Raw genomic sequence first — 56979 nt, 5'->3', positions numbered from 1 at the left:
CGGCCCGGACCCGGGGGCACCACCGGCCCCGTCCCACAAGGACGGGGCCGGTTTCTTGTCCGGGAGGAGTTCTTGCCGGTCCGGCTACGCCCTAGTAGTTAACAAAGCGCCGGATTGCCCACCCGAAAACCGGGGGAAGGCTCCTTTCCGTACCCCTTCGTACTCCCTCTAGACCCGCCATTCGAGTGAACGCGCACAGGAGCGGCCATGCGCGCAACTGACAGGCCGCCGACGGAGCTAGAAAGAGCGCACACCACCCGCACCCTCGCGAACCGTCAGGTGATGCCGTGAATCCGCTCATGGGACGTATTCCCGTCTTGGACGTCCGCCCGCTGGTCGACTGTGGCCGCCGCCCCGCCAAGGCGGTGGTGGGCGAGACCTTCGAGGTCACCGCCACCGTCTTCCGTGAGGGCCATGACGCCGTAGCCGCCAATGTCGTGCTGCGCGGCCCGTCGGGCCGGCCGGGCCCGTGGACCCCGATGCGCGAACTGGCGCCCGGGACCGACCGCTGGGGCGCCGAGGTCACCCCGGACGCCGAAGGCTCGTGGACGTACACGGTCGAGGCGTGGAGCGACCCTCTCTCGACCTGGCGGCACACCGCGAAGATCAAGATCCCGGCCGGGATCGACTCCGAACTGGTCCTCGCCGAGGGCGCGGAGCTGCACGAGCGGGCCGCCAAGGGCGTGCCGAAGAAGGGCGGCGGCCGGGAGGCGGTGCTCGCCGTCGCGGACACGCTGCGCGACGATTCCCGGCCGGCCGCCGTCCGGCTCGCCGCGGCGCTCGCGCCCCGGGTGCTGGAGATCCTGGACCGCCATCCGCTGCGCGAACTGGTGTCGAAGTCCCCGGCGTTGCCGCTGCGGGTGGAACGCGAGCGGGCGCTCTTCGGTTCCTGGTACGAGTTCTTCCCGCGCTCCGAGGGCGTACGGAAGGTACGCGGGCGGACCGTGCCCGGCACGTTCCGCACGGCGGCCGAGCGGCTGCCGGCGATCGCCGCGATGGGCTTCGACGTCGTCTACCTGCCGCCGATCCACCCGATCGGCGTCACCCACCGCAAGGGCCCGAACAACTCGTTGTCGGCGAGCCCGGAGGACGTGGGCGTGCCGTGGGCCATCGGCTCGCCGGAGGGCGGGCACGACGCGGTCCACCCGGACCTGGGCACGATCGAGGACTTCGACGCGTTCGTGGCCCGGGCGGGCGAGCTGCGCCTGGAGATCGCGCTCGACTTCGCGCTGCAGTGTTCGCCCGACCACCCGTGGGTGGAGAAGCACCCGGAGTGGTTCACCCGCCGCCCGGACGGCTCGATCGCGTACGCCGAGAACCCGCCGAAGAAGTACCAGGACATCTATCCCCTCGCGTTCGACAACGACATGGACGGGATCGTCGCGGAGACCGTGCGGGTGCTGCGGCACTGGATGGACCACGGCGTGCGGATCTTCCGGGTGGACAACCCGCACACCAAGCCGGTGGTGTTCTGGGAGCGGGTGATCAGGCAGATCAACGGCAGCGACCCGGACGTGGTGTTCCTGGCCGAGGCGTTCACCCGGCCCGCGATGATGCACACCCTCGGCGCGATCGGCTTCCAGCAGTCGTACACCTACTTCACCTGGCGCAACACGAAGGCGGAGCTGACCGAGTACCTCACGGAGCTCTCCGGGGACGCCGCCGCGCACATGCGGCCCAACCTGTTCGTGAACACCCCGGACATCCTGCACGCCTACCTCCAGCACGGCGGCCGGCCGGCCTTCGAGGTGCGCGCGGTGCTCGCCGCGACCCTCTCGCCGACCTGGGGCCTCTACGCCGGTTACGAGCTGTGCGAGAACACCCCGCTGCGGGACGGCAGCGAGGAGTACCTGGACTCGGAGAAGTACCAACTGCGTCCCCGCGACTGGGAGTCGGCGGAACGCTCGGGTGCCTCCATCGCCCCGCTGATCACCACCCTGAACCGGGTCAGGCGCCGCAACCCGGCCCTGCGCCGGCTGCGGAACCTGACCTTCCACGCGACCGACAACGACGCCGTCATCGCGTACTCCAAGCGCTCGGGTCCGAACACCGTCCTGGTGGTCGCCAACCTCGACCCCCACCACACCCAGGAGGCCACGGTCTCGTTGAACATGCCGGAACTCGGCCTCGCGTGGCACGAGACCGTGCCGGTGCGCGACGAGCTCACCGGCGAGACCTATCACTGGGGCAGGGCCAACTACGTGCGCCTCGAGCCGGGTGTCACACCCGCACACGTACTCGTCCTGCGACCGTCCCCGCAGACCGGAGGGTCACCCACATCATGACAGTCAACGAACCCGTCCCCGACACCTTCGAGGACACCCCCGCCAAGGACCGCGACCCCGAGTGGTTCAAGCGGGCGGTCTTCTACGAGGTCCTGGTCCGCTCCTTCCAGGACAGCAACGGCGACGGAGTCGGCGACCTGAAGGGCATCACGTCCCGCCTGGACTACCTGCAGTGGCTGGGCGTGGACTGCCTCTGGCTGCCGCCGTTCTTCAAGTCCCCGCTGCGGGACGGCGGCTACGACGTCGCCGACTACACCTCGGTGCTCCCGGAGTTCGGCGACCTCGCCGACTTCGTGGAGTTCGTGGACGCGGCCCACGCGCGGGGCATGCGCGTGATCATCGACTTCGTCATGAACCACACGAGCGACGCGCACCCGTGGTTCCAGGAGTCCCGCAGCGATCCCGAAGGTCCCTACGGCGACTACTACGTCTGGGCCGACGACGACAAGCAGTTCCCGGACGCCCGGATCATCTTCGTCGACACCGAGACCTCCAACTGGACCTTCGACCCGGTCCGCAAGCAGTACTACTGGCACCGCTTCTTCTCCCACCAGCCGGACCTCAACTACGAGAACCCGGCGGTCCAGGAGGAGATCCTGTCCGCGCTGCGCTTCTGGCTGGACCTGGGCATCGACGGCTTCCGGCTCGACGCGGTGCCGTACCTCTACCAGGAGGAGGGCACCAACTGCGAGAACCTGCCCGCGACCCACGCCTTCCTCAAGCGGGTCCGCAGGGAGATCGACGAGCACTACCCGGACCGGGTGCTGCTCGCCGAGGCCAACCAGTGGCCCGAGGACGTGGTCGACTACTTCGGCGACTTCCGCTCGGGCGGCGACGAGTGCCACATGGCCTTCCACTTCCCGGTGATGCCGCGCATCTTCATGGCCGTGCGGCGCGAGTCCCGCTATCCGGTCTCGGAGATCCTGGCGAAGACCCCGGAGATCCCGGCGGGCTGCCAGTGGGGCATCTTCCTGCGCAACCACGACGAGCTCACCCTCGAGATGGTCACGGACGAAGAGCGCGACTACATGTACGCCGAGTACGCCAAGGACCCCCGGATGCGGGCCAACATCGGCATCCGGCGGCGGCTCGCCCCGCTCCTCGACAACGACCGCAAGCAGATGGAGCTGTTCACCGCGCTGCTCTTCGCCCTGCCCGGTTCGCCGGTGCTGTACTACGGCGACGAGATCGGCATGGGCGACAACATCTGGCTGGGCGACCGGGACGGGGTGCGGACCCCGATGCAGTGGACGCCGGACCGCAACGCCGGCTTCTCCTCCTGCGATCCGGGGCGGCTCTACCTGCCGGCCATCATGGACCCGGTCCACGGCTACCAGGTGACCAACGTGGAGGCGGGGATGGCCTCGCCGTCCTCGCTGCTGCACTGGACGAAGCGGATGATCGAGATCCGCAAGCAGAACCGCGCCTTCGGGACCGGCTCGTACACCGAACTGCCCTCGTCCAACCCGGCGGTGCTCGCCTTCCTCCGCGAGGACGGCGACGACCAGGTCCTCTGCGTGAACAACTTCTCGCGGTTCGCGCAGCCGACCGAACTCGACCTGCGCCGCTTCGACGGCGTCAAACCGGTGGAACTGATCGGCGGGGTGAAGTTCCCGGCGATCGGCCAGTGGCCGTATCTGCTCACGCTGGCCGGGCACGGGTTCTACTGGTTCCGCCTCAAGCGATCCTGAAGTACCGTCAGTTCAGTTCTGTCCCGTGTGGGGCGGTTTCCGCCGCCCCACACCGGGAACTGTGTCCCACACACGATTCAGGTCACCTCAGGTCCATACGGGCCTTCTTGTCGGGCCCATACGGATCTTCCCCTTTCGACACGTCCCGCACAGCCGGACAGCCGAAGCCGCCATCCGGGACACTCTGCGCATTTGAACGCTTACGAACACCCCTTGCGCACCCCGGGGAAAGGACGCGATGCCATGCCGGAGACCGCATCCACAACCCGGGCCCCGGACGCCCTCCTCGCCTCGCTCACGCCCTTGCTGCACACCTGGCTGCCCCGGCAGCGCTGGTTCGCCGGCAAGGGCCGCCGGGTCACCGGGTTCACCCTGGACGCGGCCACCGAGCTGCTGCCGCTGGACGGCACCGGACCCGGTCTCCTCCACCTGCTCGTACGGGTCGAACAGCCGGGCCGCCCGGCCGGAACACCCGCCGACTGCTACCAGTTGCTCCTCGGCGTGCGGCCCCAGCTGCCGCCGCGCCTGGCCCCCGCCCTGATCGGGCGGATCCGCCAGGGCCCGCTCGCCGGGCGGGCCGTCTACGAGGGGCTGCGCGACCCGCGCCTCGCCGGTCTGCTCTACGAACGGCTGCGCAGCCCCGGCCGGGTCGGACCGCTGCGCTTCCACGCCACGGCCCCGCTGCCACCGGCGCTCGCGCCCCGGATGCTGGACGCCGAACAGTCCAACTCCTCGCTCGTCTATGGAGATTCGTTCATCCTCAAGATCTTCCGACGGGTCAGCCCGGGCGCCAACCCGGACCTGGAACTGCCGCTCGCCCTCGCCGGTGCCGGCTGCGAACGGGTCCCGGCACCGGTTGCCTGGCTCGAGACGGGCGCGGCCACGCTGGGCGTCCTGCAGCCGTACCTGCGCGGCTCGCGCGACGGCTGGCGGCTCGCCCTCGACGCGCTCGCCGACGGAAGGGAGTTCACCACCGAGGCCCGTGCGCTCGGCCGGGCCACCGCCGAGGTCCATCTCGCCCTGGCCACCGCCCTGCCCACCGAACGGCTCCGGCGCGACCGGGCCGTGCACCTGGCCGCCGCGATGGACGCCCGGCTGCACGCCGCCGCCCAGGCGGTGCCCGCGCTCCTGCCGTACGTGCCGGGGCTGCGGGCGGTGTTCGCCGCGGCCGGCGACGCGGCGGGCGCGGGCCCGCTCCAGCGGATCCACGGCGACCTGCACCTCGGGCAGACGCTGCGCGGCTCCGACGGGGCCTGGGCGGTGATCGACTTCGAGGGCGAGCCGGCGAAGCCGCTGGACGAGCGGCGCAGCCCGCAGCCGCCGGTCCGCGACATCGCGGGCATGCTCCGCTCCTTCGACTACGCGGCCCGCACCCACCGGCCCTGGAACGCCGAGTGGGCGGCCCGCTGCCGCGCCGCCTACTGCGCCGGCTACGCCGAGGCCGCGGGCACGGACCCGCGCGACCACCCGGCCCTGCTGCACGCCTACGAGACCGACAAGGCGGTCTACGAGGTCGTGTACGAGGCCCGGCATCGCCCGGACTGGCTGCCGGTCCCGATGGCGGCCATCGAACGCCTGGCGACCGGCGCATGACCGTCGCGTCCGTCCGGCGGGGTCCCCGGACCCCGCCGGGCCGCCGGACGGTGCCCCGTCCGGCGGGCGGGCCCCGTTCGGACCAACGCCCGGCCGGGCGGGGTGCCCGTCCCGCCTGCGGGGCACAGGACGGAGCCCGTTCGGCCGAGTGTCCGGTGCGCTCCCGGCGCCGTTGCGCTTGCGTGGAAACCGCCGGGCGCGCTCCGGTGGATTCCCCGCACCCCCCTGCACATCACCCTCTCCCCCTCCAGGAGGCATCCCCGTGACCGCCCGATCCGCAGGCAGGACAGCCCGCAAGCCGAAGACGCCCGCTCCCCGGGCGGAGGCCACGCCGGACCGGGCCGCCGTGCGCCAGGCGCCCCCGCTCGACCCGGGCGACCGGGCCCGGCTGCTCGCCGGCGAGCACCACGACCCGCACGGGCTGCTCGGCGCGCACCCGGTGAAGGGCGGGATCGCCGTACGGGTGCTGCGCCCGTGGGCGAAGGAGGTCGCCGTGCTGCTCCCCAGGGGGCGGCGCGTCGAGCTCCACGACGAGGGCGACGGCATCTTCTCCGCCCTCGTCCCGCTGCTGCGCAAGGTTCCCGCGTACGAGCTCCGCGTCCGCTACGACGGTGACGAGCTGGCCGTCGACGACCCGTACCGCTTCCTGCCCGCCCTCGGCGAGCTCGACCTGCACCTGATCGGCGAGGGCCGCCACGAGGAGCTGTGGACGGCGCTCGGGGCCCGGGTCATGACCCACCAGGGAGTGGCCGGCACCCGGTTCACCGTGTGGGCGCCGAACGCCCGCGGCGTCCGCGTCACCGGCGACTGGACGTACTGGGACGGCAGCGCGCTGCCGATGCGCTCGCTCGGCTCGACCGGCGTGTGGGAGCTGTTCGTGCCGGGCATCGGCGAGGGCGCGGTCTACAAGTTCGACATCGCCCGCCCGGACGGCTCGCACACGCTGCGCGCCGACCCGATGGCCCGGCGCACCGAGTGCCCGCCGAACACCGCCTCCGTCGTCACCGCCGACCACCACGTGTGGCAGGACGCGGAGTGGATGGCCCGGCGCGGCGCGCGCCCGCACCACGAGGCGCCGCTGTCCGTGTACGAGGTCCACCTGCCGTCCTGGCGGCCGGGCCTGACGTACCGCCAGCTCGCCGAGCAGCTGCCGGCGTACGTGAGCGATCTCGGCTTCACGCACGTGGAGTTCATGGCCGTCGCCGAGCACCCCTTCCACGGCTCGTGGGGCTACCAGGTCACCGGCTTCTACGCGCCGACGGCCCGCCTGGGCACGCCGGACGACTTCCGCTTCCTGGTGGACGCTCTGCACCGGGCCGGGATCGGCGTCCTGATGGACTGGGTGCCGGCGCACTTCCCGCGCGACGACTGGGCGCTCGCCGAGTTCGACGGGCGCCCGCTGTACGAGCACGAGGACCCGCGCCGCTCGGCCCACCCGGACTGGGGCACGCTCGAGTTCGACTACGGCCGCAAGGAGGTGCGGAACTTCCTCGTCGCCAACGCCGTGTACTGGTGCGAGCAGTTCCACCTCGACGGCCTGCGGGTGGACGCGGTCGCGTCGATGCTCTACCTGGACTACTCGCGCGAGGGCGGCGAGTGGCTGCCGAACGAGTTCGGCGGCCGGGAGAACCTGGACGCGGTGGCCTTCCTCCAGGAGATGAACGCCACCGTGTACAAGCGCTGCCCCGGCGTGATCACCTTCGCCGAGGAGTCGACCGCCTGGGACGGGGTGACCCGGCCGACCGACCAGGTGGGCCCGGGCGGCTTCGGCGGGCTCGGCTTCGGCATGAAGTGGAACATGGGCTGGATGCACGACTCCCTCGGCTACGTCGCCAAGGACCCGGTGCACCGCAAGTACCACCACCACGAGATGACCTTCTCGATGGTGTACGCGTACAGCGAGAACTACATCCTGCCGATCTCCCACGACGAGGTCGTCCACGGCAAGCAGGCCCTGGTGTCGAAGATGCCGGGCGACTGGTGGCAGCGGCGCGCCAACCACCGCGCCTACCTGGGCTTCATGTGGGCCCACCCGGGCAAGCAACTGCTGTTCATGGGACAGGAGTTCGCCCAGGGCGCCGAGTGGTCGGCGGACCACGGCCCCGAGTGGTGGCTGATGGACGAGACGTACCACTCGGCCGGTGACCACCGGGGCGTGCGCGACCTGGTGCGCGACCTGAACACGGTCTACACGGCGACGCCGTCGCTGTGGGAGCGGGACACCTCGCCGGAGGGCTTCCAGTGGATCGCGGGCGACGCGGCGGAGGACAACGTCTTCGCGTTCCTGCGCTTCGACGCGATCGGTTCGCCGCTGCTCGCGGTGTGCAACTTCTCGCCGGTGGTGCGGCACGACTACCGGCTCGGGGTGCCGGACACCTTCGCGGCCTGGTCGGAGGTGCTGAACACGGACGCGGTGCGGTACGGCGGCGGTGGCGTGGTGGGCACCGACCCGGTGAAGACCGAGTCGGTGCCGTGGCACGGCCGGGCGGCGAGCGTGCGGATGACGCTGCCGCCGCTGGCGACGGTGTGGCTCAGGCCCGCCTGATCACGCCCAGGCGCTGGGTGGCCCGGGTCAGCGCCACGTACAGGTCGTTGGTGCCGTGCGTGGCGCCGGCCCGGATGCCGTCCGGGTCGACGACGAGGACCGTGTCGAACTCGAGACCCTTGGCCTGGCGCGGGTCGAGCAGGACGAGCGGCCGGGTCAGGTCGGGCTTCGGCCCGTGGGAGGCGTCGGGCAGTGCGGCGATCAGCTCCGGGTGCAGGGGCTCCGGCGCGATGACGGCGAGCCGGCCCTCGGGCCGCAGCTCCGCCGCCACCGCGTCGGCTGCCTCCTTCACCGGGTCCTCGACCGTCCGGTCCCAGGGCGCCACGCCGGTGGAGCGGACGGAGCTCGGCGGCTCGAACTCCGGGTCGGCCTCGCGGCGCACCTCCGCGGCGACGGCCATGATCTCGGCCGGGGTGCGGTAGTTGACGCCGAGCCTGACCAGCTCCCAGCGGTCCGCGACGTACGGCGCGAGGATCGCGTCCCACGCGCCGACGCCGGCCGGGTCACCGGTCTGCGCCGGGTCGCCGACCAGGGTCATGGAGCGGGTGGGGCTGCGGCGCATGAGGAGCCGCCACAGCATCGCGGAGAGTTCCTGGGCCTCGTCGACGATGATGTGGCCGAAGGCCCAGGTGCGGTCGGCGGCGGCGCGTTCGGCGGCGCTGCGGTGGTCGGCCTCCTCGTGCCGTTCGGCGAAGCGCTCGGCGTCGATGATGTCGTGCGCGGACAGCACCTCGGAGGCGTCCTTGTCGAGCTCCTCCTTGTCCTCGAACTCGTAGGTGCGGGAGGCGTACGACACGTCGAGGACGCCCTGCGCGTACTGGATCTGCTTCTGCCGCTCGGCCTCCTCGGCGGCGCGGGCGGCGGAGTCGTCCTCGCCGAGCAGCTCGGCGGCCTCGTCGAGCAGCGGCACGTCGCCGGCCGTCCAGGCCCCGCCCACGGGCCGCCGGATGGCCGCCAGGTCCTCCTCGTCGTCGAGGTGGGTGGGCTCGGCGAGGTAGTCGGCGAGGAAGTCCTGCGGGGTGAGCGGCGGCCAGAGGGTGTCGAGGGCGGCGTGCACCTCGGGGTTGGCGGCGACGCCCTTGGCGAGGAGGGCGCGGTCGTCGGGGCCGAGGAAGTTGGGGCCGCCGTAGGGGTCGGCGCCGATGCGGTCGGCGAGCTGCTCGGCGAGCGCGTCGAGGATCGCGAAGACGAAGTAGGGGCGGGCCAGGTTGTGCGGCAGGAAGGTCTCGCGGGCCTTGTGGCGGGCCTCCAGGGCCATGTCCCAGTCGATGACCAGGTCGCCGTCCTCGTGCGGGACGATCAGCGGCTCGCCGCGCTCGGGCACCTGCTGCCGGTCGCGTACGGCGGCGGCCAGGGCCCCGGCCATCCTCAGCGAGCCCTTGACGGCGGCGGCGCGGGGCGAGTCCGTGGCGGTGGCGCGGACACCGGGGAAGAGCTCGCCGGGAGTGGCGAGCAGGACGCCGGTCTCGCCGAGGGAGGGCAGGACGTTGCCGATGTAGCCGAGGAAGGCGGGGTTGGGGCCGACGATGAGCACGGCGCGCTTGGCGAGCTGCTCGCGGTGCGCGTAGAGGAGATAGGCGGCGCGGTGCAGGGCGACGGCGGTCTTGCCGGTGCCGGGCCCGCCCTCGACCACGAGGACACCGCGGTGCGGGGAGCGGATGATGGCGTCCTGCTCGGCCTGGATGGTCTGCACGATGTCGTGCATGCGGCCGGTGCGGGCGGCGTCGAGCGCGGCGAGCAGCACCTCGTCGGCGTCGCGGTTCTCGTGGCCGGTGCGGGTGGAGTCGTGGAGGTCGAGCACCTCGTCGTGGAGCGAGACGACGTCGCGGCCCTTGGTGGTGATGTGCCGGCGGCGGCGGAGCCCCATGGGCTCGTACCCGGTGGCGAGGTAGAAGGGCCGGGCGACGTCGGCGCGCCAGTCGACGACGAGGGGCGTGCGGTGGGCGTCGTCCTCGCGGATGCCGATCCGCCCGATGTGGTGGTCGCGCCCGTCCTGGAAGACGAGCCGCCCGAAGCAGAGGCCGCTCTCGCCCGCGTTCAGGGCGGCGAGCAGCCCGGACTGCTCGGCGACGAGCACGTCGCGCTCGAGCCGCGCCTGGGCGTTGCCCGCACCGGGCGTGCCGAGCGCCGCCGCGACACCGGCCTCGGCCTGGTCCCTCAGGTCGTCGAGTCGCGCGTAAAGCTCGGTGATGAATTTCTGCTCGTTCCGAAATTCTTCGGTTGACAATTCGACTCCCGGCGCGATACAGTGCGTTTAGTGAAGTGCTCCGTATTACTGGTGTGCCCAGACACGGAATTCACCAATATACGTGGACCATCACCCCGGCTGTCAATTCTAGTCCGGGGTGTTTTTGCGTCCCGACGACGAATGGCACGTCTCCCTCGGCCGCGGCCCGCGCCGGCGAATAACCGGCTGCGCGGGCGCCCGGGGCCCTGCTAGCGTCCGGGGCATGAAGCGCGCTGCCGATCTCACGACGACGCCGGAGAGTGTCCCGGCGCGCTGACAGCTGTCTTTGTCCGAAGCCCCGGGGCGAGTGCCCCGGGGCTTCGTCGTGCCGGCCGGGGACCCGCTCCCCCACCGAAACGAGGAACGACCATGAGCGAGTCCCGGAACGCCGTCGATCACCGCAGGCTGGGCCGTGAACTGGAACTGTTCGACACCGATCCGCTGATCGGGGCCGGACTGCCGTACTGGCTGCCCGACGGGGCCGCCGTACGGCACGCGCTCGAGGAGTACGTACGGGAGGCCGAACGGCGGGCCGGGTACCGGCACGTGTACTCGCCCGTGCTCGGGAAACGGGAGCTGTACGAGGCCTCCGGGCACTGGGAGCACTACAGCGACGACATGTTCCCGCCGATGGACGTCGGCGGGGAGCAGTTCGTCATGCGGCCGAGCCTCTGCCCGCACCATGCCGTCATCTTCCGCTCCCGCGCGCGAAGCTATCGGGAACTCCCATTGAGGATGGCCGAGTTGGGCGGGATGTTCCGGTCGGAGCTGTCCGGCGTCCTCGGCGGGCTCACCCGGGTGCGGGCCATCCAGCTGAACGACGCCCACATCTTCTGCACCCTCGGCCAGGTCGCCGAGGAGGCCGCCGGAGCCCTGGGGCTGATCCGTGAGGCGCACGCCGCCATGGGGATCGTCCCGGTCGGGTACCGGCTCTCGCTGCCCGGACCCGGCGGCAAGTACGTCGCCGCGCCCGAGAAGTGGGAGCGGTCGATCGCCCTGCTGCGGGAGGTGCTCGACGCCTCCGGGCTCGACTACGAGGAGGCCGAGGGCGAGGCCGCGTTCTACGGGCCCAAGATCGACGTGCAGGTCGCCGACCCGGCCGGCCGCGAGTCGACCCTCTCCACCGTGCAGGTCGACTTCCACCAGCCCGAGCGGTTCGACCTCCGGTACATCGGCCCCGACGGCGCCAGGCACCGCCCCGTGATGATCCACCGATCCGTGATCGGCAGCGTGGAGCGCGCCGTCGCCCACCTCGTCGAGCGGCACGCCGGGGCCTTCCCCGCCTGGCTCGCCCCGGTCCAGATCGCCGTGCTGCCCGTCTCCGACGACGAACACCCCGCCGCCGTCCGCCTCGCGGCCCGCGCCGCGGAACTCGGCCTGCGCGCCGAGGTCGTGGGCCACGAGCAGGGCAGCCTCGGCGCCCGCGTCCGCGCGGCCCGGCTGGTCCCGTACCAGGCCGTCGTCGGCGCGAAGGAGGCTGCCGACGACCGGGTGTCCGTACGGCTGCGGGACGGGCGGCGGCTCGACCCGATGCCTGCCGGGGAACTCCTCGACCGGGTGCGGGGGTTGGTGGAGGGCCACTCCACCGCGCTGTGGGCCGGTTAGGGTGCCTCGAAGAGCGGGGCCAGAACCGTGAGGAGGCGGCGGCCGAGCTCGCGTCGCGCCTCCGCGGTGGCCGCGTGCGGGTCGTCGAAGCCGTCCCAGTCGACCTCGCCGAGCACGGCCTCGAACATCCGCAGGCTCAGCGGCTCGTCGTAGTACCCCGGCCACTCGTCCGCCTCTCGCAGCAGCCGCTCCACGAGCGCGAGGGGCGGCGGGCAGCTCTCGGCGAGGAGCACCGCGTCGTACAGGTCCTTGCCCTGCGGGTACATGTCGCTGAGCAGCCACATGAGCTTCCAGGCGAGGGAGAGTCCGCGGCTCGCGGCCATGACGCCCACGCCCGCGACCTGGGCCGGCTCGGCGGGCAGCGGAAGCGGCTCGTCGAAGACGAAGTCCAGCTGGACCTGGCCGCCGGGCAGGCCGGGCGCCGTCCACGGGATCACCAGGCGGTGGCCGGGCACCCGCTCGTACGTCCAGATCCGCTCCGTCACCGCCCCGGCCGCGGAGAGCTCGACCTCCGCCCCCACCGCGCGCGCGTGCCGCTCGGCCGCCCCGGCGATGCCGTCGAGCATGGCGCGGGTGCGCGGCTCCTCGATGCGCCAGGTGTCGGGGACCACGACGAAGTCGATGTCCTTGGGCGAGCGGGCGGCCTCGCCGAACCACGCCGACATCAGCATGCTGCCGCGCAGCACCAGGGAGTCCGCCCACGGCGAGCCGGCGACCGCCGCGAGGACCAGGCCGAGGGCCGAGCGGCGCGCGGTCTGCCAGCGGGCGCGCAGCTCCGGGTCCCCGACCACGGTGTCGCTGGGGGCGAAGGCCCGGTCGAACTGCTTGAGGGCCGGGTCGAAGGCGCCGTGGCGGGCCGCCGCGGCGCCGATCCCGGCGGTCAGGGTGCGGGGCACCTGGTCCCGGTAGCGCAGGTAGTCGGCGTCGGGCGACGGCTGCCCGGTCGTCTCGGTCACTGGGTTTCCTCCCGTACGTTGTCGTCCAGCCAGCCCTCGTCGAGCGACACGTCGCTGTCGGAGAGGACGAACTCCCGTTCCTCCGCGACCACCTCGTGCCCGGCCGCGACCAGCGCCGCGACCAGTCCGTCGCAGGCCAGGCCCGCCGCGGCCGCCGGTCCCGGGTGGCGCTGGGTCACGAAACGCTCGTGCCGTCCTCCCGGGCCCGGGAGGACCCGGCGGGCGTTCCACGAGACGTGCGCACCGTGCGGCACGACGAGCGCTTCGAGCGCGTCCCGGTCGTAGGCGGCGGGCAGCGCCAGCTTGAGGTGGTGCTCGTAGTAGCCGCCGCCCGGCCCCGCGGGCTCCGTGCTCCACGGCACCGTCTCGACCTTGACCCGCACCGGATCGAACCCGGCTGCCCGCAGCCCCGCCACGACCTCCGGGTGACCGGTGCGGTCGGGCAGCGTCAGCATCGGCTGGACGGGCGTCCGCCCGCGGGCCAGGACGATGGTGGTGAGCTTCAGGCCCCGGGCCGCGGCCCAGGCGGCGAGCCCGTCCCGCTCCGCCTCGGTCCGGCACCGGACCGTCACATGCGTCTCGTACACCGGATCGATTCTGGCAGAACGGCCGGGCCGGCTCACCTGGGTTATCGGGTCATCGCAGGTCCGACAGTTCCTCCAGGAGCCGGCGCTTCGGACGGGCGCCGACCATCGACCGCACGGGCTCGCCGGCCCGGAACACCATCAGGGTCGGCATCGAGAGGACGCCGTACCGGGTGACGGTCTCCGGGTTGGTGTCCGCGTCGATCTGGACGACCTTCAGCCGGCCGGCCTCCTCCTCCGCGACCGCGCTCAGCACCGGTGCCAGCTGACGGCACGGGCCGCACCAGTCCGCCGTGAACTCCACGAGGACCGGCAGGTCCGCGCCGAGCACCTCCGTCTCGAAGTCGGCGTCGGTGACCTCGGCCACGCCCTTCGCTGCGATCATCTTTCCCGCCCTCCCGTGTGGATCCGCTCGTCATGTCCCGCTTCGAGTTCGCACCGCGGCTCGGGGCCTCCGGCCAGCTCCGCCTCGGCGCGCAGCAGTTGCGCCCCGACCTGGGCGCGCACGCTCTGCAGCTGGTCGATGAGCCCGTCGAGTTCGGCGAGCTTGCGCCGGTAGACGGCGAGGGACGCGGGGCACGCGTCGCCCGACGGGTGGCCGGCCCGCAGACAGTCGACGAACGGCCGTGTCTCCTCCAGCTCGAACCCGAAGTCCTGCAGGGTCCTGATCTGCCGGAGCAGCCGCAGGTCGTCCTCGTCGTAGGTGCGGTAGCCGTTCTCCGTTCGCCGGGCGGTGAGCAGGCCCCGGGACTCGTAGTAGCGCAGAGTCCGCGTGGTCGTGCCCGCCCGCTCGGCAAGCTCGCCGATTCGCATGTCCCCGACCGTAGGCCTTGACGTCCGCGTCAAGGCAAGCGGGACGACCGGCGTTGTCAGGACCCGGGCGGGAGCAGCGGTTTCCGTTCGACCGGCGAGGACAGCACGATCGACGTCGTGGTCCGGCCGAGGGCGGAGGTCTGCTCCAGGACCTCCTCCAGGTGGACGGTGTCGGTCACCGCGACCTTGAGGATCCAGCAGTCCTCGCCCACCACGTGGTGCACCTCGCGCACCTCGGGGCGGGCGATCAGTTCGAGGGTGCGCGGGTGCCTGAGGTTGTAGCCGCCGTGCGGGTTGACGCGGATGAAGGCCTGGATGCCGTAGCCGAGGCGGGCGGGGGCGATCTGCGCGCCGTATCCGGTGATCGCGCCGCAGGCCTCCAGACGGCGGACCCGTTCGGTGACGGCCGCGGGGCTGAGCCGGACGCGGCGGCCGAGTTCGCTGAGCTTGATGCGGCCGTCGCTCTGGAGCAGGTCCAGGATCTGCCGGTCGATGGGGTCGAAGGCGCCCGCCGTCGTTTCGACGGTGGCCGGGCGCGCGGACCGTGGTTCCTTCGGTGTGGCCGCCTGGACTCCCATGTTTCCCCCTTCAGCCGGCGAGCCCACAACGTAACACTTGAGGCATGGAGATTCTGATCATCGGCGGGACCCGCTATTTCGGAAAGCGTCTGATCACGCGGCTGCTCGCCGCGGGACATCGCGTGACGGTTCTCAACCGCGGTTCCTCACCCGCTCCGGAGGGGACGGTTCCGCTGATTGCCGACCGCAATGACGAATCGGCGCTCGAAAAGGTCCTCGCGGGGCGGGATTTCGACGTCGTGATCGACCAGGTCTGCTACACCCCGCGCCAGGCGGACATCGCGCGGCGGGTCTTCGCGGGGCGGACCCGGCGTTATGTGATGACCTCGACGGTGGAGGTGTACGAGTACGAGGACTCCGCCGCCCCGGTCGCCGAGGGCGCCGTGGATCCGGCGACCGTCCCCGTGGACCTCGGACTGCCGTGGGAGGACCCGGAGTTCCTCGACGCGCACTACGGGGAGGGAAAGCGGCAGGCGGAGGCGGTGTTCGCGGCCGGCGGGGAGTTCCCGTGGGCCTCGGTGCGGGTGGCGCACGTCCTCGGCGGCGCGGACGACTTCACCGGCCGGGTCGAGCACTACGCGCGACGGATCGCGGCGGGCGAGCCGATCGCGGTGCCGGCGGCGAACCGGGCGGCGACCTACGTGTACGCGGAGGAGATCGCCGCGTTCCTGGCGTGGGCGGCGGAGGAGGAATTCACCGGGCCGGTGAACGCGCATTCCCACGGCCCGCTGACGACGGCGGACATCTGCGCGGAGATCGAGGAACTGGTGGGCGGCCGTACCGTCTTCCAGGAGGTGGAGGTGGGCGAGGTCTCCCCCTTCTCCTTCGCCCGCTCGTACGCGATGGACAATTCCCGGGCGGAGGGCCTGGGATACCGCTTCTCGCATTCCTCGGAATGGCTGCGGCGGGCGATTTCCGAGACCGTCTCCGGGGCCTGCTCCGGAACGGGTTCCGGGGCCGCGGCGGACGTGGAGGCGGAGGCGTGATGCGGCAGCGCACGCTCGGGGGGACGACCGTCGGCGCGGTCGGGCTCGGCGCCATGCCGCTGTCCATCGAGGGCCATCCCGACGAGGCCCGGGCCCTCGCCACCGTCCACGCCGCCCTGGACTCCGGCGTGACCCTGCTGGACACCGCCGACTCGTACCACCCGCCGGGCGGCCGGACCGGTGCCAACGAACGGCTCGTCGCCCGCGCCCTCGCCACGTACGGCGGCGACCGCGACGCCGTGCTCGTCGCCACCAAGGGCGGGCGCGGGCGGAGCGCCGACGGCGGCTGGACCGTCGACGGCAGGCCCGGGCACCTGCGGCGCGCGGCCGAGGACTCGGCCCGGCGGCTCGGCGGCGACGCGATCGGCCTCTACCAGCTGCACAAGCCGGACCCGGCCGTCCCGTACGCCGAATCCCTGGGCGCGCTAAGGGAGTTGCTGGACGCGGGCACGGTCAGGCTGGCGGGCGTCTCCAACGTGGACCGCGCCCAGATCCTGCTGGCCCGGGAGATCCTGGGCGAACGCCTGGTGTCCGTGCAGAACCGGTACTCGCCGGCGGTCCGCGACAGCGAGCCCGAGCTGCGCCTCTGCGCCGAACTGGGGCTCGCCTTCCTGCCCTGGAGCCCGCTCGGCGGCATCTCCCGCAGCTCCCTCGACGGGAGCTCGGCACAGGAGGCGGACCCGCGCTTCGGCGCCTTCCACCGGGTGGCACGGGCGCGCGGGGTCTCCCCGCAGCGCGTGGCCCTCGCCTGGCTGCTGGACCGCCCGGGCGGCCACGTCCTGCCGATCCCGGGCGCGAGCCGCCCGGAGACCGCCCGCGACTCGGCGCGGGCCGCCGACCTCGTCCTCACGCCCGAGGAGCTGGGGGAGCTGGACGCCGGAGAGCTCTGACGCCGACGGCAGCGGGGCGGTCCCGGTCCCCGCGGAGGCCCCGGACCCCGGCGGCCCACGGGCCGACCGGCTCCGCCGCGGAGGGCGAAGCCGACCAGCGGGAGGTCCGGTCCCCCGCGGAGGCCCCGGACCCCCGCGGCCCACGGGCCGACCGCTCCGCCGCGGAAGGCGAAGCCGACCAGACGAAACGCCCCCGGCGCTCTCGCGCGCTCGGGGGCGTTCCGTGGCCGGGGCCCGGATCCGGCTCAAGACCCGGGACCCGGGGTCTGTCAGACGCCGGCGCGGGCCTTCTCCTCGCCCTCGTCGGCCCGCTGGTCCGGGACGGCGGACGGGTCGCCGTGGCCGTCGTCGACCAGCGTCGTCTCGTCGAAGGGGACGCGGCCGGCCAGGACCTCGGAGACCCGCGCCTTGTCGATCTCCTTGGTCCAGGTGCCGACGAGGACGGTGGCGACGGCGTTGCCCGCGAAGTTGGTGAGGGCGCGGGCCTCGCTCATGAAGCGGTCGATGCCGACGATCAGGCCGACGCCGTCGACCAGTTCGGGACGGTGCGACTGGAGGCCGCCCGCGAGGGTCGCGAGCCCGGCGCCGGTCACGCCCGCCGCGCCCTTCGAGGCGATGATCATGAAGACGAGGAGGGAGATCTGCTCGCCGATCGACAGCGGGTCGCCCATCGCCTCGGCGACGAAGAGCGAGGCCATCGTCAGATAGATGGCGGTGCCGTCGAGGTTGAAGGAGTAGCCGGTCGGGACGGTGATGCCGACCACCGGCTTGGAGACGCCCAGGTGCTCCATCTTCGCGATCAGGCGCGGCAGCGCCGACTCGGACGAGGAGGTGGAGAGGATGAGGAGGAACTCGCGTCCCAGGTACTTCAGGAGCGACAGGATGTTGACGCCCGCGACCAGCCGCAGCAGCGTGCCGAGCACCACGAAGACGAACAGCGCGCAGGTCACGTAGAAGCCGATCATGATGACGGCGAGCGACTTCAGGGCGGCGGCGCCGGTCGCGCCGACGACGGCCGCGATCGCGCCGAACGCGCCGACCGGGGCGACCCACATGATCATCGCGAGGATGCGGAAGACCAGTCGCTGGATGTGTCCGATGCCGCGCAGCACCGGCTCGCCCGCCGAACCCATCGCCTGGAGCGCGAAGCCCGCGAGGAGCGCGACGAGCAGGGTCTGCAGCACCTCGCCCTCGGTGAAGGCGGAGACGAGCGTCTTCGGGATGATGCCGAGGAGGAAGTCGGCGGTGCCCTCGCTCGCGCCCTCCGCCTGCTTGGCGCCGGCCTCGGCGATGTCCTTGGTGAGGTGGAGGCCGGAGCCGGGCTCCAGGATGTTGCCGACGACCAGGCCGATGGCGAGGGCGACGGTCGACATGACCAGGAAGTAGCCGAGGGCGAGGCCGCCGACCGCGCCGACCTTGGCCGCCTTGCGCACCGAACCGACGCCGAGGACGATCGTGCAGAAGATGATCGGCGAGATCATCATCTTGATCAGGTTGACGAAGCCGGTGCCGAGCGGCTTGAGCTCGACGGCGACGCCGGGAGCCACGAAGCCGACGACGATGCCGAGCAGGACGGCGCCGATCACGGCCAGATACAGATAGTGGGTGCGGTCCCGTCTTGCGGCCACGGGGTCCTCCTCGTACTCGGGGTGTCCACGTCCCGGTGGATCCCCGCGACTATCCATCACCCCTGTGACCGGGGTCACGGTTGCGTACGTTTCGTTCACGGGCGGCGGATCGTTTCGTCACGGGCGGCGGACCGGCGGGCGGCCCGTCCGGCCCTCGGCGGGCGCCCCGTCCGGCCCTCGGCGGGCGCCCCGTCCGGCCCTCGGCGGGCGCCCCGTCCGGCCCTCGGCGGGCGTTCGTCTCGGTAGCGGAACGATTCGGGCACGCCGTACGAGCGCGCACATCGCCCCAGGCACACTTGCTCGCATGCGTCTCCCCCTCCCCCGTCCCCGCAGCCTCGCGGGCCAGCTGTTCGCGATGCAGGTCGTGCTCGTGGCCGCCGTCGTCGCCGGGTGCGCCGTCTTCGCGTACGTGACGGACCGCGGCCAGGCGGAGGAGACCGCGCGCCGGCAGTCCACGGCGACCGCGACGGCCGTCGCCGCCTCGCCGGCGGTGGTGGCGGCGGCGCGCGCGGCGGGGACGACGGACCCGACGGCCTCGCTCCAGCCGTACGCGGAGGCGCTGCGGCGAGACGCGGGCGTCAGCTACGTGGTGATCATGGCGCCGGACGGCACCCGCTGGACGCACCCGGAGCCGGCGCAGATCGGCCGGACGTACCTCGGTCACATCGACCGGGCGGTGCGGGGCGAGACCTTTTCCGAGACCCACATGGGCGTGCTCGGCCCTTCGGTGCGCACGGTCGCGCCGGTCTTCGACGACCGGGACGGCGGCCGGGTGATCGCCCTGGTCAGCTCCGGCATCACCATCGAGCGGATCAGCCAGCAGGTACGCGAGCAGGTCACGGCGCTGCTCGGCATGGCGGGCGCGGCGCTGGCGCTCGGCGGGGCGGGCACGTACGTGATCAACGCGCGGCTGCGCCGGCACACCAAGGGCATGAACGCGACCGAGCTGAGCCGGATGCACGACTACCACGAGGCGGCGCTGCACGCGGTGCGCGAGGGCCTGGTGATGCTGGACGGGCAGCGGCGGATCGCACTGATCAACGACGGGGCGCGGGAGCTGCTCGGCCTGGCCGGGGAGGACGTGGTGGGCCGCTCGGCGGCGGAGCTCGGGCTTCCGGCGCCGCTGACGGGGGCGCTGCTGTCCTCCGAGCCGCGGGTGGACGAGCTGCACCTGGCGGACGAGCGGGTCCTGGTCCTCAGCACCCGCCCGGTGGTCGGCGGCGAGCGCCGCGGCACGGTGGTCACCCTGCGGGACCGCACCGAACTCCAGGCACTCTCGGGTGAGTTGGACTCCGAGCGCGGCTTCACGGAGGCGCTGCGCTCACAGGCCCACGAGGCGGCGAACCGGCTGCACACCGTGGTCTCGCTGATCGAACTGGGCCGCGTGGACGAGGCGGTCGGCTTCGCCACGGCCGAACTGGAACTGGCGCAGGCCCTCACCGACCGCGTGGTGACCGCGGTCGGCGAGCCGGTCCTCGCCGCCCTCCTCCTCGGCAAGGCGGCGCAGGCCAACGAACGGGGCGTGGAGCTGGTCCTGACCGAGGACAGCCGCATAGACGACGGCGTCCTGCCGGTGTCCCTGCCGGCCCGCGACCTGGTGACGATCCTCGGCAATCTCGTCGACAACGCGGTCGAGGCGGCGGGCGGCGCGCCGTCCCTCGGCACGCCCGTCCACGGGGAGCCCGCCCACGGCGAGCCGGCCCTCGCGGCGCCTGTCCTCGGCGAGCCGGCCCTCGTGGCGCCGGCGCTCGCGGCGCCGGCCGGGGGCCGGACGCCCGGGTCGCTCGCCGAGCCGCGCTCCGAGGTCGCGGCGCGGGGCGCTCGCGTCACGGTGACCGCGCTGGCCGAGGGCGGGGAACTGCTGCTCCAGGTCGGCGACAGCGGGCCCGGGGTCCGTCCCGAGGACCGGGCCGCCGTGCTCGACCGGGGCTGGTCGACGCGCGGCCCGGGCCGGGGCCTCGGCCTCGCCCTGGTCCAGCAGGCCGTCACCCGCGCCTCCGGCACCCTCACGCTCGCCCGGTCTCCGCTGGGCGGCGCGGAGTTCACCGTACGGGTGCCCCTGGCCCCGGCGCGCGCGGAGGTGGTCGCGTGAGGACGGCGGGCCGGGACATCCGGGTGCTCGTGGTCGAGGACGACCCCGTCGCCGCCGACGCGCACGCCCTGTACGCGGGGCGGGTGCCCGGCTTCACCGTGGTCGGGGTGGCGCACTCGCGCGCGGAGGCGGTGCGGATGCTCGACCGGACGCCGGTGGACCTGCTGCTGCTCGACCTCTACCTGCCGGACGGGCACGGCCTCCAGCTGCTGCGGTCGCTGCGGGCCGCCGGGCACGCGGCGGACGTCATCGCGGTGACCTCGGCGCGGGACCTCGCGATCGTGCGGGAGGGCGTGTCGCTCGGCGTGGTCCAGTACGTCCTCAAGCCCTTCGCCTTCGCGACCCTGCGCGACCGGCTCGTCCGGTACGCGGAGTTCCGCGCGGCGGCCGGTGAGGCCTCGGGCCAGGACGAGGTGGACCGGGCGCTCGCGACGCTGCGCGCGCCGCAGCCGGCGGCGCTGCCGAAGGGACTGAGCGGGCCCACCCTGGAGGCGGTGACCCGGTCGCTGCGTGCCGCGCCCGAGGGGCTCACGGCGGCGGAGGCGGGCGCGGCCGTCGGCATCTCGCGCATCACCGCCCGCCGCTACCTGGAGCACCTGGTCACGGCGGGCCGGGCGGCCCGGGCCCCGCAGTACGGGCAGATCGGCCGCCCCGAGCTCCAGTACCGCTGGCTCGACGCGTCAGGTCGCCCGCCCCGGGCGTGAGGGCGTCCACGGTTACCGAACGGTTCCCACGTTCCTACGACCGGAAGCGTTGGGTGAACGCACCGTAGCCAGGCGTCACCTCCGGCTCTACCGTGGCCGGGTGCACCAACCCTCCCCTCCCTTCAACGCCCTCGCCGCGCGCCGTCTGCGCGAAGGGCTCGGCATGGCCCCCGAGCACGTCGCCTACGGGCTCCGCGCCCAGTACGGCATGTACGTCACCCCCGAGACCGTCGTCGCCTGGGAGCGCGGGCGCGCCGCGCCCGGCCCGCAGGAGCTCGGCGCCCTCGCCGGGGTCCTGTGGTGTTCGCCCGTCGAGCTCCTCGTCGCCGCGACCACCCTGCGCGAGCACCGGATCGCCCGCGGCCTCGCCCCCGAGGACCTGGCCCGCCGCGTGGGCCTGGACCCCGCCGCGTACCTCCGCATGGAGGAGTCGGGCACCTGGCGCGGCAACGAACGGCAGACCGCCGCCCTCGCCGCGACGCTCGGCCTGGACCCGCGCGCCCTGCTCACCGCGACAGGCGGCGACGGGAAGCTCGCCGAGCTGCTGCGCGACGCCGCCACCACCCGCTGGCAGGCTTACGTGAAACCCGTCGTGAAGCTGCTGCCGCTGTCCAAGCAGGCCGTCGAGAACGCGCTGCAGCGACTGCACACCGACTACCACGCCAGGATGGCCGCCACGAGCAGCTGGGGCGCCTCGGGTGCGACGGGCGACGCGGGCCGGGCGTACCTCGACGAGATCACCGAACACTTCTGGGCCGCCGTCGGCCCCTGATCCCCGCCTCGCACGGCCGCGCCGGCCGCCCGGCGGGCTCCCTTCTCCGGACCGGCGCCGATCCGGAAGAGACGGTCTAGATGCGGCGGTCGAAGGAGAACAGCTGGCCCGCGGCGTCCGGAGCACAGGGCGCCTGGGCCAGGCGGGACCACGCGGCCGTGCGGTCGCCGGTGACCGTGACGCAGCTGCCGGAGGTCGCGGAACCGGCCGGCACGATGCGGTAGCCGGTGACCGGGCTGCCGTACGGCTCCAGGGTGAAGCCTTCGACGCGGCTGGGGTCGCCGCACTCGGAGTCCTCGAGCGCGGCGTCGGGTATCCGGCCGCCGGAGGGTATGCCGGAGCAGCCGGGGCCGTAGTCGGGGTGGTCCGAGACGATCCGCCACTCGTCTCCGGGGAGACGTTTCAGCGAGTAGAGCGGCACGTCGGCGCCCGCGCAGTCGCGCTGGTGGATCTGGCCGCTGCGGCTGCCGCGCCGCTCGCCCAGGCAGAGCCCGGAGCCGATCACCCGGATGTGGACCGGGCCCTCGGCGGGAGCGGTGAGCTCCGGGGCCGGGGCCTGGCCGTTCGCCCGGCCGCGCCTCGGGGTGTCCTCGCGTACGAGGGCGATGACGCTGACGGCGGCGAGGACGAGGGCGGCCACGCCGACCGCCCCGACGAGGGCGAGACGCAGCCGGGACCGCGGGTCCGGGGCGGATCCGGCGCCCTCGGGCGGCGGCTCCGCCGCCGGCACGGCCTCGGAGCCGGGCCACACGAGCGGTCCCGCGTCACCCTGGGACACGTCCGCCTCGGGCACATCCGCCTCGGGCAGCTCCCCCTCGGGCCCCTCCGCCTCGGGCACCTCCCCCTCCGGCGACCCCGCAGGCGCCTCGCCCGCCTCCGTCCCGTACGTCCCGCGGGTCGCGAGCTCCTTGCGCACCGCCTCCCAGTCCGCCTCTCCGCCGGGGTCCACGCCGCAGGCGCGCACGAAGGCGGCGAGGAGCTCCTCGCGCGGGAGGGTGGTGCGGGCGAGCATGTTCGCGACGGTCGAGCGGGGCAGCACGTCGCCGAGTGCGGCGGAGCGGGCGGACAGCTCGCGGTAGGTGAGCCCGGACCGGTTCTTCAGCTGCCGCAGCCGCGCGATGAACTCGGCCGGGGTCCGTGCCCCCCTCGGGTCGGGAGCCGTCTCCCCCGTGGTCATGCGCGCCGCTCCCCTCGTCCGGCCGGGCCCGGACCGGTTGGGACATGTCCGGGACAGGCCCAAGCCTTGTTGATCGCGGCGCGGGGCTCAAGCATGGATTCGGCCCCGATCGTCCACGGGGGGACGATCGGGGCCGTGGGCCGGGCTGTGCCGTGCCGGGCTGTCCGGGACGACGGGGCGGGACGCATGCGGGACGGAGGTCCCGTACCGCGGGCCGGAAGGCCGTCCCGCTCGCGCGCCCCGCCGTCCCGTCCGTCGGGGAGTCCTGGTCGGGAGGTCGGGGCGTCGTGGCGTCAGAAGACGGACTCGGCCTCGCGCATCCGGTCCGCCGGGACGGTCTTCAGCTGGGTGACGGCCTCGGCGAGCGGGACCATCTGGATGTCCGTGCCGCGCAGCGCGGTCATGTTGCCGAACTCGCCGCGGTGCACGGCCTCGACGGCGTACCAGCCGAAGCGGGTGGCGAGCACCCGGTCGTACGCGGTCGGGGTGCCGCCGCGCTGCACGTGGCCGAGGATGACGGGCCGGGCCTCCTTGCCCAGGCGCTTCTCCAGCTCGTAGGCGAGGGCGGTGCCGATGCCCTGGAAGCGCTCGTGGCCGAACTGGTCGATCGCGCCCTTGCCGTAGTCCATGGTGCCGTCGGCGGGGTGGGCGCCCTCGGCGACGCAGATGACGGCGAACTTCTTGCCGCGGTCGAAGCGCTCCTCGACCATCTTGACCAGGTCGGCCGGGTCGAAGGGGCGCTCGGGCAGGCAGATGCCGTGGGCGCCGCCGGCCATGCCGGACTCCAGGGCGATCCAGCCGGCGTGCCGGCCCATCACCTCGACGACCATGACGCGCTGGTGGGACTCGGCGGTGGTCTTGAGCCGGTCCATGGCTTCGGTGGCGACGCCGACCGCGGTGTCGAAGCCGAAGGTGCGGTCGGTGGAGGAGATGTCGTTGTCGATGGTCTTCGGGACGCCGACGACGGGCACGCCGGCGTCCGCCAGCATCCGGGCGGCGGTGAGCGTGCCCTCGCCGCCGATCGGGATCAGCGCGTCGAAGCCGCTCTTCTCGATGAGTTCCTTGGCGTTGTCGCAGGCGGCGGCGAAGCGGGCGCGCTCCAGGCGGGAGGAGCCGAGGATGGTGCCGCCGCGGGCGAGGATGCCGCTGACGGCGTTCAGGTCGAGGGGGCGGTAGCGCCCGTCGAGCAGGCCCGCGTAGCCGTCCTCGAAGCCGATGACCTCGTCTCCGTAGTGCGTCACGGCCCGGTGGACGATCGACCGGATCACTGCGTTCAGGCCGGGACAGTCGCCGCCCGCTGTCAGAACTCCGATGCGCATCGTGCCTTGTCTCCTGCTCGGTAGTGGTACGTGTGAGCCGCGTCGATTCTCACACGGTCGGCGGTGCGGGCGCGCTCGCTGCTGCTCCGCGCGTCCGGCGCGGAAGGGCCTTCGGGGGCCTTTGGTCCCACTCCTTCGGGCCCTTCGCCCAGCGGGCGTCCTATCCAGCCGCAGGGGTATTGTCAAGAGGGCATTGCCACCCTATCGATGGTTTTTGAACACACTCGCTTGACGGGCAACCCGCAGCGATGCGAACAGGAGAGCACGGCGTGACGCGCAGCGTGTACGTGACCGGGATCGACCGCGGGGACGGCCGGCAGGTCGTCGAGCTGGGAGTCATGGAGCTCCTCACCCGCCAGGTGGACCGGGTGGGAGTGTTCCGCCCGCTGGTCCACGACGGACCCGACCGCCTGTTCGACCTGCTCCGCAGCCGCTACCGGCTGACCCAGGACGCGGCCAGCGTGTACGGCATGGACTACCACGAGGCCTCCGCCCTCCAGGCCGAGCAGGGCACCGACGAGCTGGTCTCCCGGCTGGTGGACCGCTTCCACGCGGTGGCCCGGGACTACGAGGTCGTCCTGGTCCTCGGCACCGACTTCGCCGCCACCCAGCTGCCCGACGAGCTCGCGCTCAACGCGCGGCTCGCCAACGAGTTCGGCGCCTCCGTGATCCCGGTGGTCGGCGGCAAGGGCCAGCCCGCCGAGTCCGTACGGGCCGAGGCCCGCAACGCCTTCCGCGCCTACGACGGGCTCGGCTGCGACGTGCTCGCGATGGTCGTCAACCGGGTCACGGGCGACGACCGGGCGGCGATCGCCGAGCGGCTGTCCGCCCGGCTGCCGGTCCCCTGCTACGTGCTGCCCGACGAGCCGGCGCTCGCCGCGCCGACCGTCTCCCAGATCACCCACGCGCTCGGCGCCTCCGTCGTCCTCGGCGACGACGCCGGGCTCGCCCGCGACGCCCTCGACTTCGTCTTCGGCGGCGCCATGCTGCCGAACTTCCTCAACGCGCTGACGCCCGGCTGTCTCGTGGTCACGCCCGGGGACCGCGCCGACCTGGTCGTCGGCGCGCTCGCCGCGCACTCGGCCGGCACGCCGCCGATCGCCGGTGTGCTGCTGACCCTCAACGAGCGGCCGAGCGACGAGATCCTCACCCTGGCCGCCCGCCTCGCACCCGGCACCCCGGTCATCTCCGTACCGGGCAACAGCTTCCCCACCGCCGCCGAACTCTTCGCGCTGGAGGGCAAGTTGAACGCGGCCACGCCGCGCAAGGCGGAGACCGCGCTCGGTCTCTTCGAGCGCCACGTCGACACCGCTGACCTCCTCAAGCGGCTCTCGGTGGCCCGCAGCGGCCGGGTCACCCCGATGATGTTCGAGCACGAGCTCCTGGAGCAGGCCCGGACCGACCGGCGTCGGGTGGTGCTGCCCGAGGGCACCGAGGAGCGGGTGCTGCGCGCCGCCGACGTGCTGATCCGCCGCGACGTGTGCGACCTGACGCTGCTCGGCGACGTCGAGGTGATCCGCAAGAAGGCCGCGGACCTGAGCGTGGACCTCGGCGGCACCCAGCTGATCGACCCGCAGACCTCGGAGCTGCGCGACGCCTTCGCCGAGAAGTACGCGCGCCTGCGCGCCCACAAGGGCGTCACCGTCGAGCTCGCGTACGACGTGGTGTCGGACGTGAACTACTTCGGCACCCTGATGGTCGAGGAGGGCCTGGCCGACGGCATGGTCTCCGGCTCGGTGCACTCCACGGCCGCGACGATCCGCCCCGCCTTCGAGATCATCAAGACCAAGCCGGACGCGTCGATCGTCTCCTCGGTCTTCTTCATGTGCCTGGCCGACAAGGTCCTGGTGTACGGCGACTGCGCGGTCAACCCGGACCCGAACGCCGAGCAGCTCGCCGACATCGCCGTGCAGTCGGCGGCCACCGCCGCCCGCTTCGGCGTCGAGCCGCGGATCGCGATGCTCTCGTACTCGACCGGCACGTCCGGCTCCGGCGCCGACGTCGACAAGGTGCGCGAGGCGACGAAGCTGGTCCGCGAGGGCCGCCCCGAGCTGAAGATCGAGGGCCCGATCCAGTACGACGCCGCCGTCGAGCCCTCCGTCGCGGCGACCAAGCTGCCCGGCTCGGAGGTGGCCGGCCAGGCCAGCGTGCTGATCTTCCCGGACCTCAACACCGGCAACAACACCTACAAGGCCGTACAGCGCTCGGCCGGCGCGGTCGCCGTCGGCCCGGTCCTGCAGGGCCTGCGCAAGCCCGTGAACGACCTCTCGCGCGGCGCGCTCGTCAGCGACATCGTCAACACCGTCGCCATCACGGCGATCCAGTCCCAGGTCCCCGCCGAGGGTCAGGAGGCCACCGCATGACCAACCCCAGCCCGACCGCCGGCCCCCAGGCCCCCACGCGCGTCCTCGTCCTCAACTCCGGCTCCTCGTCGGTCAAGTACCAGCTCCTCGACATGAGGGACGGCGACCGTCTCGCGGTCGGTCTGGTCGAGCGGATCGGCGAGGCGACCTCGCGCCTGGTGCACACCCCGCTGCTCGGCGGCGGTGGCGAGAAGCGGGAGAAGAGCGGCCCGATCGCCGACCACGCGGCGGCCCTGAAGGCGGTCGCCGAGGAGCTGGCGGCGGACGGACTCGGCCTGGACTCCCCCGAGCTGGCCGCGATCGGCCACCGGGTGGTGCACGGCGGGCTCCGCTTCACCGCGCCGACGGTGATCGACGAGGAGGTCCTCGCCGAGATCGAGCGGCTCGTGCCGGTGGCCCCGCTGCACAACCCGGCGAACCTCACCGGCATCCGCACGGCGATGTCGCTGCGCCCCGACCTGCCGCAGGTCGCGGTCTTCGACACCGCCTTCCACACCACGATGCCGGAGTCGGCGGCCCGCTACGCGATCGACGTGGAGACCGCGGACGCGCACCGGATCCGCCGCTACGGCTTCCACGGCACCTCCCACGCGTACGTCTCCCGGGAGACCGCGAGACTGCTCGGCAAGGCGCCGGAGGAGGTGAACGTGATCGTGCTGCACCTGGGCAACGGGGCCTCCGCGTCGGCGGTGGCGGGCGGCCGCTGCGTGGACACCTCGATGGGACTGACCCCGCTGGAGGGCCTGGTCATGGGCACCCGCTCGGGCGACGTCGACCCGGCGGTCACCTTCCACCTCATGCGGAACGCGGACATGTCGGCGGAGGAGGTCGACGTACTGCTGAACAAGAGGTCCGGGCTCGTCGGACTCTGCGGCGACAACGACATGCGGGAGATCCGGCGGCGGATCGACGAGGGCGACGCGCGCGCGGCGCTCGCGTTCGACATCTACGTCCACCGGCTGAAGAAGTACATCGGCGCCTACTACGCGGTGCTCGGCCGGGTGGACGCGGTGGCGTTCACGGCCGGTGTCGGCGAGAACGCGGCACCCGTACGCGAGGCCGCCATCGCCGGGCTGGAGGAGCTGGGCCTCGCGGTGGACGCCGGCCTCAACGCCGAGCGGGCGGACGGGGCGCGGATCATCTCGCCGGAGTACGCACGGGTCGCGGTGGCCGTCGTACCGACCGACGAGGAGCTGGAGATCGCCCGGCAGAGCTACGCGCTCGTGAGCGACACGTGAGCGAACCGTCGCCCGGAGGAGTGAACGCCTGAGCGGCACCCCGCCCATTTGTACTTTCCACCAGACGGAATATTCCGCCGTGAAACAAACCGATAGGATCCGCCTCATGCGCCGTTCCAAAATCGTCTGCACGCTGGGCCCCGCCGTCGACTCCTATGAGCAGCTGAAGGCTCTCATCGAGGCCGGCATGAACGTGGCCCGATTCAACATGAGCCACGGGACCCAGGCAGAGCACCAGGAGCGGTACGACCGTCTCCGCAGGGCGGTGGCGGACACCGGCCGCGCCGTCGGTGTGCTCGCCGACCTCCAGGGCCCCAAGATCCGTCTGGAGACCTTCGCGGAGGGACCGGTCGAGCTGGTGCGCGGTGACGAGTTCACCATCACCACCGAGGACGTCCCCGGCGACAAGTCCGTCTGCGGCACCACGTACAAGGGCCTGCCCGGCGACGTCTCCAAGGGCGACCAGGTCCTGATCAACGACGGAAACGTCGAGCTGCGCGTCGTCGAGGTCGAGGGCCCGCGGGTCAAGACCATCGTCGTCGAGGGCGGTGTCATCTCCGACCACAAGGGCATCAACCTGCCCGGCGCCGCGGTCAACGTCCCGGCCCTGTCCGAGAAGGACGTCGAGGACCTCCGCTTCGCGCTCCGCATGGGCTGCGACATGGTCGCCCTGTCCTTCGTCCGCGACGCCGACGACGTCAAGGACGTCCACAAGGTGATGGACGAGGAGGGCCGCCGGGTCCCGGTCATCGCCAAGGTCGAGAAGCCGCAGGCCGTCGAGAACATGGCGGCCGTCGTCGCCGCGTTCGACGCCGTCATGGTGGCCCGCGGCGACCTCGCCGTGGAGTACCCGCTGGAGCGCGTCCCGATGGTGCAGAAGCGCCTCGTCGAGATGTGCCGCCGCAACGCCAAGCCGGTCATCGTCGCCACCCAGATGATGGAGTCGATGATCACCAACTCGCGGCCGACCCGCGCCGAGGCGAGCGACGTCGCCAACGCGATCCTGGACGGCGCGGACGCGGTCATGCTCTCCGCCGAGTCCTCGGTCGGCGCCTACCCGATCGAGACCGTGAAGACGATGTCGAAGATCGTCGCCGCGGCCGAGGAGGAGCTGCTCTCCAAGGGCCTGCAGCCGCTGGTCCCCGGCAAGAAGCCGCGCACGCAGGGCGGTTCGGTCGCCCGCGCGGCCTGCGAGATCGCCGACTTCCTGGGCGGCAAGGCGCTGATCGCCTTCACCCAGTCCGGCGACACGGCCCGCCGGCTCTCGCGCTACCGCGCGTCCCAGCCGATCCTGGCCTTCACGACGGACGAGAGCACCCGTAACCAGCTCACGCTGAGCTGGGGCGTCGAGTCCTTCCTCGTCCCGTTCGTGAGCAACACCGACGCGATGGTCGACCTGGTCGACGCGGAGCTGCTCAAGCTCCAGCGCTACAACGCCGGCGACACGATGGTCATCACCGCCGGTTCCCCGCCCGGCGTCCCCGGCAGCACCAACATGGTGCGGGTGCACCACCTCGGTGGCGACGAGAAGAAGTGAGACATGACGAGGGCCCCCGTCCGGATCGGACGGGGGCCCTCGTCATGTGCGGCTCCCGGAAGGGTCCTGGCGGGCCGGCGGTCAGCTCGGCTCGATGGTGTTGCGCAGTCCCGGGACCTTGAGCGTGCCGCCGAACTGGCCGGCCTGCTCGATGCGGGCGTTGGTGAACACGGCCCACGGCACGTCGAGCGGCGGCGGGGTCTCGGGGCTGAAGGTGACCGGGATGAGGCCGAAGAGGTTGCCCTTCAGCTCCTCCGTGTACATGGTCACCGTGCCGCCGCGCATGGTCGACGTCGAGCCCGGGTTCGAGCGGACGTGGCCGGTCAGACCGTCGGAGTGGACCGTCAGCTGGTGCAGGTCCTTGATGTCCACCTCGTCCGCGGTGAACTTGAGGGCCTTCTTGATCTTGCCGCTGCCGGTCTTCACCTCGACGATGCCGTGGTACTTGAGACCGCGCAGCTCCAGCCGGGTGGTCTGCAGGATCCACGGCTCGTCCGGGAGGAGCGGCATGCCGCTCTCCAGCTCGGCGGCGGCGAGCGCCTCCGGGTCGGCCTCGGGGCACGGGAAGCGGGGCTTGGCGCCGTCGGGGATCTCCTCGTCCTTCTTGGCGTCGAGTCCCCTGGCGTCCTCGGACAGCTCCTCGGTGGCGGCACCGGCCTTGTCCGCGGCGGCCTTGATGGCCTCCTTGGTCTTGTCGGTGACCGTGTCCTTCTTCGGGGCCGCCGTCTCCTTCGGGGCGTCCGGGGTGCCGGTCGTCGCCGTCGCGGTGGGCTCGGGCGCGGACGTCGTCGCGGTGGGCGTGGGCGCCGCCGTCGTCTTGTCCGGTCCGTCGAAGAGGTCCTTGAGCGCGTCGCCGACGCCCAGCGGGTCGAGCGGGTCGGCCGACTTGGTCGCCGTCGGGGTCGGGCTCGCCGTGGTGGTCACGTGGGGCGCGGGGGCCTGCGGCAGCGTGGTCGCGCCGGAGGTCGCCGTCGGCTCGGGCTCGGCGGTGGCCGAGGTCTCCGGCTCGGGCTTCTCGGTCGCGCTCGCGCTCGCCGTCGGCTTCGGGCTCTCCGTCTCCGCGGGCTTGGTGGTCTCCTCGGCCGTCGGCTCGTCCGAGCGGGTCACGCACGGGCCGGGGGCGAACGGGATGTCCGTGGAGTCGTCGGCGAGGGCGAGCCGGGGTGCCAGGCCCATGCCCATGAGCACGGCGGTGGGCATGGCCGCGAGGGCCATGGCCTTGCCGGCGGGCACGCCCATCTTGGTCAGCAGCGACTTGCGCGGGGCCGCGTGGCGCGGTCCTCTCGGCGTCTGCGCCGCCGACTGTGTCTCGTCACCCCGCACTGTTCCTCCCGCCGTTGGCTTCGATCGTCTTCCCGGCCACCGGTGCCTCGAAGCCCTGCTGGGGGATCAGGGGCTGCGTCGTGCCGGTCGTGCCGTCGTGCATGTGCTCGCCCGGGTCGGTTCCCGGCTGCCCGGCACCCTCCGCGGGTTCCGCCGCCCCGGCCTGCTCCGGCACGGTCGCCGCGGTGTTCTCCTCGGCCGCGGCCGGATCGGCCGGTGCCCACGAGGCGGACATGCCGCCGCCGACGAGCGCGAAGAGGAAACCGACGACCAGACCGCCGAAGTTCGACACGGGGATGGAGATGAGCCCGAGCACGATCGCCGCGACGCCCGCGAAGACCCTGACGATGGGCTGGAACCACATCGTGAGGCCGAGCGTGATGAGCAGGACACCGATGATCAGCGCACCGGCTCCGGCGGTGGTCTTCATGGCGAGCGTGACGTTGCCGAGCCGCATGTCCCCGTACGGGAGGTAGGCGATCGGGATGCCGCCGATGATGGTGAACAGGCCCGCCCAGAAGGGCCGGGACTGCCGCCAGACCCGGAACCGGTTCTCGTGGGGGACTCCGCTGGAAGCAGTGGTCTCGGCGCTCATGGAAACAGCTCCCTGAAAGCGGTGTTGCTGAGAAAAGTGGTGAAAAGGGCATACAGCCGGAGCGGGTGGGGGCCGCACACGACGGCCCCTCACCCTGGGGGCGTCAGTCCTGGAGGGACGTCTGCCTTAGAAGCACTCGGCCGACTTGCCCCGGTGCAGGGACAGGTTGAGGTCGGGCAGCTTGAAGGTGCCGGCGGTGGTCGCCCACGCCTTCTGCTCGACGTTGGAGAGCTTCGCGGTCTCGGCGCGCTGGCCGAAGCCGTACGGGTTGGCCCGGGTACCCGGCTGGATGCCCGGCTTGCCCGGGGCCTTCGCCAGGTTGCCGGCGGCCACGCCGATGTCGATGTTGCCGAACTCGGCGTCGGTCTTCAGCGAGGAGACATCCAGGTAGATGTTCTTCGCGTAGACCTTCTCCTCGCCCGTGCCCGCCGTCAGCTGCAGCGTCACGTCACCGACGAACGGGACGTTCGGCGTCACGACGGACTGGCACATCTTGGTGATCCAGGCCTCGGAGAAGCCGGACACGGCGACCGGAGCGGCGAAGTCCTTGCCCTCCAGGTCCTTGCCCGCGTCAACGCTTCCGTACTGCACGAAGTCGTTGCCGACGAGGCTGTCGGCCTTCACCTTGAACTCCTGGCCGGAGATGCTGAAGGACGCGGCGAGCGCGCCCTGGGCCAGGCCGACACCGATCGCGGCCGTCGCGGCCACGCTCGGCACCATGACGACGGCGAACCGCTTCCATCTGGTCCCGCCACGAACCTGGGACTTCATGAGAATTCCTCCTTCTCGGACGTACATCTCCGGATGGGCCCAGGGCCCGTCCTGGGATGGGAGAAGTGCTACGTCCTCGGGAAGGAGAGCGCCGAGGGCTCAGGCGGCACGACGCGCGTCCGAATCACCGGCGATCACCCCCGAGCGACAACCACTGGCCGCGCGGTCCGCGCGGCCGGATTGGACAGGCCCTGCCGATCAGAGCAGGAACCCCCCTGTCCACGACCGGCGACGTCGTCGCCGGCCCGCTCGGTGGGGACCCTCCGCCGCGCGCAGTCGGCGGGTTCGCCGGGCTGGTGCGGTGTCGGACCGAGCGTCGCCGATCGTGGTCCATTCCCGGCGCCCGCACAAGGGGGTTCGTTACTGGCTAGTAACGGCCTGATAACCACGGCACGACGGGCCGGTACCGTCCGGCAACGCAGGGTGCCGCCACGTGGCGCGACAAAGGATGATGAGGACGGAGAAATCCGGACAGATTTCCGGGTTCGATTTACTGCAAGTAACAGCGGCCGCGATTACCAAGTTTTGGTAAAGCGCGGCCGCCGAATGTCACCGTGTCGCCAAATCGTCCCGTTCCGCGGGCCCCTCCGGAGCCCTGACGGGAAGCGGCGCGCGGCTCAGAAGAGGGCGCTCGCCAGGGCCTGTCGGGCGGCCGTCACGCGCGGGTCCTCGGGACCGATCACCTCGAAGAGCTCGAGCAGCCGGAGCCGCGCCGCGTCCCGGTCCTCGCCGGCCGTGCGGCGCACCGCGTCCACGAGCCGCCCGAACGCGTCCTGGACGTGACCGCCCACCAGGTCGAGGTCGGCGGCGGCGATCTGCGCGGCGACGTCCGCCGGGTTGTCGGCCGCGTTCTTCCGCACCGCCTGCGCGTCCACGCCCTGCACCCGGGACAGCAGTTCCGCCTGGGCGAGCCCCAGCTTGGCCTCCGGGTGCTCCGGGTCGTCGACGAGCACGTTCTTGTACGCCTGGACGGCGCCGGCCAGGTCGCCCGCGTCGAGTGCGGACATGGCCGCCTCCAGCAGGGCGTCGTACGGACCGGCCGGGACGCCGGCGCTCGGCGCGCCCCCGGCGTCCGGGTCGACCTGGATGCCGGTGAGGCCGAAGCGCTCCTCGGCGACCTGGACGAGCTGGTCGAGGGTCTGGCGGATCTGCGCCTCGGGGGCCGCGCCCTGGAAGAGCGGCAGCGCCTGACCGGCGACCACCGCGAAAACGGCCGGAATTCCCTGGATGCCGAACTGCTGCATCAGCATCTGGTTGGCGTCGACGTCGACCTTGGCGAGCAGGAACCGGCCGTTGTACTCGACGGCCAGGCGCTCGAGGAGCGGGCTGAGCTGCTTGCACGGCTCGCACCACTCGGCCCAGAAGTCGATCACGACCGGGACCTCGGCGGAGCGCTGGAGCACGTCGCGCTCGAAGCCCGCCTCGTCGACGTCGATCACCAGGGCGGAAGGGGCGACGGCCGGCGTACCGCCGTGCCGGGCGGCCTCGGCGCGCGCCGCCTCGGCCTTCGCCTTGGCCTCGCCGGCCGCCTTCACCGCGGCGAGGTCGACGACGCCGCTCATGGACATGTTTCGGGGCTGCATGCCTACATCCTCCCCCCTCCGCGCGCGTAACCGGTAAGCCATGGCCGAACCGTGCCGCCCGGTGGCCGGACAACACGGTTCCCCCTGTGTGTTGCACTGTTCGTGTGCGCCGGGTCCCCACCTGGCGCAGTGGTTGTCGCGAGGGCCGCTCAAGCCTTTCGCTACGGGTCGTAGCGTAATGGCGAGCCCGGTCCCGCGGGGAGGGTCGGGCCGTGAACTGCCTCACATCTCCGGCCTCTGGCGCAATACCTACCGGCGGGTATGGTCGACGTCCATGTGTAGCCGCACCCGTTCCCGAAACCGAACCGGACGACCGCGCTCCGCGGAGGCCGGCACGGCCATCCTGGAGGCGACCCGGGCGGTTCTCGTGGAGCTGGGCTGGTCCAAGCTGACCATGGGCGACGTGGCGACCAGGGCCGGTGTCGCCAAGACCACGCTCTACCGGCGCTGGGCCAACAAGAACGAACTCGTGGTGGACGCCGTCGCCGTCCTCTTCGATGAACTCGAACTGCCCGATCTGGGTTCCCTCCAGGCCGACATCGAAAACGTCGTGCTGCAGTTCGGCGCGCTCCTCGAACGCCCGGAGACCAAGACGGCCCTCATGGCGGTGGTCGCCGAGTCCACCCGCGACGAGCCGCTGCGCGAGCGCATCCGCGCCTCGATCGTGGACCGCCAGAAGCGCCTGGTCCTGGAGGGCCGCCAGCGCGCCCAGGAGCGGGGCGAGCTCCCGGAGAAGCGCGATCCGGCCACCGTGGCGGCCGTCGACGACCTCATCTTCGACGTCGTCGCGGGCGCGGTGGTGCACCGCGCCCTGGTGAGCGCCGAGCCGGTGGACGAGGCGTGGGTGCGGCGGCTCACGGCCCTGCTGCTCGGCGGCCTCACGGCGGCGGCGGAACTGTAGGTCCGCAGGGGCGGGCGCGGAGCCGGGGCACCAACGCCGACGCCCCCGCACGACCGGGCAGGTCGTGCGGGGGCGCTCCGGCCGGAACGTGCGGCTAGAAGCCGGCCGGCTCGACGTAGACGCCCCACTCGTCGCGGAGCACGTCGCAGATCTCGCCGAGGGTGGCCTCCGCCCGTACGGCGTCGAGCATCGGCGGGATCATGTTGGAGCCGTCCCGGGCCGCGGCCAGCATCGCGTCCAGGGACGCGCGGACCTTCGCCTCGTCGCGGCGGCCCTTGCGCTCGCCGAGCACCCGGACCTGCTCCCACTCGACCTCGTGGCTGACCCGCAGGATCTCCAGGTCGCCGGTGACCGAGCCGTGGTGCACGTTGACGCCGACGACCCGCTTCTCGCCCTTCTCCAGGGACTGCTGGTAGCGGAAGGCGGACTCGGCGATCTCGCCGGTGAACCAGCCGTCCTCGATGCCGCGCAGGATGCCGGAGGTGATCGGACCGATCGGGTGCTTGCCGTCGGGGTGCGCCCGCAGCCCGCGCTCCTTGATCTGGTCGAAGATCTTCTCGGCGTCCGCCTCGATCCGGTCGGTCAGCTGCTCGATGTACCACGAACCGCCCAGCGGGTCGGCCACGTTGGCCACGCCGGTCTCCTCCATCAGCACCTGCTGCGTGCGCAGGGCGATCTCGGCGGCCTGCTCGCTGGGGAGCGCGAGGGTCTCGTCGAGGGCGTTGGTGTGGAGGGAGTTGGTGCCGCCGAGCACGGCCGCGAGCGCCTCGACCGCCGTGCGCACGACGTTGTTGTACGGCTGCTGGGCGGTGAGCGAGACACCGGCGGTCTGGGTGTGGAAGCGGAGCCACTGCGCCTTGTCGGTCTTGGCGCCGTAGACCTCCTTCATCCAGCGGGCCCAGATCCGGCGGGCGGCACGGAACTTGGCGATCTCCTCGAAGAAGTCGAGGTGCGCGTCGAAGAAGAAGGAGAGGCCGGGGGCGAAGACGTCCACGTCGAGGCCGCGGGAGAGGCCGAGTTCGACGTAGCCGAAGCCGTCGGCGAGGGTGTAGGCGAGCTCCTGCGCGGCCGTGGCCCCGGCCTCGCGGATGTGGTAGCCGGAGACCGAGAGCGGCTTGTACGCGGGGATGCCGGCCGCGCAGTGCTCCATCAGGTCGCCGATCAGGCGCAGGTGCGGCTCGGGCGGGAAGAGCCACTCCTTCTGCGCGATGTACTCCTTGAAGATGTCGGTCTGCAGCGTGCCGTTGAGTACGGCCGGGTCGACGCCCTGGCGCTCGGCGGCGACCAGGTACATGCAGAAGACGGGCACGGCGGGCCCGGAGATGGTCATGGAGGTGGTCACGTCGCCGAGCGGGATGTCCTTGAACAGGACCTCCATGTCGGCGGCGGAGTCGATGGCGACGCCGCAGTGGCCGACCTCGCCGAGGGAGCGCGGGTCGTCGGAGTCGCGGCCCATGAGGGTGGGCATGTCGAAGGCGACCGAGAGCCCGCCGCCGCCGGCGGCCAGGATCATCTTGTAGCGCTCGTTGGTCTGCTCGGCGTTGCCGAAGCCGGCGAACTGGCGGATGGTCCAGGTGCGGCCGCGGTAGCCGGTCGGGTGCAGGCCGCGGGTGAAGGGGTACTCACCGGGCCAGCCGATGCGCTCGAACCCTTCGTACGTGTCGCCCGGCCGGGGCCCGTAGACCGGGTCGACCTGGTCCCCGGAGAGCGTGGTGAAGTCGGCGTCGCGCTTGCGGGCCTTGTCGTAACGGGCCTGCCAGCGACGGCGGCCTTCCTCGATGGCGTCAGCGTCCATGCTTCGAATTTACTAGGACGTCCTAGTAAATGTCGATGGCAAACCCCCGCACATCCGTGCGGGGGTACGCCCGGAGCCTCGGCTCAGGCCTTGGCGGGAGCCGGCTGCGCGCCGCTGACCAGCGGAAGCGTGTCGCGGACGACCTTGCGCTCGACGAAGAACGCGGCGAAGGGAATGGTCCCGGACAGCAGCACCCACAGGAGCCTGCCGAACGGCCACTTCGCCTTGGAGCCCAGGTCGAAGGCGAAGATCAGGTAGATGATGTAGAGGACCCCGTGGGCCTGGGAGACCGCGAAGGTCACGTCCTCGCCCGTGTCGAAGCCGTACTTGAAGACCATGCACGTGCAGAGCACGAGCAGCATGACGGCGGTCACGTACGCCATGACGCGGTAGCGGGTCAGCACGCTGGATTTCATGCCGTCGAGCGTAACCGCACGTTCCGGGCGATCTTCGCGCGGGTCAGGACTCGTCGAAGTCGTGCGCGGCGACCCGCAGCGGCCGGAGCATCGCGAAGATCTCGGCGCATTCCTCGGCGTCGTACGCGCCCAGCCCGAAGTCCATCTCCATCAGGTCGCGGGTGGCCGCCTCGACGACCTCGCGCCCCTTCTCCGTGATCGAGGCGAGCGTCCCGCGGCCGTCGTTGGGGTTGGGCCGCTTGTCGACGAGACCGGACTTCACCAGGCGGTCGACGGTGTTGGTCACCGAGGTGGGGTGGACCATGAGCCGCTCACCGATCTTGGACATCGGCAGCTCGCCGGCCTTGGAGAAGGTGAGCAGGACCAGTGCCTCGTAGCGGGCGAAGGTCAGCCCGTACGGCTTGACCACCGCGTCGACCTCCGCCAGCAGGATCTGGTGGGCCCGCATGATCGAGGTGATCGCGGCCATCGAGGGGACCGGGCCCCAGCGCTTCTGCCAGAGTTCGTCGGCGCGGGCGATGGGGTCGAAGGGGAGACTCAGCGGCTTCGGCACGCCTCGACCTTACCCACTGGTCATATGGCGGTCAGCCGCGTCTCGCCTTTCGGTCGCCCGGACCTCAAGGACCAGAAGGATCACGCCGAGCGTACCGAGGACCCCGGTGCCGGCGACGACGGTGTGCACGGCGGCGAACTCGGCGGCGAGCCCGGCCGCGGCCATGCCGACGCCCTGGGCGGTCATCATCCCCGCGCTCATCAGCGTCATCGCCCGGCCCCGCCGTTCCTCGGGGACGGCGGCGACGAACCAGGCGTCGAGGCCGAGGGTGTACGCGGCGGTGGCACCGGCCAGGAAGAGCGCGACGGCGGCGAGGCCGGCGCCGGGCGCGAGGGCGTACAGGAGGAAGGGCAGGGTGCCGGCGACGGCGAGCGGGAACACGAGGCGCGAGCGGACGGCGGGACCAAGGGCGGACCCGGCGAGCAGTTCGCCCACGATCGTGCCGACCGGCAGCGCGCACATGAGCAGGCCGAGGGCGGCGGTGGAGACGCCGACCTCGTCGGCGTAGGGCGCGGCGAGGGCCTCGGGCACGACGGCGAACAGCGGCGGCACCCAGAACATCAGCATGAGCGCGCGGACCCGGCGGTCGCGCAGCACGCCCCAGGTGGCGCGGATCCCTTCGCGCTTCCCCTCGGCGGCACGGGCGGGCCTGCGGGCGGTGCCGAGGCGGAGCAGCAGCGCGGAGACCAGGAAGGTGGCGGTGGTGACGACCAGCGCGCCGCGCGGCGGCACGACGGTGAGCAGGACGCCGCCGACGGCGAAGCCGGTGAGCAGCGCGCTCTGCGAGACGATCCGCAGCAGTGACCGCCCGAGGACGAAGAGGTCGCCCTCGCCGAGGACGTCGGCGAGGGTCGCCATCCGGGTCCCCTGGAACACGGGCGAGACGAGGGCGACGGCGAAGCGCAGCGCCAGGAGCCCGGCGACGGGCGTGACGGGCAGGGCCATGGCCGCGACACAGCCCGCGCAGACGAGATCGCACCCGACGAGCACCCGCCGCGCCGGCAACCGGTCGGCGAGCCCGGCGAGCAGCGTGCCGCCGAGGAGGTACGGCAGGAAGCCGAGCGCGAAGGTCAGCGAGGAGAGCAGCGGCGAGCGGGTCAGCTCGTACACGAGCACGGTGAGCGCGAGCTCGCTGACGACGATGCCGAGCAGCGAGCAGAGGTGCGCGGCGAACACGTAGCGGAACTCGCGGACGGCGAAGACGGCGCGGTAGCCGGGCGGCGGCGCGGTGGAGGCACGCGCGCGGGTGGCGTTCATGGGCATGACCGCAGCGTGCGGGTGCGCCGGTGCCTCGCCCTAGACTTTCGGCTCCAGCCGAAAGTCCGCCGTGGGTCGCCCTGCCGGAAGGAGGCCCCGTGCCGTACCACCTCCACTTCGGCGAGGCCGATCCCCTGCGCATCCGGTTCGCGATCTCGCCGCTCTGGGAGACGCAGTCCGCGGTGCGGGTGCTCGCCCGGCCGCGGCAGCAGCGGTACCACCAGCCGTGGCTGCGGCGGATCGCCCAGGCCGCGCGGGGCCTCGACCTCGCGCCGCTGCACCTGCTCATGCCGCAGCGCGGGCACAGTCCGGACTGCCTCTATCCGCCGCCGCTCACCCCGGCCGGGACCTTCGCGGAGGAGATCGCGGCGGTGCGGGCCACGGCCCCCGAGATCGCGGCCGCGGACTTCGCGCGGGCGCTCGCGGACACCCCGGGCGCCGCGAAGAGCGCGGAGGGGCGGCGGATCATGGCCGATCCGGCGGGCTCGCTGGCCCGGCTCGCGGATCTGCTGGAGCGGGCGTGGGAGACGCTGGTGGAGCCGGAGTGGCCGCGGCTGCGGGCGCTCCTGGAGGCGGACGTCGCCTACCACTCGCGGCGGCTCGCCGAGGGCGGCCTGGAGCGGCTGCTCGGCGAGCTGCACCCGGCCTTTGCCTGGTCGGAGGAGACGGCGACCCTGACCGTCGACTACCGCGGCGAGCACGTGCGCGCACTGGAGGGCCAGGGCCTGGTGCTGCTGCCGTCCGTGTTCATCTGGCCGGAGGTGGTGAGCGGCTTCGACCCTCCGTGGCAGCCGACGGTGGCGTATCCGGCGCGCGGGATCGGCGGACTGTGGACGGAGCCCCGGGAGCGGACGCCGGACGCGCTCGCCCGGCTGCTCGGCCGGGCCAGGGCGGACGTGCTGTGCGCGCTGGACGAGCCGGCCGGCACCTCCGCCCTCGCGCACCGGCTCGGCCTCGCGCTGTCGTCGGTGTCGGCGCACCTGTCGGTGCTGCGCGCGGCCGGACTGCTGGCCTCCCGCCGGTACGGGCACCAGGTGCTGTACGAGCGGACGCCGCTGGGCATCGCGCTCGCGGTGTCGCAGCCGGAGGACGAGTGACCGTTATGTCACGATGGCCCGGTCTGTGCCGTATCGCCTGACCCCTCGCCGTAGCCCGAAGCCGACCCTGGGGGCCGGATGTCCCGTCGCCGTCGTTCCCTCGCCACCGCCGCCCTCGCCGCCGCGCTGCTGCTCACCGGGTGCGGCACGGACGACGACGCGCCCGCCTCCCCCGTCGGACCGCCCTCCGCGCGCGGCGGGTCCGCCCCGCCCACCGGCGGCTCGCCGTTCTGGGTGGACCCGGAGAGCGACGCGGCCCGGCAGGTCAGGGAGTACGAGGCCCAGGGCCGTACCGAGGACGCCAGGATCCTGCGGCGGATCTCGGAGCGGCCGGTGGCCGACTGGCCGGCCGGCGACGACCCCGTGCCGGACGTGACCCGGGCGGTGAAGGGCGCGGCGGCAGGCCGGCGGACGGTCGTCCTCGTCGCGTACAACATCCCGCACCGCGACTGCGGCATGTACTCCGCGGGCGGGGCGCACGACGCACGGGCCTACCGGCACTGGGTGGACTCCTTCGCCTCCGCGATCGGTGACGCGCCCGCGGTCGTGGTCCTGGAGCCGGACGCGGTGCCGCACGTCGTGGACGGCTGCACCCCGGGCGAGTACCACGACGAGCGGCTGGAGCTGCTCTCCGGGGCCGTCGACCGGTTCAAGCGGCAGCCGCGCACCCGGGTCTACCTCGACGCGGGCAACCCGGCCTGGATCGACGACCCGAACAAGCTGGTGGAGCCGCTGCGCCGGGCGGGCGTCGCCCGCGCCGACGGCTTCGCGCTCAACGTCTCCAACTTCCAGACCAACGACGTCGTACGGGACTTCGGCGCCGGCCTGTCCCGGCTGCTCGGCGGCAGCCACTTCACCGTGGACACCAGCCGCAACGGCGACGGCCCCCTCCCGGGCGACCGGGCGGAGGCCTGGTGCAATCCCCCGGGCCGCGCGCTCGGCGTACCGCCGACCGACCGGACCGGTGACGAACTGGTCGACGCCTACCTGTGGATCAAGCGGCCCGGCGACTCGGACGGCCCCTGCCGGGGCGGCCCGGCCGCCGGCACCTGGTGGCCCGACTACGCCCTCGGCCTGGCCCGCCGGGCCAAGGGCTAGTGCCAGGGCTGGGGCTAGGACTTGGACTAGGACTACGGCCAGGGCGTCCTGGGGGCCACTGCGGTCTGACGGTCGTCAGGACACCTGGATCCACTTGGCCTCGGACGGGATCCCGTCCTGGTCGGTCACGAACAGCATGTACCAGCCGGGCGGCACCAGCGTCTTGTCCTCGGGGACCTCGACGGTGACGGTCACGCCGTCAGGCTCCTTCGTCAGGGCCAGTTCCACCGAGCGCTGTTCGACGTCGGTGGTGTGGGTGACGGCGCTGGGCCGCATCAGCCGGGCCTTGGCGATCCGGGCCGCGTCCTTGGTCTTGAAGGTGGCCCGGCCGTTCTGGTCGAGCTCCTGCGGACCCTCGCCGAGCACCGGCCGGTTCCCGCCGGCGCGGTGCAGGCTGGGCGGGGTGAAGACCTCGATGCGCTGCTCGAAGGTGCCGAGCTTGGTGTTGTCGGCGTCGTCGAAGAGCGGGTCGGAGCCGAAGGTGGCGACCCGTCCGTCGGGCAGCAGCAGCGCCTCGGAGTGGTAGTTGCGGCCGACGGTGGGCTCGGCGGCCTCGTTGAAGGCGTTGGACCTCGGGTCGTAGAACTGCGCCTTGAGGATGTTGCTGCCGCCGCGGCCCCGGTAGTCGCCCGAACCGCCGCTGGTGAAGACGGTGTCGTCGGGCATGAGCACGCTGCTGAGGTAGCGGGTGCCCTGCGGCAGGGCCGGCCCGTCGCTGAAGACGGGACTGTCCTTGGACAGGTCGATGATCGAGGTGCGGGCGGTGGAGGCGGGCGACTCGCCGACCCCGCCGCCGCCGAGGACCATGACCTTCTGGTGCTGCGCGGGCGGCAGCATCAGGGAGGCAGAGGTCTCCAGCTGGTCGGGGTCGGTGAGTCCGCCCAGCTTGGTGAAGGAGTTCTTCTTCAGGTCCCACAGGCCGGGCTCACGGCCCTTCTCGGCGGGTCCGTAGCCGGCGTTGGAGCCGGTGTAGAGGAGCTTGCCGCCCTTGGTGAGGAAGAGCGCCGGGTAGGTGGGGAAGTACCGGAAGGGGCCCTTGGACCACTTCTTCGTCTTCGGGTCGTAGATCTCGTTGTCCCCGGGGACGACGTCGCCGACGTCGTTGAGCCCGGACACGGCGAGCACCTTGCCGTCGTCGAGGGTGACGAGCGTCGGGTACCAGCGGGCGTCCTTCATGGGCGCGACCGGGATGTAGCGCTCGGCCTTCGGGTCGAACTCGTACGCGGCCTTGATGCCCTGGAAGTCCTGCTTCTCGGTGGTGAGCTTCTGTGCGAGCCCGTAGACGTTGTCGGCGTCGTCGCCCTTGAGGCCGACGACCTCGTACTGCGCGGCCTCGGTGGTGAGCGCCTGCGGGCCCTCCTTCCGGGCCTCGACGAAGACCCGGGCCTCGGCGGCGGTGACCTTGGTCTTCCACGGCTTCATCTGGCCGCTCTTGAAGTACGAGATCTCGAACTCGCGCTTGGCCTTGGGCACGGTCACGTCGAACTTCGAGACGTACTCGACGCCGGACGGCGAGCGGAAGACGGTGCCCTTCCTGAGGGTGACCGCCTTGTCGGGGCTCTCGTTCTTGACCCGCATGCCGCCGCCGGCCCGCTTGACCTCGCCGTCGAGGATCTCGTAACGGGCGGTGCCGCCGGCCACGAGGAGACGGCCGTCCGGCAGCTGGGTGTGGCCGGAGCAGAAGAAGTCCTCCGGCGTGGGGATCGACTTGAAGGTGTTCTTCACCGGGTCCCAGAGGACGGTCTCGAAGGTGCCCGCGTCGAACTTCTTCTGGTCGTTGCCGGAGCCGGCGATGAGCAGCACCTTGCCGGTGTGCAGCAGGGCGGCGTGGATGGCGTTGATGCGGTACTGCTCGGGCACGTCGACCACGCCCCAGGAGCCGTACTTCCGCTGGTACTCGGGCTGGGCGATCTTGTACGCGTGGTACTTCTCCGTCGCGAAGGACACGGCGGCCGGGGCGTTCAGGGCCGCGAGCACGAGGACGGCGCCGCTGCCGAGCAGGGTCTTCTTGAACTGCTTGGACGGCCGGTAGGCCATGGCTCAGTTCCCTCCGGTCGTCGTGGGCGCGGTCGCGGTGGTGGGCGTCGGCCCGGTCTTGGCGGGGGTGGCGATGACGGTGACGCCTCCGGCGGCGTCGGCCCGCCCGCGGGCGCGGGCCCGTGCCCTGGCGGCCGTGCGGATCCGCAGCCGGCGCCGGTCGCGCAGCACGGTGAAGGCCCACACGGCGAGCGGCGCGAGCGCGATGAGCAGGGCGAGCACCGCCCAGGTGCGCATGGCCGCGTGGGTGTGGCCGAGGCGGACGGAGGCGACGAGGGAGGCGACGAGGACCGCGGCCCAGTAGAGGTGGATGCGGAAGGTGAGGACCCGGTCGGGGCTGGCCTCGCCGCCCTTGGGGGTGACGACGAAGCGGCCGCGGGTGCGCAGCAGCGCGGAGCCGAGGGACTTGAGGTAGATCGGCGCGGACAGCGCGGACATCGCCATGCCGGCGAGGCCGCCGGAGCCCTCGGGTTCGTGGGGCGAGACGTTGTGGCGGCGGTTCCACAGGTAGAGGCCGATCTGGAGGGCGACGGCGTCGCTGTAGATCATCAGCCAGACCGAGGAGGAGACCTGGGTGCCGGACGCGCCGAGCCACAGGAAGAGGACGCAGGAGAGGATGCCCAGGAACCAGTTGACGGCCGTCATCGGGTAGTAGACGAGCATCAGCGTGTAGTTGAGGAGCCGCCCGGGCGGGGTGCGGAAGGGTGCCTTCCAGTACTGCTTGAGCAGCGTCTCGTAGGTGCCGCGTGACCAGCGCAGCTGCTGGGTGAAGAAGTCCGTCCAGGAGGCGGGTCCCTCACCCACCGCGAGGACGTCGGGGGTGTAGACGGAGCGCCAGAAGCGGCCGGTGAGCGGGTTCCTCCGCCGGTGCAGTTCGAAGCCGGTGGCCATGTCCTCGGTGATGGAGTCGTACAGGCCGCCGACCTGCTTGAGGGCGGTGACGCGGACGACGTTGTTGGTGCCGACGAACATGGGGGCGCGGTAGCGGTTGCCGGCCCGCTGGATGAGCGCGTGGAAGAGGAACTGCTGCGACTCGGCGGCCTTGGTGACGGCCGAGGTGTAGTTGCCGTAGACCTGCGGACCGACGACGAAGGCGATGTCGGGGTCGCGGAAGTAGCCGAGCATCCGCTCCAGGAAGTTCGGGAGCGGCACGTGGTCGGTGTCCACGGAGGCGAAGAAGTCGTAGGCGTCGCCGTGCATCGCGAGCCAGGCGTTGTAGTTGCCGTGCTTGGTGCGGGCCTTGTGGGCGCCCTTCCTGCGGTTCCACTCGGGGACGCCGGCGCGGGTGAAGTGCCGGACGCCGAGCTGCTCGCACAGCGCCTTCGCGCCGGGGTCGTCGCCCTCGTCGAGCAGCCACACGTCGAGCCGCCCGTCGTGGCGCAGCCGCACGGCGCCTTCGAGGGTGGCCCGGACCATGGAGAGCGGTTCCTTGCCGGGCACGTAGGTGGTGAGGAAGGCGACCCGGGTGCCCGGCTCGGGGCGCACGGGTATGGGGTCGCGGGCGACGAGGGTGGCGTGCGCGATCGAGGTGACGTTCACCAGCATGAAGAAGCAGATCAGCCCGATCGACACGAGCATCACGGTGTCGTACGGCACCCGCCAGGTGTCGTCGCCCTCGCGGACGGTCCAGTGGCTCGGCCAGACGAGGTAGACCAGGAGCAGCGCCGAGAGCAGCGGTGCGAGACCCATGAGGAGGACGGCTCGTATTCGGTGCGGTTCCTTCGAGAGCAGACTCCGGTACTGCACCTGGTAGGTGTCCCCCGCCCGGTCCGGTTCCGTGAGGGGACCGGCGAGTCGGCTGTAGGTGTCGTAGTCGTAGCCTCGCGGCCGCACGGTGCCTCCAGCTGTCGTCGAACCTGTCGATAGCCCCACGAAAGGGGACATTCATCGGCGTGTCGACTGGGAAGCGTCCGAGTGAGGGTATTTCACGAAAGGCGGGCTTCTGGGCGTAACGGGTGACGCCCGGCGTCCGCCGGCCGGCCCAACGGGCCCTCGGCCCGCCACCGCCGGCCGGCCCTACGGACCCTCAGTCCGCCCGCTCCCGGCCGGAGTCGGTCTCGCGCCCGAAGCCGTCCACGAAGGCGGTGAGCAGCCGGGCGAACGCGAGCCGGTCGGCGTCCGGCCAGTCCGCCATCACCCGGGCGAAGACCCGCTGCCGGAAGCGGTGGGTACGGTCGACCTGCTCCCGGCCGTCGGCGGTGAGCGCGAGCAGCGCCCGCCGGGCGTCGGAGGGGTCGGGCCGACGGCTGACCCAGCCCTCCTCGACGGCGCGCAGGACAAGCCGGCTCGCCCGGGGCTGGTCCACGCCGAGCGCGGTGGCGACGTCGGTGACCGAGCAGCTCCCGTCCCGGCCCTCGACCGCGTCGAGGACCCCGAACAGCGTGGGGTCGACCGCCCGGCCGCCGTCCGCCGGCGCGAGACGTCCGAGCGAGCGGCGGGTCTGGCTGCGGCGGATGGCGACCATGGCCCGCTCGACGGCGACCAGGGCTTCCCGTTGTTCCTCTTCCTGCATGCGCTCCTCTGGCATGCATGTTAGTTTACAACTGTTGTAAAACTACATGCATTGGGGGATGCCGCATGCCCGGGGAAGACGTCCGGACCCAGCGCCCGTTCGGCTACTGGCTGAAGCACGTCGACGGCGCGATCGAGGCGGCGATGAGCCGGCTGTTCGCCGCCGACGGCCTCGCCCGCCGGCACTGGCAGGTGCTGCACACGCTCGCGTACGGGCCGGCCACGCTCGCCGAGCTCGACACGGCCGTGGCGCCGTTCCTGTCCGACGGCGAGCCGACCGTGCGCCCGTACGTCGACGACCTCGCGGGGCGCGGCTGGGCGAGCCGCTCCGAGGACGGCACCGTGGCACTGACCGAGGAGGGCCGCCGGGCGCACGGGCGGATCGCGGAACAGGTCGGCGTCCTGCGGGCCCGGGTGACGGAGAGCCTGTCGCCCGAGGAGTACGGGACGCTCGTCGGACTGCTCCGGCGCGTCGCCGCCCACCTGGACGCGACGGAGCCCCGGACCGGCTGAGGTCCGGGGCTCCACGGATGCACAAGGGGGCCGGTTCAGCCGGCCAGGTGGCGCTCCACGGTGTCGACCTTCGCGGTCAGCCCGTCCGTGACGCCGGGCCGGATGTCGGCCTTGAGGACGACCGAGACGCGCGGCGCCCGGGCCTCCACGGCGGCGACGGCACGCTTGACGACGTCCATGACCTCGTCCCACTCGCCCTCGACCGAGGTGAACATGGCGTCCGTGCGGTTCGGCAGACCCGACTCGCGCACGACCCGGACCGCGTCGGCGACGTACTCGCCGACCTCCTCCCCCACGCCCAGCGGGGTCACCGAGAAGGCGACGATCATGCGTTCACCACGCCTTCGCGGCGGGCGCGGGAGGCGATGACCGCCGCCTCGGCCTCGCGCTTGAGCTTGCGCTCCGCGAAGAATCCGCCGAAGGGCAGCACGGAGAGGACGAAGTAGACCGCCGCCGTCTTGAAGGACCACTTGGTGCGGTTCCAGGCGTCCAGCCAGAAGAGCACGTACAGGATGAAGAGGACGCCGTGGATCGCGCCCATCACCGGCACCGCGTTGAAGTCCGTGGTCCGCTTGAGCACCGAGCAGACCAGGAGCAGCAGGAACGACACGGCCTCCGGCGCGGAGACGAGCCGGAGCCGGTGCAGGGAGGAAGCGGTCTTGATGTCCACGGGAGGGGTCACCTTCGTTCGATCTTGTGAACGGATACACAAGGGCCCGTCCATCATGACCTAGCCAGAAAACGATCAGCGCCGGAGGGGGTGGGGTTCACCTGTACACCGTCTTCACGTTCCGCCTTCGCCCTACCGTCAGGCAGGCCCAGGCCCTGGGCGACATGCTGCGGGACCACTGCTCGCTCTACAACGGCGCGCTGCAGGAGCGCCGGGAGGCCTACCGGCACGCCTCGAAGACGAACATCAAGTACGCCGACCAGTCCGCCCAGCTCAAGGAGATCCGGGCGTTCGACCCGGATCGTCAGGGCCGGTGGTCGTTCAGCTCGCAGCAGGCAACGCTGCGCCGCCTGGACAAGGCATTCGCGGCGTTCTTCCGTCGGGCGAAGGCGGGGCTCACCCCGGGCTATCCCAGATTCAAGGGTGTGGGGCACTTCGACACCGTCCTGTTCCCGAGAGACGGGGACGGCTGCCGTTGGGATTCCACGCCGCGTGACCGGCGGACGCGGGTGCGCTTGCAGGGCGTCGGGCACGTGCGGGTGCACCAGCACCGGCCGGTACGCGGGCGGGTCAAGACGATCAGCGTGAAGCGTGAGGGCAAACACTGGTACGTAGTCCTCGCCTGCGATCAGGTGCCGCGCGAGCCGCTTCCCGCCAACGGATCGATCATCGGCATCGACATGGGCGTGACGCACTTCCTCACCACGTCGAATGGTGAGCACTTCGAGAATCCGCGCTACCTCGACGCATCCGCCGATGCGTTGGCCGTCGCACAGCAGCACCTCTCGACGTTCCCCAAACGCACTCGGCTGAGGTCGAAGAAGCACCGGGCCGCTGTCCGCAAGGTCGCCCAGCTGCACGGCAGAATCCGGCGTCAGCGCCGTGATTACCATCACAAGGCCGCGAAGGAGTTGATCCGCGGCCACGGCACGATCGCACACGAGCGCCTGAACATCGCGGGAATGACCCGTGCCCCCAAGCCCAGGCCTGATCCCGATCAGCCCGGCGCGTTCTTGCCGAACGGAGCCGCCGCGAAGGCGGGCTTGAACCGCAGAATCCTCGACGCGGGTTGGGGGAAGTTCCTGACGATCCTGGCGCAGAAGGCTGAAAGTGCCGCTCGCCGCGTGGTCGCCGTGGACGCCCGCAACACCTCCCGCACCTGCCCCCGGTGTGGGCACGTCGCCAGGGAGAACCGCCTCACCCAAGCGAAGTTCGAGTGCACGGCGTGCGGCTTCCTCGCGAACGCCGACCACGTCGGCGCGCTGAACGTGCTCAGCGGGGCCGGGCTGGTCCTCTGCGCGGAGGCATAGCCTCCATGCAGGAAGCCCGCCGCCTCAGCGGCGGGCGGAGTCACTGTGCACGGCGACTTTGCTGTCCCTTTATCCGGGGGGCAAGTACCTTCCCTCCGTGGCAACGTTCCGACTCCAAGGCAGCAAAGTGCTCGCCGTGACCATGACCGGCGACGCCGTGAAGGCGAAGAACGGCTCGATGGTCGCCTACGACGGCCAGATGGCCTTCAAGAAGATGTCCGGCGGCGGTGAGGGCCTGCGCGGCATGGTCACCCGCAGGCTGACCGGTGAGCAGATGGAGGTGATGGAGGTCCGCGGCCAGGGCACGTGCTGGTTCGCCGACCGGGCCTCCGAGATCAACCTCGTCCAGCTCCACGGCGACAAGCTGTTCGTCGAGGCGAGCAATCTGCTCTGCACCGACGCAGGCCTGCGCACCGGCACGACCTTCACCGGACTGCGCGGCGGCGCGACCGGCAACGGCCTGTTCACGACGACCGTCGAGGGCACCGGCCAGGCCGCGATCATGTCCGACGGACCCGCGGTCGTGCTGCGGGTGACCCCGCAGTACCCGCTGTCCGTGGACCCCGGCGCGTACATCGCCCACCAGGGCAACCTCCAGCAGCACTTCCAGTCGGGTGTGACCTTCCGCACCTTCATGGGCGAGGGCGGCGGCGAGGCCTTCCAGATCCGCTTCGAGGGCGACGGACTCGTGTACGTCCAGCCCAGCGAGCGGAACACGATCGGGGGCGACGTCTGATGCCGTTCCGGGAGATCAACTCCAAGATGGTCGAGGCCACGGTGATCCCGGGGCAGCGGCTGTTCAGCCAGCGGGGCGCGATGCTGGCCTACCGCGGCGACGTCACTTTCACGCCGAACATCGCCGGCGGCCAGGGCGGCCTGATGTCGATGATCGGCCGCCGGGTGGCCGGCGAGGCGACCCCGCTGATGACCGTCGAGGGCAGCGGCACGGTGATGTTCGGGCACGGCGGTCACCACATCCAGGTGATCGCGCTGACCGGCGACACCCTCTACGTGGAGGCCGACCGGCTGCTCGCCTTCGACGGCACCCTGGAGCAGGGCACCATGTTCATGGGCTCGCAGGGCGGCGTCATGGGCATGGTCCGCGGCCAGGTGACCGGCCAGGGCCTGTTCACCACCACGCTCAAGGGCCACGGCTCGGTGGCCGTGATGGCGCACGGAGGGGTCATCGAGCTGCCGATCACGCCCGGCCGCCCGGTGCACGTCGACCCGCAGGCGTACGTGGCCCACCACGGCGACGTGCGCAACAAGCTGTCCACCGCGCTGGGCTGGCGGGACATGGTGGGCCGCGGCTCGGGCGAGGCGTTCCAGCTGGAGCTGAGCGGGAGCGGTTCGGTGTACGTGCAGGCGTCGGAGGAGAAGCTGTGAACACCTTTATGGCCGGGGGCCCCGCGGTGCTCGACCCGCATTCCCTGCCGAGCGACGACAACGTCAACCCGTACACCTTCTGCGTGGAGCTCAAGGGCTCCCAGTGGTTCCTGCAGAAGGGCAAGATGATCGCCTACTACGGGCAGATCGAGTTCAACGGCATCGGCCACGGCCAGCTCGACCGGCTCGTGCGCACCTCCTTCCACTCGCCGCTGCACGCGAGCGACTGGGTGGTGGCCGAGGGCAGCGGCAAGATGCTGCTGGCCGACCGGGCCTTCGACGTGAACTCGTTCGACCTGGACGAGGGCAACCTGACGATCCGTTCGGGCAACCTGCTCGCGTACCAGCCGTCGCTGGCGCTGAAGCAGTCGATCGTGCCGGGCTTCGTCACGCTCATCGGCACCGGCAAGTTCGTCGCCGCCTCGAACGGCCCGGTGGTCTTCATGGAGCCGCCGCTCCGGGTGGACCCGCAGGCGCTGGTGGGCTGGGCCGACTGCCCGTCGCCCTGCCACCACTACGACCACGGCTACCTGACCGGCGTGATGGGTGGCGTGCGGGCGCTGACGGGCATCGGCGGCAGCTCGGGCGAGGAGCACCAGTTCGAGTTCGTCGGAGCGGGTACCGTACTGCTCCAGTCGACGGAGCTGCTGATGCCGGAACGGGCGATCGGCGAGCCGGGTGCGCAGCCCGGCGTGCCGGGCGGTCACGGTGGGGCGGGAGCGCACGGATCCGGCCAGGGACCGCTCGGTTCGGTACCGCGCCTTCCCGGACAGCTCGGCGACCTGCAGCGTCGCTTCGGTTTGTGAGCGGTAGTCTGCGGAGCGTGACGCGTCGAACACACTCCCAGAACTCGTCCAGTATTCAACTTCTTTAGGTAGAATCCACACATGGAGACCGAGACGGCCACCCCCTGGCTCACCGACGCCGAGCAGTGCGCCTGGCGCACCTACCTGGACGTCAACAGAATGCTGATGTACCAGCTGGAGAAGGACCTCCAGCCCTTCGGCCTGACGATCAACGACTACGAGATCCTGGTGAACCTCTCGGAGTCCGCCGACCGGCGTCTGCGGATGAGCGACCTGGCGGCCGCCACCCTGCAGTCCAAGAGCCGGCTCTCCCACCAGATCACCCGGATGGAGAACGCCGGGCTCGTCCGCCGGGAGAACTGCGAGTCCGACCGGCGCGGGCTGTACGCGGTGCTGACCGACGAGGGCATGACGACCATGCACAAGGTCGCCCCGCACCACGTCGAGTCGGTGCGCAAGCACTTCATCGACCAGCTCAGCCCGGAGGCGCTCGGCGACCTCCACGAGTCGCTGAAGCCGATCGCCGAGGAGCTGCGCGGCCGCCGCGGCAAGCCGTAGCGGCGGCGCGGGACGGCGCGGACGCACGGGAAGGGCCCGGCACCTGCTTCCAGGTGCCGGGCCCTTCCTCCGTCCGCGGGACTCAGTGGCCCGTCAGGCTCGCGATCAGCTCGTCGGAGGCCGCGTACGGGTCGAGCTCACCGGCCGTGATGCGCTCCGCGAGCGCGTCGAGCCGCCGGTCGCCGTGCAGGTCCCCGATCCGCTCGCGCAGCGCCGTCACCGCGATCGTCTCGACCTCACGGGCGGCGCGGGCCCGGCGGCGTTCCGCCAGGACGCCGTGCTCCTCCATCCAGGCGCGGTGCTTCTCCAGGGCCTCCACGACCTCATCGACGCCCTCGCCGCGCGCCGCGACCGTCTTCACGATCGGCGGGCGCCAGTCGCCGGGGCCGCGCGCCTCGCCGAGGCCCAGCATGTGGTTGAGCTCGCGGGCGGTGGCGTCGGCGCCGTCCCGGTCGGCCTTGTTGACCACGTACACGTCGCCGATCTCCAGGATGCCCGCCTTCGCCGCCTGGATCCCGTCGCCCATGCCCGGCGCGAGCAGCACCACCGAGGTGTCGGCCTGGGAGGCGATCTCCACCTCGGACTGGCCGACGCCGACGGTCTCCACCAGGATCACGTCGCAGCCGGCCGCGTCCAGGACGCGGATGGCCTGCGGGGCGGACCAGGCGAGACCGCCGAGGTGGCCGCGGGTGGCCATGGAGCGGATGTAGACGCCCGGGTCGGACGCGTGGTCCGACATCCGCACCCGGTCGCCCAGGAGCGCGCCGCCGCTGAACGGCGAGGACGGGTCGACGGCGAGCACGCCGACCCGCTTGCCGGCCCGGCGGTACGCCGAGACCAGTGCCGAGGTCGACGTCGACTTGCCGACGCCGGGCGAACCGGTGAGGCCCACCACGTAGGCGTTCCCGGTCAGCGGGGCCAGCGCCGCCATGACCTCGCGCAGCTGCGGGGACGCCCCCTCCACGAGCGAGATCAGCCGGGCCACGGCCCGCGGCCTGCCCTCCCGTGCCTGGTCGACCAGAGCGGGGACGTCCACCATGTGCAGCTGCTCCTTGCTGGTTGAGCCGGGTGCTTGGCCGGATGCTTACTTGCCGGGCACGCGCACGATCAGGGCGTCGCCCTGGCCGCCGCCGCCGCACAGGGCCGCCGCGCCGACGCCGCCGCCGCGCCGCTTGAGCTCCAGGGCGAGGTGCAGCACCACGCGGGCGCCGGACATGCCGATGGGGTGGCCGAGCGCGATGGCACCACCGTTGACGTTCACCTTTTCGGGGGTGACGCCGAGGTCCTTCATCGACTGGTGGGCGACGGCGGCGAAGGCCTCGTTGATCTCGATGAGGTCGAGGTCGGAGACCTCCAGGCCCTCCTTCTTGAGGGCGTGGAGGATCGCGTTGGACGGCTGCGACTGCAGCGAGTTGTCCGGGCCCGCCACGTTGCCGTGGGCGCCGATCTCGGCGATCCACTCCAGACCGAGCTCCTCGGCCTTGGCCTTGCTCATCACGACCACGGCGGCGGCGCCGTCGGAGATCTGCGACGAGGTGCCGGCGGTGATCGTGCCGTCCTTGGCGAAGGCCGGGCGGAGCTTGCCGAGGGACTCGACCGTGGTCTCGGCGCGGATGCCCTCGTCCTGGGAGAAGACGACCGGCTCGCCCTTGCGCTGCGGGATCTCGACCGGGGTGATCTCGGCCTCGAACACGCCGTTCTTCTGGGCGGCGGCGGCGCGCTGGTGCGACAGGGCGGCGATCTCGTCCTGGACCTCGCGCGGAATGCCCAGACGGGTGTTGTGCTTCTCCGTGGACTCGCCCATGGCGATGCCCTCGAAGGCGTCGGTGAGGCCGTCGTACGCCATGGCGTCGAGCATCTCGATGGCGCCGTACTTGAAGCCCTCGCGGGACTTCGGCAGCAGGTGCGGGGCGTTCGTCATGGACTCCTGGCCGCCGGCCACGATCACGTCGAACTCGCCCGCGCGGATCAGCTGGTCGGCGAGCGCGATGGCGTCCAGACCTGACAGACACACCTTGTTGACGGTGAGCGCGGGGACGTTCATCGGGATGCCGGCCTTGACGGCGGCCTGGCGGGCGGGGATCTGCCCGGCGCCCGCCTGGAGCACCTGGCCCATGATCACGTACTGCACCTGGTCGCCGCCGATGCCGGCGCGGTCCAGGGCGGCCTTGATCGCGAATCCGCCCAGGTCGGCGCCCGAGAAGGACTTGAGCGAGCCGAGCAGGCGACCCATGGGCGTGCGGGCGCCCGCGACGATCACTGAGGTGGTACCGGTCGTTCCAGACATGAGGCACAGCCCCTAGGGATGAGGAGTGAACGAGGGTTTACGTTCAATGTACTGAGCGGTGCGTCGCCGGGTCACCGGCCCGCCGGTGTGATCGCGCGCACGTTGCGTAACCACCGCTCGGGCGCTGCACTGGACGCATGCTGACGCGTATCGACCACATCGGGATCGCCTGCTTCGACCTCGACAAGACCGTCGAGTTCTACCGGGCGACGTACGGCTTCGAGGTGTTCCACTCCGAGGTCAACGAGGAGCAGGGCGTCCGCGAGGCCATGCTCAAGATCAACGGGACCTCCGACGGCGGGGCCTCCTACCTCCAGCTCCTGGAGCCCACGCGCGAGGACTCGGCCGTGGGCAAGTGGCTCGCCAAGAACGGCGAGGGCGTCCACCACATCGCCTTCGGCACCGCGGACGTGGACGGCGACGCCGAGGCCATCCGCGGCAAGGGCGTCCGGGTCCTCTACGACGAGCCGCGGATCGGCTCCATGGGCTCCCGCATCACCTTCCTCCACCCCAAGGACTGCCACGGCGTCCTGACGGAACTGGTCACCTCGGCAGAGCCCTCGGCTGACCACTCCTCAGCGGAGCACTGACCTCCGGATTCCCGGCCCGGTAGAGTGGGCCACTCCGGGCCGGGGCCGGTCGGGGCCGAGTACGTGCGGCACCGAAGTCGGGATGTCGGGGTCGTCCGATCTGCCACGATTCCCCGGGGGGCCGTTCTGTCCGGGTGAACGGTGCTCGTTGGAGTGTTGCGACCAGGGGACGGATGGACCGCGCAGTGCGGGGCTACGAACGCCAGGAGAGCCACCGAGCTGAAGACGACCATCTCTCGCGGTTCGAAGCCGAGATGGACCGGCTGAAGAAGGAGCGAGAGAAGGCCGTCCAGCACGCCGAGGACCTCGGGTACCAGGTCGAGGTGTTGCGCGCCAAGCTCCACGAGGCGCGCCGCACCATCGCGTCCCGGCCCGCCTACGACAGTGCGGACATCGGCTACCAGGCCGAACAGATGCTGCGCAACGCGCAGATGCAGGCCGAGCAGCTGCGCCAGGACGCCGAGCGCGAGCTGCGCGAGGCCCGGGCCCAGACCCAGCGCATCCTCCAGGAGCACGCCGAGCAGCAGGCCCGCCTGCAGGCCGAGCTGCACACCGAGGCCGTGCAGCGCCGCCAGCAGCTCGACCAGGAGCTGAACGAGCGCCGGCAGACCGTCGAGTCGCACGTCAACGAGAACGTGGCGTGGGCCGAACAGCTCCGCGCCCGCACCGAGTCCCAGGCCCGCCGCCTGCTGGAGGAGTCCCGCGCCGAGGCCGAGCAGTCGCTGGCCGCCGCCCGCGCCGAGGCCGCCCGGATCGCCGAGGAGACCCGCCGCCGGGTCGGTACCGAGGCGGAGGCGGCCCGGGCCGAGGCCGAAGCGATTCTGCTGCGCGCCCGCAAGGACGCCGAGCGCCTGCTCTCCGCCGCCTCCAGCCAGGCGGAGGAGGCCACCAGTCACGCCGAACGGCTGCGCTCCTCCACCACCGCCGAGACCGACCAGGCCCGCCGCGAGGCCGCCGAGCTGTCCCGTACGGCCGAGGTGCGCGTCCAGGAGGCCGAGCTCCGGCTGCGCGAGGCCCGGGTGGAGGCCGAGCGCACCCTCGCCGAGGCCAAGGAGGCCGCGGCCAAGCAGCTGAGCAGCGCCGAGTCCGTCAACGAGCAGCGCACCCGCACCGCCAAGGCGGAGATCGCGCGCCTCGTCGGCGAGGCCACCAAGGAGGCCGAAACCCTCAAGGAGCAGGCCGAGGAGAAGCTCCGCGAGGCCACCGCCGCGGCCGAGAAGCTGGTCTCGGAGGCCTCCGAGAAGGCCCGTACGGTCGCCGCCGAGGACTCCGCGGCGGCGCTCGCCAAGGCCGCCCGCAACGCCGAGGAGATCCTGACCAAGGCCTCCGAGGACGCCCAGGAGACCACCCGGAAGGCCGCCGAGGAGGCCGAGCGGATCCGCCGCGAGGCCGAGACCGAGGCCGACCGGCTGCGTTCGCAGGCCGAGGAGCAGGCCGACGAGCTGCTCGGCTCGGCCAAGGACGACACCAAGGAGTACCGCGCCAAGACGGTCGAGCTGCAGGAGGAGGCGCGCCGGCTGCGCGGCGAGGCCGAGCAGCTGCGCGCCGAGGCGATCGCCGAGGGCGAGCGGATCCGCGGCGAGGCCCGGCGCGAGGCCGTGGGGCAGATCGAGGAGGCGGCGAAGACCGCCGAGGAGCTGCTCACCAAGGCCCGTAAGGACGCCGACGAACTGCGTACGAGCGCGGGCGCCGAGAGCGACCGGGTCCGCGGCGAGGCCATGGAGCGGGCGCAGACCCTGCGCACCCAGGCCGAGGAGACCCTGGAGCGCACCCGGGCCGAGGCCGAGCGGATGCGCGCCGAGGCCGAGGAGCAGGCCGAGTCGGTCAAGGAGGCCGCCGAGGCCGCCGCCGTGGCGCTGCGCGAGGAGGCCGAGCGGGCCGCCGCTGCCCGGCAGGCGGAGGCCGCCGACGAGCTGGCCCGGCTGCGCACCGAGGCCGAGACGAAGCTGGCGTCGGCCGGCGAGGAACTGGTGGCCGCGCGCGCCGAGGGCGAGCGGATCCGGCGCGAGGCCGCGGAGGAGACCGAGCGGCTGCGCACCGAGTCCGCCGAGCGGATCCGGAACCTCCAGGCCCAGGCCGAGCGGGAGGCCGAGCGGCTTCGCTCGGAGGCGGCGGCGGACGCGTCCACCGCCCGTTCCGAGGCGGAGTCCGCCGCGACCGCGCTGCGCGAGGAGGCCGACGCCGAGGCCGAGCGGCTGAAGTCGGAGGCCCAGGAGACCGCCGACCGGGTGCGCTCCGAGGCCGCCGCCGCCGCCGAGCGGGTCGCCGCCGAGGCCGCGGAGGCGCTGGCCGCCGCCCAGGAGGAGGCCAACCGGCGCCGCCGCGAGGCCGAGGAGACGCTGGACTCGGCCCGCGCCGAGGCCGGCCGCGAGCGCGAACTGGCCCGCGAGCAGAGCGAGGAGCTGCTCGCCTCCGCCCGCAAGCGCGTCGAGGAGGCGCAGGCCGAGGCGCACCGCCTGGTCGAGGAGGCGGACACCCGCGCGACCGAGATGGTGTCGGCCGCCGAGACCACCGCGCAGGAGGTACGGGACTCGGTCGCGGGCCTGCGCGAGACGGCCGAGGAGGAGATCGCCGGGCTGCGCAGCGCGGCCGAGCACGCGGCCGAGCGCACGAGGACCGAGGCGCAGGAGGAGGCGGACCGGGTCCGCGCCGACGCGTACGAGGAGCGGGAGCGGGCCACCGAGGACGCCAACCGCATCCGCGAGCGCGCCCAGGAGGAGTCCGACGCGGCGAAGGCCCTGGCCGAGCGGACGGTCACGGACGCCCTCGCCGAGGCCGAGAAGCTGAAGGCGGACACCGCCGAGTACGCCCAGCGGGTACGGACCGAGGCGTCGGACGCGCTGGCCTCGGCCGAGCAGGACGCCGCCCGCACGCGTGCGGACGCCCGCGACGACGCCAACCGGATCCGTTCGGAGGCGGCGGCGCAGGGCGAGAAGGTCCTCGGCGAGGCGGCGGCGGAGGCCGAGCGGATCGCCGAGGAGGCCGAGCGGCTCCTGACGGAGGCCGAGCAGGTCAAGGCCGACGGCGAGGCGGAGGCCGACGCGCTGCGGGCCGCCGCCCGCGCCGACGGCGAGCAGGTCCTCGACGAGGCCCGCAAGGCCGCCGACAAGCGGCGCGCCGACGCCGCCGAACAGGCCGACACCCTCATCGGCGAAGCCACGGCCGAGGCCGAGCGGCTCACCGCGGAGGCGGAGCAGCTCAAGGCCGAGGCCGAGCAGGTCAAGGCCGACGGCGAGGCCGAGGCCGACGCGCTGCGGGCCGCCGCCCGCGCCGACGGCGAGCAGGTCCTCGACGAGGCCCGCAAGGCCGCCGACAAGCGGCGCGCCGACGCCGCCGAAC

The 56979-nt window shown here is 72.3% G+C and carries 48 protein-coding genes; 24 read left to right on the top strand and 24 right to left on the bottom strand.

Going from position 1 to position 56979, the window contains the following annotated elements; genetic code table 11:
• Positions 1 to 299: 299 nt before the first annotated feature.
• From ACFY8W_RS21645 to glgB, 4 genes are all read left to right on the top strand, one after another.
• Positions 300 to 2285 (top strand): maltotransferase domain-containing protein, encoded by a 1986-nt coding sequence (locus tag ACFY8W_RS21645; RefSeq protein WP_391107511.1) that lies wholly within the window; start codon positions 300 to 302, stop codon positions 2283 to 2285.
• Entirely contained in the window at positions 2282 to 3976 is a 1695-nt protein-coding gene (treS, locus tag ACFY8W_RS21640; RefSeq protein WP_391107508.1) for a maltose alpha-D-glucosyltransferase, read from the top strand. Before ACFY8W_RS21645 ends, treS begins: the two co-directional genes overlap by 4 nt.
• A gap of 243 nt (positions 3977 to 4219) precedes the next feature.
• Entirely contained in the window at positions 4220 to 5569 is a 1350-nt protein-coding gene (locus tag ACFY8W_RS21635; protein ID WP_391107505.1) for a maltokinase, read from the top strand.
• A 262-nt stretch (positions 5570 to 5831) separates the two neighbouring features.
• Positions 5832 to 8114, top strand: a complete 2283-nt coding sequence (gene glgB / locus ACFY8W_RS21630; RefSeq protein ID WP_391107502.1) for a 1,4-alpha-glucan branching enzyme — start codon at positions 5832 to 5834, stop codon at positions 8112 to 8114.
• Here glgB and ACFY8W_RS21625 read toward each other — a convergent pair.
• Positions 8101 to 10341, bottom strand: coding sequence for a UvrD-helicase domain-containing protein (locus ACFY8W_RS21625; RefSeq protein WP_391107499.1), 2241 nt, complete (start codon positions 10339 to 10341; stop codon positions 8101 to 8103). The two genes, glgB and ACFY8W_RS21625, sit on opposite strands and share 14 nt — an antisense overlap.
• Positions 10342 to 10710: 369 nt before the next feature.
• Between ACFY8W_RS21625 and thrS the strand changes: the two genes are divergently transcribed.
• A complete protein-coding gene (thrS, locus tag ACFY8W_RS21620) occupies positions 10711 to 11946 on the top strand; it encodes a threonine--tRNA ligase (RefSeq protein ID WP_391107496.1) in 1236 nt (411 codons plus the stop codon).
• On the opposite strand, the gene ACFY8W_RS21615 is transcribed toward thrS, so the two are convergent.
• From ACFY8W_RS21615 to ACFY8W_RS21595, 5 genes are read right to left on the bottom strand one after another with little or no spacing between them, the layout of a single operon-like run.
• Positions 11943 to 12902 carry a nucleotidyl transferase AbiEii/AbiGii toxin family protein gene (locus ACFY8W_RS21615; protein WP_391107493.1) on the bottom strand — a complete coding sequence of 320 codons (960 nt, stop codon included), beginning with the start codon at positions 12900 to 12902 and terminating at the stop codon, positions 11943 to 11945. The genes thrS and ACFY8W_RS21615 overlap by 4 nt on opposite strands.
• Positions 12899 to 13489 (bottom strand): hypothetical protein, encoded by a 591-nt coding sequence (locus ACFY8W_RS21610; RefSeq protein WP_391107490.1) that lies wholly within the window; start codon positions 13487 to 13489, stop codon positions 12899 to 12901. The genes ACFY8W_RS21615 and ACFY8W_RS21610 overlap by 4 nt, the downstream gene beginning before the upstream one ends.
• 49 nt (positions 13490 to 13538) lie before the next feature.
• Positions 13539 to 13871, bottom strand: a complete 333-nt coding sequence (gene trxA / locus ACFY8W_RS21605; protein WP_391107487.1) for a thioredoxin — start codon at positions 13869 to 13871, stop codon at positions 13539 to 13541.
• Complete coding sequence (locus ACFY8W_RS21600; RefSeq protein WP_391107484.1) at positions 13868 to 14299, bottom strand: MerR family transcriptional regulator; 432 nt, start codon at positions 14297 to 14299, stop codon at positions 13868 to 13870. Before ACFY8W_RS21600 ends, trxA begins: the two co-directional genes overlap by 4 nt.
• Positions 14300 to 14355: 56 nt before the next feature.
• Positions 14356 to 14877: an AsnC family transcriptional regulator gene (locus tag ACFY8W_RS21595; RefSeq protein WP_391107482.1), complete on the bottom strand. Its 522-nt coding sequence runs from the start codon at positions 14875 to 14877 to the stop codon at positions 14356 to 14358.
• Between the two features lie 44 nt (positions 14878 to 14921).
• Between ACFY8W_RS21595 and ACFY8W_RS21590 the strand changes: the two genes are divergently transcribed.
• Both ACFY8W_RS21590 and ACFY8W_RS21585 read left to right on the top strand, forming a co-directional pair.
• Positions 14922 to 15863: an NAD-dependent epimerase/dehydratase family protein gene (locus tag ACFY8W_RS21590; RefSeq protein WP_391107480.1), complete on the top strand. Its 942-nt coding sequence runs from the start codon at positions 14922 to 14924 to the stop codon at positions 15861 to 15863.
• Positions 15863 to 16753: an aldo/keto reductase gene (locus ACFY8W_RS21585; protein WP_391107477.1), complete on the top strand. Its 891-nt coding sequence runs from the start codon at positions 15863 to 15865 to the stop codon at positions 16751 to 16753. The genes ACFY8W_RS21590 and ACFY8W_RS21585 overlap by 1 nt, the downstream gene beginning before the upstream one ends.
• Positions 16754 to 17022: 269 nt before the next feature.
• Here the strand turns inward: ACFY8W_RS21585 and ACFY8W_RS21580 are convergent, their stop codons facing one another.
• Positions 17023 to 18438, bottom strand: a complete 1416-nt coding sequence (locus tag ACFY8W_RS21580; protein ID WP_391107474.1) for a cation:dicarboxylate symporter family transporter — start codon at positions 18436 to 18438, stop codon at positions 17023 to 17025.
• 247 nt (positions 18439 to 18685) lie between these two features.
• On the opposite strand from ACFY8W_RS21580, the gene ACFY8W_RS21575 reads away from it, so the two are divergent.
• The 3 genes from ACFY8W_RS21575 to ACFY8W_RS21565 all read left to right on the top strand — a co-directional run bounded on the left by ACFY8W_RS21575 (position 18686) and on the right by ACFY8W_RS21565 (position 21949).
• Positions 18686 to 20473, top strand: a complete 1788-nt coding sequence (locus ACFY8W_RS21575; protein WP_391107471.1) for an ATP-binding protein — start codon at positions 18686 to 18688, stop codon at positions 20471 to 20473.
• Positions 20470 to 21177 (top strand): response regulator, encoded by a 708-nt coding sequence (locus ACFY8W_RS21570; RefSeq protein ID WP_391107468.1) that lies wholly within the window; start codon positions 20470 to 20472, stop codon positions 21175 to 21177. Before ACFY8W_RS21575 ends, ACFY8W_RS21570 begins: the two co-directional genes overlap by 4 nt.
• A gap of 163 nt (positions 21178 to 21340) precedes the next feature.
• Entirely contained in the window at positions 21341 to 21949 is a 609-nt protein-coding gene (locus tag ACFY8W_RS21565) for a helix-turn-helix domain-containing protein (protein WP_391108267.1), read from the top strand.
• A gap of 76 nt (positions 21950 to 22025) precedes the next feature.
• On the opposite strand, the gene ACFY8W_RS21560 is transcribed toward ACFY8W_RS21565, so the two are convergent.
• Positions 22026 to 23126, bottom strand: coding sequence for a helix-turn-helix domain-containing protein (locus tag ACFY8W_RS21560; protein ID WP_391107466.1), 1101 nt, complete (start codon positions 23124 to 23126; stop codon positions 22026 to 22028).
• Between the two features lie 293 nt (positions 23127 to 23419).
• Entirely contained in the window at positions 23420 to 24445 is a 1026-nt protein-coding gene (locus ACFY8W_RS21555) for an ATP-dependent 6-phosphofructokinase (RefSeq protein ID WP_391107463.1), read from the bottom strand.
• Between the two features lie 269 nt (positions 24446 to 24714).
• Between ACFY8W_RS21555 and pta the strand changes: the two genes are divergently transcribed.
• From pta to pyk, 3 genes are all read left to right on the top strand, one after another.
• Complete coding sequence (gene pta, locus ACFY8W_RS21550) at positions 24715 to 26808, top strand: phosphate acetyltransferase (RefSeq protein ID WP_391107460.1); 2094 nt, start codon at positions 24715 to 24717, stop codon at positions 26806 to 26808.
• Positions 26805 to 28046: an acetate/propionate family kinase gene (locus tag ACFY8W_RS21545; protein ID WP_391107457.1), complete on the top strand. Its 1242-nt coding sequence runs from the start codon at positions 26805 to 26807 to the stop codon at positions 28044 to 28046. The genes pta and ACFY8W_RS21545 overlap by 4 nt, the downstream gene beginning before the upstream one ends.
• 106 nt (positions 28047 to 28152) lie before the next feature.
• On the top strand, positions 28153 to 29583 hold the full coding sequence (pyk, locus tag ACFY8W_RS21540) for a pyruvate kinase (protein WP_391107455.1): 1431 nt from the start codon (positions 28153 to 28155) through the stop codon (positions 29581 to 29583).
• Positions 29584 to 29664: 81 nt separating this feature from the next.
• On the opposite strand, the gene ACFY8W_RS21535 is transcribed toward pyk, so the two are convergent.
• From ACFY8W_RS21535 to ACFY8W_RS21520, 4 genes are all read right to left on the bottom strand, one after another.
• A complete protein-coding gene (locus ACFY8W_RS21535; RefSeq protein WP_391107452.1) occupies positions 29665 to 30906 on the bottom strand; it encodes a hypothetical protein in 1242 nt (413 codons plus the stop codon).
• A complete protein-coding gene (locus ACFY8W_RS21530) occupies positions 30896 to 31501 on the bottom strand; it encodes a DUF6114 domain-containing protein (protein WP_391107449.1) in 606 nt (201 codons plus the stop codon). The genes ACFY8W_RS21535 and ACFY8W_RS21530 overlap by 11 nt, the downstream gene beginning before the upstream one ends.
• A 126-nt stretch (positions 31502 to 31627) precedes the next feature.
• Positions 31628 to 32272: a DUF6230 family protein gene (locus ACFY8W_RS21525; RefSeq protein WP_391107447.1), complete on the bottom strand. Its 645-nt coding sequence runs from the start codon at positions 32270 to 32272 to the stop codon at positions 31628 to 31630.
• Between the two features lie 617 nt (positions 32273 to 32889).
• On the bottom strand, positions 32890 to 33855 hold the full coding sequence (locus ACFY8W_RS21520) for a tetratricopeptide repeat protein (RefSeq protein WP_391107445.1): 966 nt from the start codon (positions 33853 to 33855) through the stop codon (positions 32890 to 32892).
• A 274-nt stretch (positions 33856 to 34129) separates the two neighbouring features.
• Here ACFY8W_RS21520 and ACFY8W_RS21515 point away from each other — a divergent pair, with 274 nt between their 5' ends.
• Entirely contained in the window at positions 34130 to 34756 is a 627-nt protein-coding gene (locus ACFY8W_RS21515; protein ID WP_391107443.1) for a TetR/AcrR family transcriptional regulator C-terminal ligand-binding domain-containing protein, read from the top strand.
• Between the two features lie 94 nt (positions 34757 to 34850).
• Here ACFY8W_RS21515 and ACFY8W_RS21510 read toward each other — a convergent pair whose 3' ends face one another.
• The 4 genes from ACFY8W_RS21510 to ACFY8W_RS21495 all read right to left on the bottom strand — a co-directional run bounded on the left by ACFY8W_RS21510 (position 34851) and on the right by ACFY8W_RS21495 (position 38783).
• Positions 34851 to 36551: a methylmalonyl-CoA mutase family protein gene (locus ACFY8W_RS21510; protein ID WP_391107440.1), complete on the bottom strand. Its 1701-nt coding sequence runs from the start codon at positions 36549 to 36551 to the stop codon at positions 34851 to 34853.
• An 83-nt stretch (positions 36552 to 36634) separates the two neighbouring features.
• Positions 36635 to 36967 (bottom strand): DUF3817 domain-containing protein, encoded by a 333-nt coding sequence (locus ACFY8W_RS21505; protein ID WP_391107437.1) that lies wholly within the window; start codon positions 36965 to 36967, stop codon positions 36635 to 36637.
• A gap of 43 nt (positions 36968 to 37010) precedes the next feature.
• The gene (locus ACFY8W_RS21500) at positions 37011 to 37520 is read right to left on the bottom strand and encodes a MarR family transcriptional regulator (RefSeq protein WP_391107434.1); all 510 of its coding nucleotides are present in this window, start codon (positions 37518 to 37520) and stop codon (positions 37011 to 37013) included.
• Positions 37521 to 37529: 9 nt separating this feature from the next.
• Entirely contained in the window at positions 37530 to 38783 is a 1254-nt protein-coding gene (locus ACFY8W_RS21495; RefSeq protein ID WP_391107431.1) for an MFS transporter, read from the bottom strand.
• 92 nt (positions 38784 to 38875) lie between these two features.
• Between ACFY8W_RS21495 and ACFY8W_RS21490 the strand changes: the two genes are divergently transcribed.
• Together ACFY8W_RS21490 and ACFY8W_RS21485 are read left to right on the top strand one after the other, a co-directional pair.
• A complete protein-coding gene (locus ACFY8W_RS21490; protein ID WP_391107428.1) occupies positions 38876 to 39874 on the top strand; it encodes a DUF5937 family protein in 999 nt (332 codons plus the stop codon).
• A gap of 78 nt (positions 39875 to 39952) precedes the next feature.
• Positions 39953 to 40972, top strand: a complete 1020-nt coding sequence (locus ACFY8W_RS21485) for a glycoside hydrolase family 6 protein (RefSeq protein ID WP_391107425.1) — start codon at positions 39953 to 39955, stop codon at positions 40970 to 40972.
• Between the two features lie 75 nt (positions 40973 to 41047).
• Here the strand turns inward: ACFY8W_RS21485 and ACFY8W_RS21480 are convergent, their stop codons facing one another.
• The 3 genes from ACFY8W_RS21480 to ACFY8W_RS21470 all read right to left on the bottom strand — a co-directional run bounded on the left by ACFY8W_RS21480 (position 41048) and on the right by ACFY8W_RS21470 (position 45536).
• Positions 41048 to 43009, bottom strand: coding sequence for a galactose oxidase-like domain-containing protein (locus ACFY8W_RS21480; RefSeq protein ID WP_391107422.1), 1962 nt, complete (start codon positions 43007 to 43009; stop codon positions 41048 to 41050).
• Positions 43010 to 43012: 3 nt separating this feature from the next.
• The gene (locus ACFY8W_RS21475; protein WP_391107420.1) at positions 43013 to 44842 is read right to left on the bottom strand and encodes a glycosyltransferase family 2 protein; all 1830 of its coding nucleotides are present in this window, start codon (positions 44840 to 44842) and stop codon (positions 43013 to 43015) included.
• Between the two features lie 193 nt (positions 44843 to 45035).
• A complete protein-coding gene (locus tag ACFY8W_RS21470; RefSeq protein WP_391107417.1) occupies positions 45036 to 45536 on the bottom strand; it encodes a MarR family transcriptional regulator in 501 nt (166 codons plus the stop codon).
• Between the two features lie 50 nt (positions 45537 to 45586).
• On the opposite strand from ACFY8W_RS21470, the gene ACFY8W_RS21465 reads away from it, so the two are divergent.
• The gene (locus tag ACFY8W_RS21465; protein ID WP_391107414.1) at positions 45587 to 46033 is read left to right on the top strand and encodes a MarR family winged helix-turn-helix transcriptional regulator; all 447 of its coding nucleotides are present in this window, start codon (positions 45587 to 45589) and stop codon (positions 46031 to 46033) included.
• Positions 46034 to 46068: 35 nt separating this feature from the next.
• Here the strand turns inward: ACFY8W_RS21465 and ACFY8W_RS21460 are convergent, their stop codons facing one another.
• Together ACFY8W_RS21460 and ACFY8W_RS21455 are read right to left on the bottom strand one after the other, a co-directional pair.
• Complete coding sequence (locus ACFY8W_RS21460; RefSeq protein ID WP_391107412.1) at positions 46069 to 46362, bottom strand: MTH1187 family thiamine-binding protein; 294 nt, start codon at positions 46360 to 46362, stop codon at positions 46069 to 46071.
• The gene (locus ACFY8W_RS21455) at positions 46359 to 46703 is read right to left on the bottom strand and encodes a DUF3817 domain-containing protein (RefSeq protein WP_391107409.1); all 345 of its coding nucleotides are present in this window, start codon (positions 46701 to 46703) and stop codon (positions 46359 to 46361) included. Before ACFY8W_RS21455 ends, ACFY8W_RS21460 begins: the two co-directional genes overlap by 4 nt.
• Positions 46704 to 46804: 101 nt before the next feature.
• On the opposite strand from ACFY8W_RS21455, the gene ACFY8W_RS21450 reads away from it, so the two are divergent.
• The 5 genes from ACFY8W_RS21450 (at position 46805) to ACFY8W_RS21430 (ending at position 50763) form a co-directional block, all read left to right on the top strand.
• Positions 46805 to 48013, top strand: a complete 1209-nt coding sequence (locus tag ACFY8W_RS21450) for an RNA-guided endonuclease TnpB family protein (RefSeq protein WP_391108264.1) — start codon at positions 46805 to 46807, stop codon at positions 48011 to 48013.
• Positions 48014 to 48110: 97 nt separating this feature from the next.
• Positions 48111 to 48749 (top strand): AIM24 family protein, encoded by a 639-nt coding sequence (locus tag ACFY8W_RS21445; RefSeq protein ID WP_391107406.1) that lies wholly within the window; start codon positions 48111 to 48113, stop codon positions 48747 to 48749.
• Positions 48749 to 49399, top strand: coding sequence for an AIM24 family protein (locus tag ACFY8W_RS21440; RefSeq protein ID WP_391107403.1), 651 nt, complete (start codon positions 48749 to 48751; stop codon positions 49397 to 49399). Before ACFY8W_RS21445 ends, ACFY8W_RS21440 begins: the two co-directional genes overlap by 1 nt.
• 8 nt (positions 49400 to 49407) lie before the next feature.
• Positions 49408 to 50205 (top strand): AIM24 family protein, encoded by a 798-nt coding sequence (locus tag ACFY8W_RS21435; RefSeq protein WP_391108261.1) that lies wholly within the window; start codon positions 49408 to 49410, stop codon positions 50203 to 50205.
• Between the two features lie 81 nt (positions 50206 to 50286).
• Positions 50287 to 50763 (top strand): MarR family transcriptional regulator, encoded by a 477-nt coding sequence (locus ACFY8W_RS21430; RefSeq protein WP_391107400.1) that lies wholly within the window; start codon positions 50287 to 50289, stop codon positions 50761 to 50763.
• Positions 50764 to 50845: 82 nt separating this feature from the next.
• On the opposite strand, the gene meaB is transcribed toward ACFY8W_RS21430, so the two are convergent.
• Both meaB and ACFY8W_RS21420 read right to left on the bottom strand, forming a co-directional pair.
• The gene (gene meaB / locus ACFY8W_RS21425) at positions 50846 to 51802 is read right to left on the bottom strand and encodes a methylmalonyl Co-A mutase-associated GTPase MeaB (protein WP_391107397.1); all 957 of its coding nucleotides are present in this window, start codon (positions 51800 to 51802) and stop codon (positions 50846 to 50848) included.
• A gap of 45 nt (positions 51803 to 51847) precedes the next feature.
• Positions 51848 to 53050, bottom strand: a complete 1203-nt coding sequence (locus ACFY8W_RS21420) for an acetyl-CoA C-acyltransferase (RefSeq protein ID WP_391107394.1) — start codon at positions 53048 to 53050, stop codon at positions 51848 to 51850.
• Between the two features lie 137 nt (positions 53051 to 53187).
• On the opposite strand from ACFY8W_RS21420, the gene mce reads away from it, so the two are divergent.
• Both mce and scy read left to right on the top strand, forming a co-directional pair.
• A complete protein-coding gene (mce, locus tag ACFY8W_RS21415) occupies positions 53188 to 53640 on the top strand; it encodes a methylmalonyl-CoA epimerase (protein WP_056567577.1) in 453 nt (150 codons plus the stop codon).
• A gap of 185 nt (positions 53641 to 53825) precedes the next feature.
• A partial coding sequence (gene scy / locus ACFY8W_RS21410; protein ID WP_391108258.1) for a polarized growth protein Scy occupies positions 53826 to 56979 on the top strand: 3154 nt, incomplete at its 3' end.

It is taken from the genome of Streptomyces sp. NPDC012637 (assembly GCF_042954805.1).
Lineage (GTDB): Bacteria > Actinomycetota > Actinomycetes > Streptomycetales > Streptomycetaceae > Streptomyces.
Note: the sequence above shows the minus strand (reverse complement) of the source record. Positions and strands in the feature narration are given on the sequence as shown.

What these genes read in the sequence shown, in the direction of transcription:
- ACFY8W_RS21430 (WP_391107400.1), top strand. Translation starts at nt 50,287, where the DNA reads ATGGAGACCGAGACGGCCACCCCCTGGCTCACCGACGCCGAGCAGTGC.
- ACFY8W_RS21530 (WP_391107449.1), bottom strand. Translation starts at nt 31,501, where the DNA reads ATGAGCGCCGAGACCACTGCTTCCAGCGGAGTCCCCCACGAGAACCGG.
- ACFY8W_RS21440 (WP_391107403.1), top strand. Translation starts at nt 48,749, where the DNA reads ATGCCGTTCCGGGAGATCAACTCCAAGATGGTCGAGGCCACGGTGATC.
- ACFY8W_RS21635 (WP_391107505.1), top strand. Translation starts at nt 4,220, where the DNA reads ATGCCGGAGACCGCATCCACAACCCGGGCCCCGGACGCCCTCCTCGCC.
- ACFY8W_RS21505 (WP_391107437.1), bottom strand. Translation starts at nt 36,967, where the DNA reads ATGAAATCCAGCGTGCTGACCCGCTACCGCGTCATGGCGTACGTGACC.
- ACFY8W_RS21465 (WP_391107414.1), top strand. Translation starts at nt 45,587, where the DNA reads ATGCCCGGGGAAGACGTCCGGACCCAGCGCCCGTTCGGCTACTGGCTG.
- mce (WP_056567577.1), top strand. Translation starts at nt 53,188, where the DNA reads ATGCTGACGCGTATCGACCACATCGGGATCGCCTGCTTCGACCTCGAC.
- ACFY8W_RS21470 (WP_391107417.1), bottom strand. Translation starts at nt 45,536, where the DNA reads ATGCCAGAGGAGCGCATGCAGGAAGAGGAACAACGGGAAGCCCTGGTC.
- thrS (WP_391107496.1), top strand. Translation starts at nt 10,711, where the DNA reads ATGAGCGAGTCCCGGAACGCCGTCGATCACCGCAGGCTGGGCCGTGAA.
- ACFY8W_RS21600 (WP_391107484.1), bottom strand. Translation starts at nt 14,299, where the DNA reads ATGCGAATCGGCGAGCTTGCCGAGCGGGCGGGCACGACCACGCGGACT.
- ACFY8W_RS21510 (WP_391107440.1), bottom strand. Translation starts at nt 36,551, where the DNA reads ATGGACGCTGACGCCATCGAGGAAGGCCGCCGTCGCTGGCAGGCCCGT.
- ACFY8W_RS21575 (WP_391107471.1), top strand. Translation starts at nt 18,686, where the DNA reads ATGCGTCTCCCCCTCCCCCGTCCCCGCAGCCTCGCGGGCCAGCTGTTC.
- ACFY8W_RS21565 (WP_391108267.1), top strand. Translation starts at nt 21,341, where the DNA reads ATGGCCCCCGAGCACGTCGCCTACGGGCTCCGCGCCCAGTACGGCATG.
- ACFY8W_RS21590 (WP_391107480.1), top strand. Translation starts at nt 14,922, where the DNA reads ATGGAGATTCTGATCATCGGCGGGACCCGCTATTTCGGAAAGCGTCTG.
- ACFY8W_RS21595 (WP_391107482.1), bottom strand. Translation starts at nt 14,877, where the DNA reads ATGGGAGTCCAGGCGGCCACACCGAAGGAACCACGGTCCGCGCGCCCG.
- ACFY8W_RS21645 (WP_391107511.1), top strand. Translation starts at nt 300, where the DNA reads ATGGGACGTATTCCCGTCTTGGACGTCCGCCCGCTGGTCGACTGTGGC.
- ACFY8W_RS21420 (WP_391107394.1), bottom strand. Translation starts at nt 53,050, where the DNA reads ATGTCTGGAACGACCGGTACCACCTCAGTGATCGTCGCGGGCGCCCGC.
- ACFY8W_RS21545 (WP_391107457.1), top strand. Translation starts at nt 26,805, where the DNA reads ATGACCAACCCCAGCCCGACCGCCGGCCCCCAGGCCCCCACGCGCGTC.
- ACFY8W_RS21480 (WP_391107422.1), bottom strand. Translation starts at nt 43,009, where the DNA reads ATGGCCTACCGGCCGTCCAAGCAGTTCAAGAAGACCCTGCTCGGCAGC.
- ACFY8W_RS21555 (WP_391107463.1), bottom strand. Translation starts at nt 24,445, where the DNA reads ATGCGCATCGGAGTTCTGACAGCGGGCGGCGACTGTCCCGGCCTGAAC.
- ACFY8W_RS21560 (WP_391107466.1), bottom strand. Translation starts at nt 23,126, where the DNA reads ATGACCACGGGGGAGACGGCTCCCGACCCGAGGGGGGCACGGACCCCG.
- ACFY8W_RS21460 (WP_391107412.1), bottom strand. Translation starts at nt 46,362, where the DNA reads ATGATCGTCGCCTTCTCGGTGACCCCGCTGGGCGTGGGGGAGGAGGTC.
- ACFY8W_RS21435 (WP_391108261.1), top strand. Translation starts at nt 49,408, where the DNA reads ATGGCCGGGGGCCCCGCGGTGCTCGACCCGCATTCCCTGCCGAGCGAC.
- ACFY8W_RS21485 (WP_391107425.1), top strand. Translation starts at nt 39,953, where the DNA reads ATGTCCCGTCGCCGTCGTTCCCTCGCCACCGCCGCCCTCGCCGCCGCG.
- ACFY8W_RS21495 (WP_391107431.1), bottom strand. Translation starts at nt 38,783, where the DNA reads ATGCCCATGAACGCCACCCGCGCGCGTGCCTCCACCGCGCCGCCGCCC.
- ACFY8W_RS21580 (WP_391107474.1), bottom strand. Translation starts at nt 18,438, where the DNA reads ATGGATAGTCGCGGGGATCCACCGGGACGTGGACACCCCGAGTACGAG.
- ACFY8W_RS21585 (WP_391107477.1), top strand. Translation starts at nt 15,863, where the DNA reads ATGCGGCAGCGCACGCTCGGGGGGACGACCGTCGGCGCGGTCGGGCTC.
- ACFY8W_RS21525 (WP_391107447.1), bottom strand. Translation starts at nt 32,272, where the DNA reads ATGAAGTCCCAGGTTCGTGGCGGGACCAGATGGAAGCGGTTCGCCGTC.
- ACFY8W_RS21515 (WP_391107443.1), top strand. Translation starts at nt 34,130, where the DNA reads ATGTGTAGCCGCACCCGTTCCCGAAACCGAACCGGACGACCGCGCTCC.
- ACFY8W_RS21520 (WP_391107445.1), bottom strand. Translation starts at nt 33,855, where the DNA reads ATGCAGCCCCGAAACATGTCCATGAGCGGCGTCGTCGACCTCGCCGCG.
- meaB (WP_391107397.1), bottom strand. Translation starts at nt 51,802, where the DNA reads ATGGTGGACGTCCCCGCTCTGGTCGACCAGGCACGGGAGGGCAGGCCG.
- pyk (WP_391107455.1), top strand. Translation starts at nt 28,153, where the DNA reads ATGCGCCGTTCCAAAATCGTCTGCACGCTGGGCCCCGCCGTCGACTCC.
- trxA (WP_391107487.1), bottom strand. Translation starts at nt 13,871, where the DNA reads ATGATCGCAGCGAAGGGCGTGGCCGAGGTCACCGACGCCGACTTCGAG.
- treS (WP_391107508.1), top strand. Translation starts at nt 2,282, where the DNA reads ATGACAGTCAACGAACCCGTCCCCGACACCTTCGAGGACACCCCCGCC.